Source organism: Streptomyces sp. NPDC036764 (assembly GCF_055609385.1).
Window position 1 is genome coordinate 1918079 of sequence record NZ_JBVJPT010000001.1, and the last position, 56265, is coordinate 1974343.

Genomic DNA, 56265 nt, shown 5'->3' on the forward strand with positions numbered 1-56265 from the left:
GGCCGGCAACTGCTGACCCTGCTTGGCGAGGACCGCGGTGACCTGGCCGGCGACGGGGCTCTGGAGGATGTAGCTGCCCTGGCCGTGCGTGAGGATGGCGGGCGCGCCGACCGTGGAGGCGACCGAGCCGGTCACCGCCCACACGGACGCGGCGGCCATGACGACGACTGTCACGGAGAGGACCAGCCAGCCCTGAGGGCGGGCGAAGCGCACCGGAAGGTCGAGCTCCTCCGGTGACTGGAGCTTGGCGAGGGCCTGTTGGCGGAACTGCACGGAACTTTCCCTCACCTGAGGATGATGGGAGACCGGCGCGCGGGGGCCGGTCGTGTCGCGGAGCGGTGCCTGTCTGTTCTGAGGCACCCGAAGAGCCCCGGAGCCGGGGAAGGCTCCGGGACTCAGCGGTTACAAAAAGGCGCGATCAGAGACCGGCGACCAGGTTCGTGACCGGGGCGGTGTTCAGGCCGGTGACACCCTCCACGGTGCCGACGACCGTGTCGACCAGGCCGGAAACCGGGGCGATGCCGTTGACAGCGTCGAGGGCACCGTTCACGGCGTTGACCTGCAGGCCGCCGGAGACGTTGTCGAGCTCGGCGTCGGAGATCTCGACGGTCGCAACCTGGGGGGTGGAGTTCATGATGGAACTTCCCTTCCTAATGGGTATTTCACAAGGGGGAGCGGCCCCTCTGGGGACAGATGACCGCCGCGACCGCGGGCGTCCGGCGCCCGTTTCCGGGGAACCGTTCGTGGCCCCGCGGTGCGATGGATCAAAGCACGCTGCGGGTGCGGCCTTCCAATCAAACGTAGGCCCCACCAGGGAACTTGAACCCCAGGAGCCTCGATCGGTGCAGACGCGGGCACGTCTTGTCGGCGACTTCTTCACATGCGTCACAGCTTCGGCTCGGACGGGCTGTTGCCTCCGTCAAAGGAGCGTCATGCCGATGCGGTGGCGAATCCGACACTCCCGCCTCAAGGGGGTGACCGCCGGTAGCCCTTGTGTGCAGAACCTCGGCGCCCGGTGACTTGGTTGAGTATTGAATGTGCAGATTCCCTGAAGCCAAGATTCCGCTCGGGATTCTCAACCGACCGTTACTGATCGGTAGCAGATCGTGTCAGCCCAGAAGGGCATACACCGTGCTCGCGCGGGCCGCGATTTCCCCCGAACTCTCGTCCGTCATGGTGATGTCGGCGAACGCCATACGGCGGCCCAGCTTCGTGACGATCGCTTCGATCAGGACATCCGAACCGATCACCGCGCGCTGGAACGACGTCGACTGCTGCACCGTCGTCATCGGCCCGTACGCCCCGCGCGCCGCCGACACGGCGATCACGGTCGCGGTGTCGGCGGCGGCCATCAGTGCCTGCCCGGACAGCGCGCCGCCCTCCCGGGCCAACGCCTCCGACCAGGGCATTCGCAGGATCGCGCGGTTGTCTTCCACCGCCTGGACGGACAGCCCGAGCTGGAGCACCCAGGGGGCGAAGTTGGCGGAGAGGATCTTGTCGGCTTCGGCGCTGGTCATCGTCATATGAGGGATTGTTCCCGGCGCCGCACCCGCGGACGCGGTCCTTGGCCGAATCGGTGTGCCGAGTCGGCTGCGCGTAAACGGAATTGAACGCCCCACTCGGCCCGTGCGTACCAACTGCCAACCAGGCGCCCCGAAGAGCTGCCGCAGCGACGGCGGCACAGACCCCGTCCCCCCAGGAGGTCGAGAAGTTTGAGTCACAAGCGAATCCCGAAGCGCAAGGCCGCGATAGCCGCGGGCAGCGTGGTGGCGCTCGGAGCGGCCGCGATCCTGCTGCCGAACGCCAACGCCTCGCAGGACGGCGCGTCGGACGACGCCGCTCCCAAGACCCTGAAGTCCGCGGACGCCTCGGATCTCGCCTCGCAGCTCGCGGGCCTGCTCGGCGACGCGTTCGCCGGTTCCTACTACGACGCCGAGAGCCAGCAGCTCGTCGTGAACGTCGTACCCGGCGACAACAACAACGTGATCGTCCAGGCGAAGAAGGCCGGCGCGAAGGTCCGCGAGGTCGAGAACAGCCTGTCCGAGCTCGCGTCCGGCGCGCAGACCCTGAAGTCCGAGGCGACCATCCCCGGTACGGCCTGGTCGGTCGACCCCAGAACGAACAAGATTCTCGTCACCGCCGACAGCACGGTCACCGGCGGCAAGTGGGACACGCTGGAGTCGACCGTCAAGAGCCTCGGCTCGGGCATGGCGACCATCAAGAAGTCGGCCGGCACCTTCAAGACGTTCCTCTCCGGCGGCGACGCCATCTTCGCCGGCGGCTCACGCTGCTCGGCGGGCTTCAACGTCACCGCGGGCGACGGCACCCCCGCGTTCCTGACCGCCGGTCACTGCGGAGTCGCGGCCGAGCAGTGGTCGGACGCCGAGGGCGGCCAGCCGATCGCGACCGTCGACCAGGCCACCTTCCCCGGTGACGGCGACTTCGCCCTCGTCAAGTACGACGACCCGGCGACGGAGGCCCCGAGCGAGGTCAACCTCGGCGACCAGACCCTCGCGATCAGCCAGGCCGCGGACGCCGAGGTAGGTCTCCAGGTCTTCCGGATGGGCAGCACCACCGGGCTGAACGACGGTCAGGTCCTCGGACTCGACGCCACCGTGAACTACCCGGAGGGCACGGTCACAGGGCTCATCCAGACCGACGTCTGTGCCGAGCCCGGCGACAGCGGCGGCTCCCTGTTCACCCAGGACGGGCTGGCGATCGGCCTGACCTCCGGCGGCAGCGGTGACTGCACGGTCGGCGGCGAGACCTTCTTCCAGCCGGTGACCACCGCCCTGGAGGCGGTCGGCGCGACCCTCGGCGGCGGCGCCGCGGGCGGCGCGGGCGCCGGTGACGAGGCCGGAGCGGGCGACGAAGCGGGCGCCGGTGCCGGCGAGGAAGCCGGTGCGGGTGAGGAGGCCGGAGCCGGTCAGGAGGCCGGAGCCGGTGAGGAGGCCGGAGCCGGTGAAGAGGTCGGCAACGGCAATGCCGACGGCACGGGCAACGGCCTCGGCGAGATCGTCGGCAACGGCGTCGGGAACAACTGACGCCCTGACACCGGCACACGGATCCAAGTGATCCGGGCACATTCCGAGTGATGCGGACGCACGTGGTCCGGCCCTCCCGCGGGAGGGCCGGACCGCTCCGCTTTTACGGCGGTACCCCTCAGCCCAGTGCGCGCAACAGCAGCAGCGCGACATCGTCGGCCCGCTCCCGCACCGACGTACTGTGCTGCACCAGCAGGTCGGCGAGCTCGTCCAGCGGACGGTCCCCGGCCTGCGCGAGCAGCCGGCCGAGGTCGGCGAGCGCGTCCTCGATGTCGACGCCCGGCGACTCGATCAGCCCGTCCGTGTACAGGACGAGCACGCTCCCCGGTGGGATATCCACCTCCGCCGTGGGATACGTGGGCGAACCGTCGATACCCAGCAGCGGGCCACCGGCGAGGTCGAGCACCCGCACCCGGCCGTCCGGCCGCCTCAGCAGCGGAGGCGGATGCCCGGCACGGGACATCACCGCCCGCCCCCGCTCCGGATCGAGACTCATGTACAGGCAGCTCGCGAACAGATCGGAACCGAGGTCGATCAGCAGCCGGTTGGTGCTGCGCATGACCTCCTCGGGAGGGTGCCCCTCGGTCGTGTACGCCCGTACCGCCGTGCGGATCTGGCCCATCAGCCCGGCCGCGGTGACGTTGTGGCCCTGGACGTCCCCGATCACCGCCGCCGTCAGGCCCGGCGCCATCGGCACCAGGTCGTAGAAGTCGCCGCCGATCTCCATGCCCTGCGTGGCGGGCAGATAGCGCGCGGCCGCCTCGATGCCGGGCAGCGACGGCAGCGAGTGGGGGAGCAGCGCGGCCTGGAGTCCGTGCGCGAGCTGAAGCTTGGCGTCGTAGAGCTGGGCCCGCTCCAGCGCCTGTGCGATGAGCCCGCTCAGACTGGTCAGGACCGCGCGTTCGTCCGCCGGGAAGGGATGCGGCTCCGCGTAGGCGAGCACACAGGTGCCGACCGGCCGCCCGGACGCGATGAGCGGGAGATACGCCCAGGCCGCGAATCCGTCGGGGGCCGCGTACCGCGACGGATACAGCCGCTCGAGCTCCTGCCGGGAGTCGAAGAACGCGGGCACGCCGGTGCTCAGGGCCTGTGCACCCGGGGTCCGCTCGGCCAGCGGCAACCCGTCGAACCGCTCCACCATGTGCGGGTCGGGATAGCCGCGATGGCCGAGGACGTGCAGCCGGCCCGCCCGCGATCCGAGGACGACCAGCCCCTGACTGCCGACGGCGGGGGCGATCTCGTCCGCGACGAGCTGCACCACGTCCTGCACGCTCGCCGCCTCGGTGAGCGCGCCGGCCAGGCTCAGCACCTGGGAGATGGTCACCAGCCGGGACGGCCTGTCGCCGGGCTGCGGCCCACGGCGGGCCATCTCCGCGACCGCCCGCGCTCGGCTGATCCGCACGCTCAGACCGGTCGTGCTCGGATACATACGGAAGGACAGCCAGTCGCCGGGCGGGCGCAGCGCCACGAACGAGGTGGGCTGCTGACTGAACAGCGCGGCCCGGTAGCGGTCCTCGTAGATGGGGTCGTTCAGCCAGGGCACCGCTGCCCAGAGCTGGTTGCCGAGCAGTCTGCTGACGGGAAGGCCGATCAGCTCGGCCGCCGCCGGGTTGGCGAAACCGACCCGCCCGTTCAGATCGAGCGAGCACAGCCCGTACGGCAGCCGCGACACCATCCGCGCCGCCTCCACCGTGCCGAACAGGCCGGACGCGCCGCTGAACGCCGGCCCGGCCAGCAGATCGGGCTCCGGCAGGGGCGGGCGGCTCGCCTCGATGGCGCGCTCCAGCCGCACCGCCAGCCGCCGGCAGGCGGCGGTCAGATGGTCCCGGTCCCGGGCGGAGAGCTGCGGGGGGTGCGAGCCGGGCCAGGTCACGAAGATCGCGCCGTAGGCGGTGGTCTCGGTGGCCACGGGCAGCGCGGCCAGCGCGAACGGATACGGCAGCACGACCGCGATTCGCGGATAGCGGGCCGCCATGTCCTCCTCGCCGCCGATCCAGACGAGCCGCCGCTCGCGCACCGCCTCCGCGACCGGGATCGGCGCGCTCAGCCCGACCCGCTCCCAGGGCGCCGCGAACGCCCTGGGCAGCCCCGCCATCACCGCCATCTCCAGCACGGGCTCGTTGGCCGCGAGCAGATACACGCCACCGGAGTGCGCGTGCACCTCGTCCATCATCGAGGCCAGCGCGAGCGACAGCAGCGGCCGGCCGACCCGCGTCTTCGCGGCCGCCGGCGCCTGGGCGGACGTCTGCCCGTCGGACACCCCGACCACCTCCTCCGCGGAGCCGCGCGACGGGTCCCCAGGGCTCAAATCTGCCTCCAGAAGGCACGCGGCGCACGGCGAGCGGCGCAACGCGGTCCGGTGAGGGCCCGCCACTACCCCATGGCCGTGTGCCCATGCCCCCAGAGTCGATGCGCGAGACAGCGTGCGGGCGCCTCGCGTGCGCCCCCGCGCATCCTGATGGCCGGTTCTTCGCGCCCGCAGGGGGTCGCAAACGCTAACAATGGGGCACGCGCTCTACACCATGAAAGCGACGAAAGCGCCGAACGGCGAGCTGGAGGGGCAGTAGTGATCCGTGTCCTGGTGGTGCACGACGAGTGTCTCGTGCGGTCGGTGTTGGCGGAGTGGTTACGCAGAGACCCTGACCTGGGGGTCTACGACACCTCCTGGCGCGGCGCGGCGGCACGTGTGCGATCGGTGCGCCCGGATGTGTGCGCGGCGGACCTGGAGTACTCGGACGCGGACGGCATCCCGCCGATCGGTGAACTGCGGCTCCGGGAAGCGGGCCGTACGCCGCCGCACCTACTGGTATTGGCCAGTGCGAAGCGGCCGGGGCTGCTTCGGCGGGCCCTTGAGGCGGGAGCGCTCGGTTACGTCGACAAGGAGGGCTCGCCGGACAGTCTGGTGCGCGCGATACGGCACGTGGCCCAGGGGGAACGTTTCGTCGACGACTCCCTGGGCTTCGGCTTCCTCAAGGCCGCGCAGATGCCGCTGACCCGGCGGGAGCTCAGCGTGTTATCCCTCGCGGCGGAAGGCGCGTCCGTCGCGGAGATCGCGGGAAGCCTGCACCTGTCCAACGGGACCGTGCGCAACTACATGGCGGCCATCACCCGCAAGACCGGAGCCCGCAACCGCGTCGACGCCATCCGGATCTCACAGGGCGAGGGGTGGCTCTGAGCGCCCGTGCGGTACGGGGGTCCAGGCGCCGACGAGTTCGCGGTAGCGCGCCGAGCACCGGACGAGCTCGTCGTGCGTTCCGTACACCGTTTCGCGGCCGTCCATCATCAGGACCCGGTCGGCGCGCCGGGCCGAGGTGATGCGGTGGGCGACGACGACCAGGGTGCCGCCGGGGCGGGCTGCGAAGGCACGTTCCGCGCGTTCCTCCGCCCCCGGATCCAGGTGGCAGGTCGCCTCGTCGAGCAGTGCCAGCGGGGCGTGCGACAAGTAGGCCCGGGTCAGTGCTATCAACTGCCGCTCGCCTGCGGACAGCGCCGCCGGATCGACCTGGCCCTTCGGCCCGCCCAGCGCCTCGAGCAGCGGTACGAGTCCGACCGCCTCGGCGGCCGTGAGGATCTCCGCCTCGGGGACGGGGTCCGGCCGCAGATGGGCGAGGTTCTCGGCGAGGGTGCCGGTGAACACGTACGCCTCCTGCGGAATCAGCACCCGGCGCGCGACCGCCTCCGGCCCCGCCACGCCCTCCCCGCCCACCCGCACACTCCCGCCCAGCGGCTCCACCAGCCCCGCCACCAGCGCCGCGAGCGTGGACTTCCCGACCCCACTGGGCCCGACGACGGCCAGGTGGGAACCGGAGGGGAGGGTGAGGTCGAGGTTCTCGACGACGGGGACGGCGGTGGCGCTGTAGGCGAAGGTCACGGAGGCCAGGGCCAGGGCGGGGGCGTGCTGCGTGGCGGGGACGGAGGTCAGGGCGGGGGCGTGCTGCGTGGCCGGCGTGCGGGACTCGGCGGTGATGGTCTCGTGTCCCGGGGCACCCCTCTCACCCTCCGGCGCCAGCCGTCGTAGCACCACCGCCAGGCGGGAGCCGCTCGTGCCGAGGCCGTGGAGGAGGTTGTGCAGGGCGGGCAGGAGGGACTGGGTGACGTACGAGAGGGCGCCGACCAGGGCGCCGGTGGTGACGCCGTGCCGGAGGAGCCAGGGGGCCGTGGCGAGCAGCAGCACGATCGGGAGTTGTCCGCCGACGGCGAGGGCGGCCACGCGTACGACGCCGAAGCGGGCCAGGGAACGGGCGGCCCGCTGCTCGGCGTCCACAAGATGCCCCACATCGGCGGCGGTCCGCTCCTCGGCGCCGGACGCCGTGATGTCCCGCAGCCCCGGGCAGACGGCACCGAGCCGGTCGGCCAGAGCCTCGTCGGCCGCGAGGAACGCCTCCTGCCGGCGGGCCAGCGGCCGCAGCGTCGCCGCGAACAGGCCGACCCCCGCCGCCAGCGGAGGCAGGACGACGAGCAGCAGCAGCGGGGCGAGCGAGAACAGGCCCGCGAACGCGCCGACGGCGGTGAAAACGAACGACCGCGAGACCATCACCAGCCCCGCGAAGGTGTCCCGCGCGATCTCCACCTGCTGGGTGAGCCCGGACAGCGCCCCGCGGTCCGCCTCACGCACCCCGCGTGCCACGACCCGCCGCACGAGCAGGTCCCTGAGCGGTTCGACCAGCGCCGCGACGGCCGCGTACACCCGAGCCGTGCCGAAGGCGCCGACCACGACCCCGAGCCCGGCGACACCGAGCCACGCGAGTCCGGGCCCCGTGCGCCCCGACAGGAACCCGTCGTCCAGCGCGCGTGCCGGGGCGTACCCGATCAGGAAGCTCTGCCCCGTCTCCAGCACCGACCACAGACCGAGCCGTACGACAACTCGCCACCGGTCCCGCAGGAACCGCAGCCCTTGTGAGGGGAGGGGGCCGGTCATGGGTGTGTCTTGGCGGTGGGTGGGGTGGGGTCGGTCGGGGCTCCGGTGAGGGTCTGCCGGTACGCCGGGATGCTCCACAGTTCCTCGTGCCGGCCCACCGCCCGCACCCGACCGTCGTCCAGCCATGCCACCGCGTCGGCCCGGGCCGCCGTGGCCGCCCGGTGGGCGATCAGGAGGCGGGTGGCGGACGAACCGTCGCCGGACAGGGCCTCGGTGATGCGGGCCTCGGTCACCGTGTCCAGGCTCGACAGCGCGTCGTCGAGGATCAGCAGGCGGCCGCCGTGGGCGAACGCCCGGGCGAGACCGAGGCGTTGGGACTCACCGCCCGAGCGGGGGGCGTCGGCCAGGACGGTGGCGTATCCCTGCGGCAGGCGGCCGACGAAGTCGTCGGCGTGGGCGGTGCGGGCGGCCTGCCGGATGCGGTTGGGGGAGGGGGCGGTCAGGGCGAAGCCGATCGTGTCCTCGACGGTGTCGCCCAGCAGGACGGGGCGTTCGAAGGCGTAGGCGACGGCGTGACGCAGATCGTCGTGGGTCAGCTCGCTCAGGGGCACCCCGTCGAGCAGGACCTCGCCGTCGTCCGGGTCGGCGAGCCGTCCGGCGAGGGCGGCGAGCACCGACTTGCCCGTGCCGGAGCGGCCCACCACGGCGAGCGTGGTCCCGCCGGGCACGACGAGGTCGACGCCGTCCAGCACGGTGCGTCCGCCGCGCCGGGCGCTCACTGCGCGCAGTTCCAGTCGGCCTGGGCCGGGAGGCAGCCGGCGCTCGCCATAGGCGGGGGCGGGCTCGGCGAGCACCTCGTCGAGGCGTGCGGCCGCAGCCCGGGCCCGGGCCACGCCCGCGAGCTGCGCGACCAGCATGCCGACGCCCGTCGCCAGGACCGCGTAACGGGAGGCGGCGAGCACCTCGCCGACGGACAGCCGGTGGCGGGCCAGCAGCACACCGGCGACGGCGATCACACCGAGTTGCAGCAGCGGGGCCACGGTGACCGCCTGCGCGGCGGCCCGGCCCTGGACCTGCCACATGCGGTGCCCCGCGCGGGAGAGTTCGGGCAGCGGACCGAGGATGCGTGCCGACTCGCGGTCCGCCGTACCCGCCGCCGCGATGGTGCGGTGACCGTCGACGGCCTCGGCGAGCGCGGCCGCGATCCGGCCCTGTTCCCGCTGGTAGTCCGTCACGCAACGGGAGGTGTCACGGGCGAAGGCACGCAGCAGCAGGGCCAGCACCGGGGCCCCGGCGAGGAACGCGGCGGCGAGCCACAGGTTGATGAGGGCGAGGGCGAGGATGCCCCCGACCGGTGCGGCGAGCGCGGCGAGCAGCACGGCACGCGCGGCCGGCGCGGTGCCCGCCTGCGCGGCGGTGCCGACGAGCCGCGCCACGAGGTCGCCCGCCCCGAAGCGGCTGACAGCCCGCGGGCCGGTGGCCAGAATGTGCCCGGTCAGCCGGCGTCGGAGCCAGGCCGTGGTGCGGGCGTCGACGGTGCCGACGAGAACGCTCTGGACCGCGTCGAACAGGGTTAGGGACAGGACGAGCGCGGTGCAGCACAGCACCCAGCCCGTCGCCGGGGCGCCCGCCAGCAGGAGGTCCAGGGTGCGGCCGAGTGCCGCGGGCAACAGCAGCCCGGCCCCCGTCGCTGCGGTGCTCACCAGGCACAGCGCCACGGTACGGGCCCCGCTGTGCCGGGTGACCGAGCGCGCCGGCGCCCGGAACTGGTCATCGGCAGGGGTCGTCATACGGCTCCGGCCTCGCTCCTCGGTCCGGAAAGGGGCCCCGGGCGGCCCCTCCGCGATGGAGGGGAGACCGCCCGGAGCCGTGGCCGCGCGATGTGTCAGAGACAGAGGGTGATGCTGGCCTGGCTGGCGCACAGCAGAAGGCTGGCCACGCTGCCGCCGCCGGTGTGCTCCTCGGTCTCCATCGTCTGCAGGTCGAGCAGTGCCATTTCGTGTCTCCTTCTCGTGGGGACGGGTTGTGTCACGACTCCGTCAGTTCGCGGAGCCGCGTTCCGGTCGCCGCGGTGGCGGCGGGAGGAAGGGCAGGTGGGCCGGAGCCGCACCCGCCTCGTCGGTGCCGAGGGCCGCACGGAGGGCGAGCAGACAGCCCGCCGTTCCGGTGCCCAGGTCCATGGACAGCCGCATCATCTGGTGCCCGGGAAAGGCCAGTTGGCCCTGGTAGGACATCGCGTACCAGCCGAGCCCGGCGATCTGGGCGGCGAGCCCGTCGGCATCTGTGCCCGGCGTGGTCGTGCGGCTGAGGTGGAGGATCATCCCGGCACGTCCCTGGAACAGGCCGGGCTGTGCGTAGAAGCGGGACGTGGCGGCGGTGAGGATGCCGGCGCGGGCCCGCTCGAACGCGCCGGTGTCGCCGTCGGCGTGGGCGAGGTAGTCGTCGAGGACCATGCCCACGCCCACGCTGCCGTCGCCCAGGTACGGCATGGTCCGCCAGCCCTCGTCGACCTCCAGCGAGCCGCCCTTCTGCTCGACGCAGCACGCCAGGTCCCGGCGCAGTGCCTCGCCGGCCGCGTCCAGCAGTTTGCGGTCACCGGTCCGCTCGTACCGCCGCAGCAGGAACAGCGCGGGTCCGCTCGCTCCCCGCAGCAGTCCGGCGCGGGGCCGTTGCCCGTCCGGGGCCGGTTCGGTCAGGCGCCGTACGAGGATGTCCGCGGCCTCCTCGGCCCGCTTGCGCAGCTCCGGCTCGCCGGTGGCGTCCGCCAGTTCGTCGAGGACCAGGCCCAGCCCGGCCAGCCCGCCGCGCAGGTCGGAGGAGAGCCGCTGCCACCGCTCGCGCAGGACGGTGTCGACCAGGTCCAGGGCCCGCTGCCGGTGGCCGAGCAGGTCGAGGACGTGGGCCACGCCCGCGAGGCCGTCGTACAGGCCCAGCGGAGTGCCGGCCGGGGGCGGGTCCGTGCGGTCCAGCAGCCAGCGCTCGCCCTCGTCGTAGCGCTCGGCGCCGCTCGCGGCCAGGGCGTACAGCACCCCGGCCGCGCCATGGGCCAGGCCCAGTCCGCCGCCGTCGGAGAACTGGCCGATGTCGCCGGGAAAGAGCCGGTCCTCGCGCTCCGGGGTGGCGGAGGCGAGCAGCGCCTTGACCATCGAGTCCCGGCTGTAGGGCCAGTCGCCGGGCTCCACGAACGACGCCGGGACCGAGCGGGAGGAGGACGGTGCGGCCCGTCCTGAGCCGGGCACGTCCCGGGTGATCTCGGCGACCGCCTCGTCCAGGAACTGCCGCGGCACGTCCGGGAACTGGCCCGCGATCACCTCCGCCAGGTGTGCCGCCTTGCCGCGGTCCACGACGAACAGCGTGGTGACGGGCAGGAACATCGCCAGCCGCAGACAGGCCAGCGCATAGCGGTCGACGTCCGCGCCCCTGCGGTCCGGCGGCGCCAGGAAGCCGGGGTGGGCGACGACCTGGCGGCCGTTCTCACCGGCCGGCGCCGCCGCCTCGAAGTCCAGCAGGGACACCGACTCCTCGTCCGGGGCGACCATGATGTTGAAGACGTGCAGGTCGTTGAAGACGATCCCCCGCTCGTGCACCGCCGCCACGGCCCGCTCGACGGCTCCGTGGATCCGCAGCGCCCAGGCCGTGTAGCCGGCCACGGCACGCGGGTCCTGCTCCGGGCCGATCAGCGGGTGGCGTTCGGCGAAGAACGAGTTCAGGGGGCGCCCCGGCACGAAGTCCATGACCAGGAAGCGGTGGTCGCCGAACAGGAACCAGTCCCGCACCTCGGGCACCACCCCGGTGCCCGCCAGTTGCTCCAGCGCGTACTTCTCCCGCTCCAGCCGGGCCACCGCGTCCGCCCCGTCCGCGGCGAGCCCCGCGTGCGGCCGGCCCTCCTTCAGTACGACCTTGCGTCCGTCGCGCGTGTCGGTGCCCGCGTACACCCCGCCGCCGTTGGAGAAGTGCAGCGCCTTCTCGATGCGGTACGGCAGCTCGCCCACCGTCGTGGTGTTGCGGGCCGCCAGATGCGGGGCCAGGAACGGCGGCAGCGTCACCCACTGGGGCACCTGGAAGGACGGCGCCCGCCGGTCCGGCACCAGCAGCCCCTCGCCGTCCCGCACCGCCGGCACCAGCGAACCGCGCTCGTCGACGACGAACAGCCGCGCGAAGGCGCCGTACCGGACGTACAGCGGACCCTCGCCCCAGCGCAGATCGGTCAGGACGTACGGCCCCTCGAAACCCTCCAGCAGCTTGCCCAGCTCGCGCAGCACCGTGTGGAGCTGCTCGTCGTCGGCCGGATAGACGGTGACGAACTTGCCGCTGGAGTCCCGCCCCGCGTACTTGGCGTTGCGCAGGTGCAGCAGGTGCGGGCCCGGCACGAACTTGAAGGCGATGCGCCGCGGCACGCAGTAGTCCCAGACGATCCGTGCGATCCGCTCGGCGTTCGCGAGGGTCGCCGAGACATGGATCTTCCAGCCCTGGGCGCGGTCCGGCAACGGCGTGCCGTCCGGGCCGAGCGGCGCCAGGGTCAGCCAGTCGCCGATCCGCGCGGCCTTCCAGCCCTCGGGCGCCTCGCGCCGCGCCGTCTCGTACAGCGGCGCGGTCCCCCGGCCGTCGGCGGACAGCCGGTCCGGCGTCTCGTAGAAGTGCCTGTCCGCCAGCGCGTACACCTCGTAGCGCTTGTCCATACGCCCCCCTCCGCAGGCCCGGCACCGAGCCTTCCAGCGGGCCGGCGGCCACGGACAGTCACTCCTGTCACGAGATCACCGTGCGGAACGCATGCGTAAAGACATGTTCGGGTCCTTTCGAGCGCCTGCTGCACGGAATGCTCACAGGGGCTGCGCAGGTGGCCCATAAGCGCTGTAATGGCGGACGTGGTCAGTGAGGGCACCGCGGGGCGCAGGACGAGAAGTCTGCGCGCCGAGGGGGCCCTGAAGGCGCTTTCCGTCGATCCGGACTCGCCCGAGCGGCTGCGGCGGGTCCTGGAGCAGGCGCTCGTCTTCGCCGGAGCGACCTTCGCCGCCGTGTACACACCGAGTGAGGACGGCGAGCTCCTCTGCCTCGTCGAGTCCGCCGGCGTGCCCCGCACCCTGTACGGCCTGCGCGACGGCTACACCCCGACCGGGCGCTCCCCGCTCGCGGACGCCCTGCGCACCGGCCACGCCCTGTGGCTCGGCCCGGAGCAGCTCGCCGGCCGCGCGGAATCCCGGCGGACGTCGTCGCAGGACTTCTCCCTGGCCGTCCTGCCCGCCGAAGGCGGCCGCGACGGCTGCCTGCTGGCCGTGAGCGAGCGGCCCGGTGGCTTCGACGCCGAGGACCGCGTGTGCCTGGAGCTGATCGCCGAGGCCGTCGCCTATCCCGCCCCGGCCGCGGCCGCCGAAGGGGGCGAGCTGCCGGTCAACGCGTTCAGCCTCGCCATGGACACCGGCCGCGTCGACGTCGGCGAAGGTCTCCTCGGGCTGTTCGGCATCGGACCGCAGCAGTTCGACGGCAGGGTCGAGACCCTGCTGGGCCTGACCGTCCCCGAGGACCTGCCGTCGCTGATGTCGGTCGTCGAGGCCGACCACATGTCCATCGGCGACCGCGAGCTGGAGTTCCGGGTCCTCCAGCCCGCCGGCCCGCCGAAGTGGCTCAGGCTGCGAGGCCGGCTGCTGCCCGGCGGCGAGGGCCGGCCGGCCCGCCTCGTCGGCACCGTCACCGACACCTCGACCCTGCGCCCCGAGGTCACCGACGTGACCCGCGTCCAGCGCCTCGCCGCCGCCCTCGCCACCGCCGGCACCGTCCGCGACGTCAGCCACGCCGTCGTCACCGCCCTGCGCAAGCCGCTGCACGCCGACCGCATCGCGCTCGCCGAGCTGGAGCACGACCGGCTCGTCGTGACCGTCCTCGACCCGCCCGAACCCGAGTCCTGGCCGGAGTTGTGGCGCCTCGAATGGCGTACCGAATGGCCGGACGCGCCCGTGCGCGCCATGCCCACCCTCGCAGCCGCACTGCGCGAGGGCCGCGCCCGGATCTGGCCGGCCGGCACCCCGCTGGAACCCGCCCTCGCCGACGTCGGCCCCGGCGGGCTGGCCGTCCTGCCGCTGCCCGCCGGGGGCCGGGTGGCCGGCGCCTGCCTCATCGGCTGGGACACCCCGCACGAGTTCGGCCCCGACGAGCGCGCCCTGCTCACCGCCTCCGCGGGCCTCGCCGGGCAGGCCCTGATGCGTGCCCGCGCCTTCGACGCCGAGCACGAGCTCGTCGGCATGCTCCAGCGCCAGCTCCTGCCGCGCCGGCTGCCCCGGCTGCCCGGCGCGGAGGCCGTCGCCCGCTATCTGCCCACCACGGCCGGACTGGAGGTCGGCGGCGACTGGTACGACGTGATCCCGCTGCCCGACAACCACGTCGCCCTCGTCATCGGCGACGTCCAGGGCCACAGCGCGGCCGCCGCCACCCTCATGGGCCAGATGCGCACCGCGCTGCGCGCCTACGCCGCCGAAGGACACCCCCCGGACGTCGTCGTGCACCACGCCAACCGCCTCCTGATGGACATGGAGACCGACCTCTTCGCCACCTGCTGCTACGTCGACGTCGACCTGGAAGAGGGCTCCGGCTGGTGCGTGCGCGCCGGACACCTCCCGCCGGTCCTGCGCCGGCCGGACGGCGCGACCGAGATCGCCGAGGCGGAGGGCGGCCCCCCGCTCGGCGTGCTGCGCCAGGCCGCCTTCCCCATGAGCCCGCTGCGGCTGGCCCCCGGCACCATCGTGGCCCTGACCACCGACGGCCTCGTCGAGTCCGCCGAGGAGGACATCGACACCGGCATGGACCGGCTCGCCCGTGAGCTCGCCCGCTCCGACCCCGCCCACCTCGGCCTCGTCGCCGACGCCCTGCTCGTCGGCGCCCGCCGCAACGACGACATCGCCCTGCTCCTGCTGCGCTACGACGGCATGGCCGTACGGCCCCTGCGCGAGAGCTGGACCGTCTGGCGCGTCCCGGAGGCCGTCGGGCACGCCCGCCGCTTCACCCGTCGCACCCTGCGGGCCTGGGGTGTGCCGCAGCGGGACGCGGACACCGTGCTGCTCGTCGTGTCCGAACTCGTCACCAACGCCCTCGTGCACACGGACGGCCGTGTCCGCCTGGATCTGACGCTCGTGAACCACAGGATGCGCGTCGCGGTCGCCGACGCCTCGGCCCGCAGCCCCGTCAAGCCCACCAGCCTGAGCTGGGAGGCGACCGGCGGGCGTGGAATCCTCCTGGTCGAGGCCATGTCGGCGGCATGGGGAACGGTGCCGGTCAGTGGCGGAAAACAGGTGTGGAGCGAGATCGCGACGAGCGACTGAATCTCGGATTCCGGTGAATACCGGACGACTCCACGGTGACGCACAGGCCAACTGGCACCGTCAAAATGGCCGAATCGCGGCTAAGGTGAACCAGATGAAGGCTCTTGTGCTGTCCGGCGGTGCCGGTACGCGCTTGAGGCCGATCACGCACACTTCGGCCAAACAGCTCGTGCCGGTGGCAAACAAACCCGTGCTCTTCTACGGGCTCGAATCGATCGCAGCGGCCGGGATCACCGACGTCGGTGTGATCGTCGGTGACACCGCCGCGGAGATCCAGGACGCCGTGGGCGACGGATCCAAATTCGGCCTCGAGATCACCTACATCCCCCAGGAACGCCCGCTGGGACTCGCGCACGCCGTGATCATCGCCCGGGACTACCTGGGCGACGACGACTTCGTCATGTACCTCGGCGACAACTTCATCGTCGGTGGCATCGCCGACCTCGTCGAGGAGTTCCGCGGCAACCGCCCCGACGCCCAGATCCTGCTGACCCGGGTGCAGGACCCGCGCTCCTTCGGCGTCGCCGAACTCGACGACGCGGGGCAGGTCGTCGGCCTGGAGGAGAAACCGGAACACCCCAAGAGCGACCTCGCGCTGGTCGGCGTCTATCTGTTCACCCCGGTCATCCACGACGCGGTCCGCTCCATCACCCCGTCCTGGCGCGGCGAACTGGAGATCACCCACGCCATCCAGCACCTGATCGACTCCCGCGCCGACGTGCGCTGCACGGTCATCCAGGGCTACTGGAAGGACACCGGGAACGTCGCCGACATGCTGGAGGTCAACCGGACCGTCCTGGAAAGCCTCAGCCGCCGCATCGACGGCGAGGTCGACGAGGCGTCGGAGGCCGTCGGGCGCGTCGTCGTCGAGGAGGGCGCACGCATCGTCAACTCGCGCATCGTCGGACCCGCCGTCGTCGGCGCCGGCACCGTCGTCGAGAACTCCTACGTCGGCCCCTTCACCTCCGTCGCTGAGAACTGCCGCGTCATCGACAGCGAACTGGAGTTCTCCATCGTGCTGCGCGAGTCCACGATCCACGGAGTGGGCCGGATCGAGTCCTCGCTCATCGGCCGGCACGCCGAGGTCACCCCCGCGCCCAGCGTCCCCAGCGCCCACCACCTCGTCCTCGGCGACCACAGCAAGGTGCAGATCCACACATGAACCTTCTCGTCACCGGCGCCGCCGGCTTCATCGGCTCGACCTACGTCCGCAACCTGCTCGCCCGCGACGCACCGGACGCACCCGACGCGCCACGGATCACCGTGCTGGACAAGCTCACCTACGCCGGCACCCTCGACAACCTCGAACTCGACCACCCCCGACTGGAGTTCGTGCAAGGGGACATCCGGGACGCCGAGCTCGTCGACAAGCTGATGGCCGACGCCGACCACGTGGCGCACTTCGCCGCCGAGTCCCACGTCGACCGTTCGATCGAGGGCGCCGGCGACTTCGTCCTCACCAACGTCGTCGGCACCCAGACCCTGCTGGACGCGGCCCTGCGCTACCGCGTCGAACCCTTCGTGCACGTCTCGACCGACGAGGTCTACGGATCCGTCGAGACCGGCTCGTCCATCGAGGAGGACCTCCTGCGGCCCAGCTCGCCGTACTCCGCCTCCAAGGCCTCCTCCGACCTGCTAGCCCTCGCCTACCACCGCACCCACGGCCTCGACGTGCGCGTCACCCGCTGCTCCAACAACTACGGCCCGCACCAGTTCCCCGAGAAGGTCGTCCCGCTGTTCATCACCAACCTCCTCGACGGCGAGCGGGTCCCCCTGTACGGCGAGGGCCTCAACGTCCGCGACTGGCTGCACGTCGACGACCACTGCCAAGGCGTCGAACTCGTCCGCACCAAGGGCCGCCCCGGCGAGATCTACAACATCGGCGGCGGCACCGAACTGAGCAACAAGGACCTCACTGCCCTGCTCCTGGAAGCCTGCGGCGCGGACTGGGACCAGGTGCGGCACGTCGAGGACCGCAAGGGCCACGACCTGCGCTACTCCGTCGACTGGACCAAGGCCCGCACCGAACTCGGCTACCGGCCCCGCCACGACTTCGCCTCCGGCCTCGCCGCCACCGTCGCCTGGTACCGCGAGCACCGCTCCTGGTGGGAGCCCCTCAAACGGCGCGCAGGTGAGGAGCACGGATGAGGTGGCTGGTCACCGGCGCGCGCGGCATGCTCGGCCACGACCTGGTCGGCGAACTCCGCGCCCGCGGCGAGCAGGTCACCGCCCTCGACCACGCCGCCCTCGACATCACCGCCCCCGAATCCATCGAGCGCGCCTTCACCGCCCACCACCCCGACCTCCTGGTCAACTGCGCCGCCTACACGGCCGTCGACGACGCCGAACAGGACGAGGCAGGCGCCCTGCGCGTCAACGGCGACGGCCCACGCCTCCTCGCCAGGGCCTGCGCCGCCCACGGGGCCCGCCTGATCCACATCTCCACCGACTACGTCTTCGCCGGGGACGCCCGCACCCCCTACCCGGAGCACGAGCCCCCTGCCCCCCGCACCGCCTACGGCCGCACGAAACTGGCCGGTGAGCAGGGCGTGGCCGACGAACTCCCGGACGCGAGCGCGGTGGTGCGAACGGCCTGGCTGTACGGCGTCCACGGCCGCAGCTTCGTCCGCACGATGATCGAGCTGGAAGCCCGCTTGGACACCGTCGACGTCGTCGACGACCAGCGGGGCCAGCCCACTTGGAGCGCCGACGTCGCCGCCTTCCTCGCCGACCTCGGCCCGCGCGTCGGCCCCGACGCCACCGGCGTCCTGCACGCCACCAACTCCGGCGAGGCGACCTGGTACGACCTGGCCCGCGAGGTGTTCCGGCTCCTGGACGCCGACCCCGACCGGGTACGCCCCGTCACCAGCGCGGCCTTTCCCCGGCCCGCGCCCCGCCCCGCGTACAGCGTCCTCGCGCACGGCCGCCGCCGGCGGCTCGGCCTCGCACCGGCGCGCGACTGGCGCACCGCCCTGCACGAAGCACTGCCCCGGATCCGCAAGGAGACCCTTCGTGAAACGCCATGAGTTCCTGAAGGAACTGCACAAGGTCAGCGGCAACCGCAACTACCTGGAGATCGGTGTCAACGACGGCCGCAGTCTCCGGCTCTCTCGCGTCCCCACCATCGCCGTCGACCCCGCCTTCAAGGTCGTCACGGAGATCCGCTGCGACGTCCACCTCGTCAAGGCCACCAGCGACGACTTCTTCGCCCGCGACAAACCGCTCATCCACCTCAAGGGCGGCCGTCATCCGCTGCGGAACCTGCGCCGGGGCCGCGGTCCGTTCGCGTACTGGCGGCGTACCGTCCTCGACCTGTCCTTCATCGACGGGATGCACCTGTTCGAGTACGCGCTGCGGGACTTCATGAACATCGAGCGGCACTCGGACTGGACGAGTGTGATCGTCTTCGACGACATGCTGCCGCGCAACGTCGACGAGGCGGCCCGCGACCGGCACACGGGCGCGTGGACCGGTGATGTGTACAAGCTCGCCGAGATCCTCGGGCGTCATCGACCCGATCTGGTGACGGTGCTCGTCGACACGCAGCCCACCGGTCAGCTCGTCGTGTTCGGGGCCGACCGCCGCAACACGGTGCTGCGCGACCGATACGACGAGATCGTCGCCGAGTACGACGTGCCCGATCCGCAGAAGGTGCCCGAGACGATCCTGGACCGGGGCGGGGCGGTGGCGCCCGAGGCGCTGCTCGGGGCTAGTTTCTGGCGGCCGTTGGCTCGGGCACGCCGGCTGGGTGTGGGGCGGTCGCGGGGGTGGGAGCCGCTGCGTACGGCTGTCGAGCGGGTTGCCTCCGGCGGTTGAACCGGGGGTGCCTGGTGCCGGGTGCTGTCGTGATGTGTCTGCGGGTTCGTCGGGGCTTGTCGCGCAGTTCCCCGCGCCCCTTTGGGGCGTTGCCGGCCTTCGGGGTGAGGCGGGACCGTGCCCTTTCGGGGGAGTTGCCGGCCTTCGGTGTCAGGCCGGGCCGTTTCGTAGTTGTTCGTAGTGGGCCGTGCAGGTTGCGTAGGACGGGAGCAGTCCGCTTTCGCGTGCCTGTGCCAGCGACGGTGCCTGGGCGTCCTTCGGGGACAGGACCGGCGGGATGTGCTCAGGCCAGGCGATGCCCAGCTCGGGGTCGAGCGGGTCCACGCCGTGCTCGCGCTCGGGGGCGTAGCCGGTCGAGCACAGGTAGACCACCGTCGCCTCGTCGGTGAGGGCCGTGAAGGCGTGCCCCAGTCCCTCCGCGAGGAACAGGGCGTGGTGGTTGTCGTCGTCGAGGCGCAGGGCCTCCCAGCGGCCGAAGGTGGGTGAGCCGACGCGGATGTCGACCACCACGTCCAGGACGGCGCCGCGCAGACAGGTCACGTACTTGGCCTGTCCGGGCGGCACGTCGGAGAAGTGCACGCCGCGCAGGACGCCCCAGCGGGAGACCGAGCAGTTGGCCTGGGCCAGCGAGAGGTCGTAGCCGGTGGCCTCGCGGAACTCCGCGCCCCGGTACCACTCGTGGAAGCTGCCCCGGTCGTCCGGGAAGACCTTGGGCTCCAGCGCCCACGCACCTTCGATGCCGAGCGAGCGCATGTCGTCACCTCTTCCCGGCCCGGGCCCGCAGCCGGGTCACCGTGCGGCCCAGTGCCGTACCGAGCCTGCGTCGGGCCCTGCGGACGAGTCGTCGTAGCGCGCTGGGTCCGGGAATGCGCACGACGTGCACCCCACCGACGCCGGCGCGCAGGGCGAACGGCAGGGCGAGGAAGCGCGGTCCCGGCAGGCCCAGTGCCACCCGCCAGGTCGCCCCTCGCAGGTCGCCGAGGGGCAGCTCGGCCTCCAGCAGCGCGCCGGGGACCCGGGGGGAGAGCGTGGCGGGCACGTCGTAGGTGGCGAGGGAGGAGGTGAGGCGGAGGGAGGCGACGGCGCCGTCGCCGGGGACGTGGAAGGGGAGCGGCACCCGCAGCCGGTCGCCCGAGGCCGTGACCTCGTCCGGGGAGAGCATGCCCAGGCCCAGACGGCCGGTCGCCCGGTCGACGTCCAGGGCGAGATGCGCGTGCGGCGAGGTCCAGTACGGCAGGACCAGGTGACCGCGGCCCAGGGCGGCGGGCGGCGTGGGGCGGGCTCCCCGCGGCGCCGGGCCGAGCCGGCACTCCTTGGTCCAGCCGCCCAGCCGGGCGCGGACGAGGGCGTCCCACACACCGGCGCGGGTGAGGGCGGCGGGATCGACGGTGGCGGTCGCGCGCAGCACCAGGCGGACCCGGCCGTCGTCCCCGGCCGGCACCTCCTCCCGGGTGAACTCCACCGGCTGGAAGTACTGGGCGGCACTGGCCCGCTCGCGCACCAGCAGATCCGCGCTCGCCCGGTCGAAGCGTGCGGCGGTGTCGGCGCTCACCCAGGCGACCGCGGCGGCCAGGTCCTCGGGCGTGCCGTCCAGCGGTTCGGGAGCCGTACCGGCGGCGAAGGTCATCGGCTCGGCGCCTGACGTGTACTCGGCGCTGAATCCGACCCGCAGCGTGCCGTCCTCCCAGGCCACGCGCTCGGGGACGGCCGTGAGGGCGATGCCGGCCTCCCACTCGGCGAACGCCTCTACGACGTCGTACCGGTCCGCGGCGATCAGCGCGGCGACGACCTGTTGCGTCGGCTGCAGCCCGGCCGCCACACCGGGCCCGAAGCGCTCCACGACGACCTGGTGCATCTCCTCGAACAGCTCCCGGCGATAGTCCGCCGGCAGGGCGAGCAGGCGCCGCGCGCGCATCCGCTCGACCATCTCCACCCGCAGCCAGCGCCGGAAGAGCCGGTCCCGCAGCGGCCCCGGCTCGGTGTACTGCTCGACGACGTCGAGGGCCTCCCGGAGGTTCTTGAAGTAGCCGCCCGGGTCGAAGCGCTGGAACCCGGCGTTCGAGGCGTCGTCGCGCCGGACGTGGTAGTAGCAGACGTAGTCGCCGAGCACCGAGACGTTGGCCGCGCGCAGATACGCCTCGGTGACGAAGACGTGGTCCTCCAGGCGCCGCGGGCCCTCGGGGAAGCGCAGCCCGATGTCGTCGAGGAAGGCGCGGCGGAACATCTTGTGCGGGGTGAGGCTGTCGATCAGCGGCGCGTTCTCGACGGTGGCCCTGGGGTGGTTGCGGCGGAACAGCTCGACCGGAACCCCGCGGCCCTTGCCGGCCATCTTGCCGACCACGACATCGGCGCCGTTGGCCACGCCGTAGTCGTACATCCGCTCCAGGGCCTCGTCGCCGAGGTAGTCGTCGTTGTCGACGAACATCACGTACTCGCCTTGGGCGGCGCCGATGCCGACATTGCGGGGCTTGCCCGACCAGCCGGAGTTCTCCTGGTGAACGACGGTGACCCGGGGCTCCGCGGCGGCCAGCGCGTCGAGCCGGGCGGGCGTGTCGTCGGTGGAGCCGTCGTCGACGAAGATCACTTCGTACTCGTCGGCGGGCAGCGACTGGCGGAGCAGGGAGTCGATGCAGTCCTCGACATAGACCCCGGGGTTGTACACGGGTACGACCACGCTGACCTTGATCGGCATCGGTCTCCGAGCCCCCTAGGGGTCACTGGGCGTTTGCGTCGAATTTCGGCGCTCGTGGCCAAATGCTAACCCCGTTACGGCTTTTGTCCACCGCTCAACGGCACGGCGCGGCATGGCGAACCGGCGGCCCGGAGATCACCTCCGCCGGTAGCCTGGCGCCGTGCGTCTGCTCCTGATGTCCGACACCCATCTGCCCAAGCGCGCCAAGGCACTGCCCGAGCGGCTGCTCGCCGAACTGCCGGGTGCCGACGTCGTGTTCCATGCCGGGGACTGGGTCGACGCGGCCACGCTGGACCTGCTGGAGAGCCGCAGCGCCCGGCTCGTCGGGGTCTACGGCAACAATGACGGGCCGGACCTGCGAGCGCGGCTCCCCGAGGTGGCGTACGTCGAGCTGGGCGGGCTGCGGTTCGGTGTCGTCCACGAGACCGGCCCCGCCCAGGGCCGTGAGGCGCGCTGCGCGGCCAGGTTCCCGGACCTCGACGTCCTGGTCTTCGGCCACAGCCACATCCCCTGGGACACCACCGCCGCCACGGGCCTGCGCCTGCTGAATCCCGGTTCCCCCACGGACCGGCGGCGACAGCCCCACTGCACCTACCTGACCGCGACCGTGTCCGAGAGCGGCCTCACGGATGTGGAGCTGCACCGGTTGCCGCCGCGCTGAGGGGCGGCGTCAACGGGGGATGCGCCCGCACAAGATCCGGGCCGCCCCGTGTGCAGGGAAGCGGCCCGGGCGCTGCAAGTGCGCTGTCATGGACCTCCTTCCCGCTCAGAGGCTGTGTTCCGGGGGCACGAGATGCCTCCGTTGTGCCGCGCGTACCCCTGCGCGCCCGCCTTACACCTCCCGATTCGGGCCCTTCGCGGGCCGGTCGTCGCCGGGGTCTGGTCCGCCGGGTCCGCCGGGTGCGCCACCCCGCGTTCCCCGCGGGTGGATGGCCCCGGCGGTAGCCGTCAGCGGGGTACCGCTGCCGCCCCAGCGCAGTGCGACGATCTCGGCGGCGACGGACACGGCGACCTCCTCGGGCGTACGGGCCCCGAGGTCGAGGCCGACCGGTGAGCGCAGCCGCGCCAACTCCCGCTCACCGAGGCCGGCTTCGAGGAGCCGCTTCATGCGGTCGTCGTGGGTGCGGCGGCTGCCCATCGCCCCGATGTACGCCGCCGGGCGGCGCAGTGCCTCCTGGAGCAGGGGCACGTCGAACTTGGGGTCGTGGGTGAGTACGCAGATCACCGTGCGGTCGTCGGTGTCGGTGCCGTTCAGGTAGCGGTGCGGCCAGTCCACGACCACCTCCACGCCCTGCGGGAAGCGCTGTGGTGTGGCGAAGACGGCGCGCGCGTCGCACACCGTGACCCGGTAGCCGAGGAAGTCGCCGATGCGGGCGACGGCGGCCGCGTAGTCGATCGCGCCGAAGACCAGCATGCGGGGCGGCGGCGCGAACGAGTGCAGGAAGACGGTGACCGCGTCCTCACGCCGCTCGCCGTGCGGGCCGTAGTGCCGCAGGCCCGTGGCGCCGAGGGCGAGCTCGCCGCGCGCGTCGGCGCTCACCGCCGCGTCCAGGCCGGGCGCGCCCAGCGTGCCCGCCACCCGGTCGGGCCACACGGCGAGCGTCGCACCGCGCGGCGCCGGCCCGGCCGTCACCGTCGCCACGGTCACCGGACGGCCGGCCGCGACCGATGCCGCGACCTCGCCGAACGACGGGTCGCTCCGCGGTGTCACGGGGCGCACCAGCAGGGTGATCTCGCCGCCGCAGGTGAGCCCGACGGCGAACGCGTCCTCGTCGCTGTACCCGAAGGTCTCCAGCCGCGCCTCGCCGCTCGCCACCACCTCGCGCGCGAGCTCGAACACGGCGCCCTCCACGCATCCGCCCGACACACTGCCCACGACCTCGTCACCCGGACCCACCGCCATCGCGGCGCCCGGGTCGCGAGGCGCGCTACGGCTCGTGGCGACCACGGTGGCGAGCCCGAACGGCACCCGGGCCGCGTACCAGCCACCGATCACCGGGAGAATCTCACGCATGTTCGCGGGTGCTCCTCGTGGACTCGACGGACGTCCTCTGAGTCAGTGGCCCTTGTGACGGCTGATCAGGTCTCTGTGGCGCCACACATGGGCGATCGGCGCGCGGGCATCCGGGCGGAGCGCGCTGCTCCCAGCAGTATCGACCTTGCGGCGGCGAAGTTCATGCGCGCCGGGCTGCGCTGACCCCAGGGCCGGTCGTTCCACCGGCCCGGCACGGCCGGGCGGTCTCGCTGACCCCGGCCGGCGGCAGGGAAGCCGGTTCACGTGAGGTGCCGTGGGTACTCGCGCGCCCATGGACATCGCATGGACGGACATCGCCGCGGAAGGCGCGCTGGGCATGGGCCTGGTCGTCGCCGGTCTGGTCGTCGTGGGTCTGCTGATCGGCGCCTTCGTGCTGGGCGCCCGCGTCAGGCGCCGGGAATCCCCTCCGCCGCGCCCCGAAGAGCAGCCCCGGCTGCCCGAGGAGGGACCGGTTCGGGAGGTCCGGGAACGCCGGGAGCCCGACGTGGTGCCGAGGAGTGACAACCGGCTGACCCCGCACGAAATGCCCGGCCACGGCAACATGCCCTCACGGCGCAGTTCGTCGCAGCGCGGGACTCTGCCGGACGAGTGAACGCCGGTCAGGCCGTCCGGAGCGCCGGCCCGATCTGCCGGCGGCGCAGCTCCTCCAGCGTGCCCTGCTGGCGCCGGGCCCGTTCGAGGAGGCCGTCGAGGAGGTCCGGGTCGAGGCGCTCCTCGCCGTCGGCGAGGTCACGCAGTGTCTGCCAGACGGCCGCCTTGCCCTCCACGCCCACCCGCAGGGCCTCCAGCTCCACCAGCGGGCTCAACGGGGAATGCCGTACGAGCCGGCCGTTGCTCTTGAGCCGCCCCGCCCGCTCGGCCACGCGTCCCGCGTAGATCTTGTAGTGCCGCACCGGGACGTCGAGCCGTTCCATGATGTCGATCAGGGTGGCCCGGTCCTCGGTGATCTCGGAGGAGATCGGCTCCATCGCCGAAGCGAGGTCCGTTCCCCGGTACGACCGTGTCATGTGCCGTGCCCGCTCGGCACCGCCGGTGGCGCCCGCCAGATGGTCGTTGAGGTAGACGCCCAGCAGGGCCGCACCGGAATGGGGTGCGTCGGATCGCGTTCGGTGGTTCATGGCGTGTCCCTTTCGCCGCGTAGCCGGTGAGGTGTCCGCTCCCTTTCGCCGCGAGGCCGGTGAGGTGTCCGCTCCCTTTCGCCGCGAGGCCGGTGAGGTGTCCGCTCCCTTTCGCCGCGAGGCCGGTGAGGTGCCCGCGATTGGGCCGCGATCGGCATGTATGCGCGCCGAGTGCCCGTCGACCCTCGCCAGGAAACGCAGGCCACGGCGGAGATGCGTGCCCGGTGCGGTGCCGCCGGCCGGCGTTTAATCCGTTGCCGCCGCGCCGCCGCTTCTGCTGCACTGCACGGACCCGTCGTCGGAAGACCAGGAGCAAAGATGCGCACTGCGTTCATGTCCCCCCAGGAAGGAATCACCCCCTCGTCAAAGGACATGACGCTTCGTGCACATGCTCAACCTCGGAATCCTCGCCCATGTCGACGCAGGTAAGACCAGCCTGACCGAGCGCCTGCTGCACTCGGCCGGCGTGATCGACGAGATCGGCAGCGTCGACGCCGGGAGCACACAGACCGACTCCCTCGCCCTGGAGCGGCAGCGCGGCATCACCATCAAGTCCGCGGTCGTGTCGTTCGCGCTGGACGACGTGACCGTCAACCTCATCGACACCCCCGGCCACCCGGACTTCATCGCCGAGGTGGAGCGGGTGCTCGGGGTCCTCGACGGTGCCGTGCTGGTCGTCTCCGCCGTCGAAGGCGTCCAGCCGCAGACCCGGGTCCTGATGCGCACGCTGCAACGACTGCGCATCCCCACGCTCGTGTTCGTCAACAAGATCGACCGACGCGGCGCCCGGTACGACGCCGTCCTGCGGGCCGTCTCCGAACGGCTCACCTCGGCCGTCGTCCCGATGGGCACGGCCACCGCACTCGGCACGCCCGACGCGCGCTTCCTGCCCGGCCTCGGCACGGCCGCGCTCGACGTGCTCGCCGATCTCGACGACGACCTGCTGACCGCGTACGTCGAGGGCGAGGTCACCGACGGCCTTCTGCGCACCGCCCTGGCTGCCCGGACCCGTCAGGCGCTCGTCCACCCGGTGTACTTCGGCTCCGCCATCACGGGCGCGGGCGTGGACGCGCTGACCGAGGGCATCAGAGAACTGCTGCCCGCGGCGGGCGGCGACCCCGACGGCGCGGTCTGCGGCACCGTCTTCAAGGTGGAGCGTGGCCCGGCGGGGGAGAAGGTCGCGTACGCGCGGTTGTTCTCGGGGACGCTGCGCACCCGGGACCGGATCCGCTTCGGCGACTCCAACGGGTCCGGAGAGGCCGCCGCGTCGAGCGACTGCGGCGACCTCGCGGACAGCCATGCCACCGCTGCCCTCGGCGACACCCGCGCCGAGGGTCGCATCACCGCCATCAGCGTCTTCGACCGGGGCAGGGACGTCAGGGGCGACCTGGTCCCGGCAGGCCGGATCGCCAAGCTGTGGGGCCTGGCCGACATCAGGATCGGCGACACGATCGGCGAACCTCGCAAGGCCTACGGGCACTTCTTCGCCCCGCCCACCCTGGAGACGATCGTCGCGCCGGCCGACGGCGTGGACCGGCGGTCCCTGCACCGCGCCCTCACCCGCCTGGCCGAACAGGACCCGCTGATCGACCTGCGCCACGACGAGGTGCGCCAGGAGACCTTCGTGTCCCTCTACGGCGAGGTGCAGAAGGAGGTCATCCAGGCCACGCTCGCCGATGACTTCGGCCTCGACGTCACCTTCCGCGAGACGACACCGCTGTGCATCGAGCGGCCCGTCGGCTCGGGCGCGGCGGTGGAGTTCAACAAGAAGGACGCCAACCCCTTCCTCGCGACGGTCGGCCTGCGCGTCGATCCGGCGCCGGTCGGATCCGGCGTGGAGTTCCGGCTGGAGGTGGAGCTGGGCTCCATGCCGTACGCCTTCTTCAAGGCCGTCGAGGACACCGTCCGCGAGACCCTCGGCCAGGGTCTGCACGGCTGGCAGATCCCCGACTGCAAGGTCACCATGACCCACTCCGGCTACTCGCCCCGGCAGAGCCACGCCCACCAGGGTTTCGACAAGAGCATGTCCAGCACCGGCTACGACTTCCGGGGCGTGACCCCGCTGGTCCTGATCGAGGCGCTGCGCCGGGCGGGCACGCAGGTGCACGAGCCCCTGCACCGGTTCCGCCTGGAGGCGCCGAGTGACACCCTGGCCGCTCTGCTGCCGGTGCTGGCCAGGCTGCGCGCCACGCCGCAGACGACGGAGACCCGCGGCGCCTCCTGCCGACTGGAGGGCTCGGTGCCCGCGGCCCATGTGCACGAACTGGAACAGCAGTTGCCGGGGCTGACACGCGGCGAGGGGGAGCTGGAGAGCGCCTTCGACCACTACGCACCCGCCCCGCGCGGCACGCTCCCAGAACGCCGCCGCACCGACCTGAACCCGCTGAACCGGAAGGAGTACCTGCTGAACCTGACCCGCAGGGTCGGCGGCTGAAAGTCGTTGGAGATCGCGGGGCGGCCTTCATACCATCGCCGCATGACTGCGGACCCTCGGATCGAACAGGCCCAACTCCTCTACGAGCGCGCGGTGTTCGGCGGTGACGGCGACGCACTGTCCCCGGCCGACCGAGAGCTCGACGCGGTGGAGGCGGATCTCGCGCTGGTCCGCGGCAGGGTCGTGCACGCCCGGTTCCTTCAGGAGCGGGTCGAGGACGTGCGGGAGCTGGAGCTCTTCGAGCGCGCGGCACGGCTGTACGGGGAACTCGGGGACGGACGTGGCGAGGGCGAGGCGCTGTTCTGGGTCGGGGCCTTCCACCAGGTGGTCCGCGACGACACCGAGACCGCGCTGCCCGCCTTCGCCCGCGCCCTCGACCTCGCCACGCGGGCCGGTGACCGGCTGACGATGTCCTACGCCCTGCGGCACCTCGGCTTCGCGGACCACATGGCCGGACGCCTCGACGCGGCCCGCGAGCGCTTCGAGGAGTCCATCCGGCTGCGCCGCGAAGTCGGCTTCCTCGCGGGCGTGGCCGCCAATCTCATCGGGCTCGCCCATGTCGCGGCCGAGCAGGATCGCAGGGACGAGGCGGCGCAACTGCTCAGGGAGGCGGCGGACTCGGCCGGGAAGGCCGGTGCGGAAGGCGTCCTGCGGTGGGTGGCCGGGGCGCGTGAGGAGCTGGGGCTGTCCGGCGGCGAATGAGACCGAAGTGCGGGGCAGAGCCTCAACTTACTCCAGGGTCAGAAGTATTGACGGTGTCCTGATATCACCGGACTGTAGTGGACATGCCGAACATGCGAGCGCGTCTGCTGGTTGTTCTGGTCGTCCTCTTCGGATCCCTCACGGTGGCGGGCCCCTCACCCGCCACCGCCGCCTCCCTTCCCGACTCCCTCTGGTTCGACGAAACGCCGCTGACCGTGCAGAACGGCCGCTTCGTCGACGCCCACGGCCGCGAGGTCGTCCTGCGCGGCTACAACGTCTCCGGCGAGACCAAGCTGGCGGAGAACGCCGGCCTGCCCTTCGCCTCGGTCGCCGACGCGAAGAAGTCCGCGACCGCGCTGCGCGCCCTCGGCGGCGCCAACTCGATCCGCTTCCTTCTCTCCTGGGCCCACGCCGAACCCGTGCGTGGCCAGGTGGACACCACGTATCTGGCCGCCGCCACCGCCCAGATGCGCGCCTTCCTCGACGCGGGCATCCGCGTCTACCCCGACTTCCATCAGGACCTCTACTCCCGGCACCTGTTCGACCCCGATAGCTGGTACACGGGCGACGGCGCCCCCAAGTGGGCCGTGGACGCCGGGAACTACCCGGACGAGTCCTGCGGGATCTGCTTGTTCTGGGGCCAGAACATCACCCAGAACGAGGCCGTGAAGCAGGCGTCGTACGACTTCTGGCACAACGAGTACGGCCTCCAGGACGCCTTCCTCGCCACCGCGCAGAAGACGATGACGTACGTCAGGCAGAACGTCTCCGCCGCACAGTTCGCGGGCGTCGTCGGCTTCGACCCGTACAACGAACCGCACGCCGGCAGCTACGACTCCGGGCAGACCAGCCGCACCTGGGAACGGGACGTGCTCTGGCCGTTCTACGAGAAGTTCCGTGCTCGCATGGACACGGCCGGCTGGCAGGACAAGCCGCTCTTCGCCGAGCCCAACCTCTTCTGGAACGCCAACCTCGACTTCCAGAAGCAGGAGGGCGGACTGCTCGACGCGGGCACGCTCGGCCCGCGCTACGTCTTCAACACCCACTTCTACGACCAGAAGGCCATCTCCGGCATCTTCATGTGGGGCAAGGCGGCCGACGGCCAGTACGCCGGCGACTTCGGCCTCGTCCGTGACCGTGCCTCGGCCACCGGCTCGACCGCGATCGTCAGCGAGTTCGGCCACCCGCTGTCCGGCTCGGTCTCCGACAAGGCGCCGACCGTCCTGAAGGCGATGTACCAGGCCCTCGACTCCCGCGTAAGGGGCGCGAGTTGGTGGTCCGACCCGAAAGGCTCCGGCCCGGTCCTCTCCGGCACGCAGTGGCAGTGGGACATCTACAACGGACGCCACCACGAGCTGATGAACGGCAACCCCGACAAGGTCCTCACCGCCGGTGACGCCTGGAACGACGAGGACCTGTCCGCCGTACGCCTCGACGACTCGGGCAAGGCGGTGCTGCGCCAGGACGCACGGCTGCTCGACCGGATCTACCCGAGCGCCACCTCCGGAACGACGGTCGCCTTCACCTACGAGGACCGCTCCCGGGACGGCGACACCACCCTGACCTGGAACCCTGTGCCGAGCTCACTGCCGAACGTGGCGCGGCTCGTGGGATCGGGACAGTACGGGCTGCTGCTCTGGCGCTCGAACAGCGGCACGGCCCCGACCGAACTGCATCTGCCGGCGTCCTTCCCGACCGGATCCACCACCGTGGTCTCCGACCTGGGCACCGCGTACGCGCCCCCGCCGTACACCTCGGCCACCGCTGTCGGCGTGGCCGCGGAACCGGGCGGCACGGGCAGCCGCCGTCTGCTGCTCACCGACACCGACTCCGGGGTCCCGCACTACGCGCTGGTGACGAACGGGGCGAGCGCCCCCTCGGCCACGCTGCTCAACGCCGCACGGTCCGAACTCTCCGCCTGGGCGCCCCAGAACGCAGGATGAGGACCTCCGTTTGACCCTCCCCTTACGTCAGGCTGCACGCTGTACCTCGACGAAAGGGCAGGTGAATGAGCTACTCCGTGGGGCAGGTCTCGGCCTTCGCCGGGTGACCGTGCGCACGCTGCACCACTACGACCGGGCGGGACTGCTCTCGCCCGGTGGCCGCAGCGGCGCCGGTTACCGGCAGTTCGACGACGCCGACCTGGCCCGGCTCCAGCAGATCCTCTTCTACCGCGAACTCGGCTTCTCCCTCGACGAGATCGCCGGGATCCCGAAGGACCCGCAGGCGAACGCCCTGGAGTATCTCCGGTCCCGGGTGCGGCAGTTGAGCGAGGAGATCGGCCGGCTCCGGAAGCTGGCGGAGGTCGAGCAGGCGATCGAGGTCCAGCAGACGGCGTGGCCCTGACCCCGGAGGAACGCTTCGACGTCTTCGGCGAGATCTCCTTCGACCTCAGCTATGCCACCGAGGCCCAGCTCAAGTGGCAGGACTCGGCGGGGCAGAAGGAGTCCATGTCCCGCGCCGCCGCCCACACCAAGGAGGACTGGCGCCGGCTCATGGGGGAGGCCACCGCCTGGCGCGCGGAACTGCGGCAGCAGGCGTACGCCCGTGCCGCCTCGGTCGCCGCGCGGCACATGGCGACCGAGGACGGGGTGGGCGCGGTGCTGAAGGCCCTGGGCTGATCAGCTCGTCGAAGGACTCGTCCAGCCGCCCTGCACATGCCCCAGCCGGACCCGCTGCGGGTGGTCGCCGACCGGGACCGACACCTGCTTCTGCCCGGTGGCGAAGTCGATGGCCGTGACCTGGTCGGTGCCGCTCTCGGAGACCACACAGGACTTGCCGTCACCGCTGACCGTGGCCCAGTAGGGCTTGGAGGCGGTGACGAGCGGGCCCTCCTGAAGCGTGGTGCGGTTGACGACGGTGGCGTAGTCGTCCATCGTCCCCGCGACACACAGCTTGCTGCCGTCGGGGCTCATCGAGATGCCGTGATGGCGTGAGTCGTTGACGAACGTGGTGCGGTCGTCGCTGGTCGCCGGGTTCTTCGGCAGGGTCTTGGTGCGGGTGATCCGGTCGGTGGCCAGGTCGTACTCGAAGAAGCCGTTGAAGAACGACACCTGGAAGTACAGCTTCGACTCGTCCGGCGAGAACACCGCGGGCCGCACCGCGTCGGAGTAGTCCGTCAGGCCGATCGCGTCCAGCTTCGGACGCATGTCGATGACCTTGACCTGCCGGTACGTGTTCGCGTCCACGACCGTGATGCGCCGGTCGCCCTTCGTCCAGTCCAGCCAGGGGGCGTCGGTCTGCGTGTTCACGTCGCCGATCGCCATGTTGTAGATGTACTTGCCGTCCTGGGTGAAGATGTTCTCGTGCGGCTTGTCGCCGGTGGCGAACTTGCCCAGCTCCTTGCCGCTCTCGATGTCCAGGACGTGCACGGTGTTGGAGGTCGAGGCCGACACGGCCACCCGCTTGCCGTCGGGGGAGACCGCCATGTGGTCGGCGCGGTAACCGGACACGGGGAAGCGCCAGTTGACCTCGCCCGTGGCCAGGTCGAGGGAGACCACGTCGGCGAAGCTGGGACGCGAGACGACGACGGACTGCCCGTCCGGGGTGGAGTACATGTCGTCGACGAACTGGTCGTGGCCCTCGCCGACGCTGTTGCGGATCGCCATGAAGTAGATCCACTTGATCGGGTTGGCGTTGATCTCCGCCATCCGCTCGTCCTTGTCGGGGACGACGTTGATACGGCCGATCTTCGCGAAGTCGCCGGACGACTTGATGACGTCGGCGGTGCCGTCCCAGTTGTTGCCGACGAACAACACCTCGCGCAGGGCGGCGGAGGAGTCGGCGGCGCCGGCGGCGGTCGCGGAGGCGGAGACGGTCAGGGCGAGGGCGGCGGCTACGGAGCACAGGTGCCTGGTTCTGATGGCAGGCATGACTGCTCTCTCTTCCTCTGAAGGGGGTGGGCGTCATGAGTGGGGCATGCCAAGACGGAGCGTCGAATCTGAACACAGGTGCTTTCAGAGTCAACTTACTGAAAAGTAAGGAGGGGGCACCCTTCTCCACAAGACTGCGTACACGACAAAATTGATCGTCGGGACGGCGAGGCGGCGGGAGGACAGCGTGGCGGGCAGGATCAAGGCGCCCACCGGCCGCTACGGCGGCAAGTCGGCGGAGGAGCGCCAGGCCGAGCGGCGGCGGCGCTTCCTCGACGCGGCGCTGCAACTGTTCGGCGACGGCCCCGGATTCCGGGGGACGACCGTCGCGGCGCTCAGCGAGGCCGCCGGACTGTCGACGCGTCAGTTCTACGAGGAGTTCCGCACCCTGGAGGACGTGCTGGCCGCACTCCATCTCCAGGTCAACGGGTGGGCGGAGGAGGCCGTCCTGGCCGCGGTGGCCGAGGCGGAGAACCTGCCGCTCGCCGAACGTGCCACCGTGATCTTCCGTGCGTACGCCGCGAACGTCACCTCGGACCGGCGCCGCATCCGCATCACCTTCGTCGAGATCATCGGCGTCAGCCCCCGCCTGGAGGAACAGCGCCTCGCCCGCCGCGCCCGCTGGATCGACCTCGTGTGCGCCGAGGCGGCGGGCGCCGTCGCCCGCGGGGAGGCGGCGCCACGCGACTACCGGCTGGCCGTGACGGCGTTCATCGGCAGCGTCAACGGGCTGCTCCACGACTGGACCGCGGGGTGGGTGGACGCAACGCTCGACGAGGTCGTCGACGAACTCGTCCGCATCCTGCTCGGCATCCTCCAGCCGGTGGGACCGCCACCGACCGGGCCCTGACGCACGTGCCGTGACGTCACCGCAGGTGCGCCAAGGTCAGTCCTTGTCGTTCTGTTCGTCCCCGCTGTCCGCCATCGCGCCGATGACCTTGAAGTCCTTGTCGAGGTGGACGTCGGTCCGCTTGCCGTCGGGCAGGGTGACCTCGACCTCGTAGTACCCGTCCTCGTCGCCGACCTCGGTGTCCGTGACCTTGCCGCCACCGGTGTGTTCCAGCGCGGCGGCGCTCGCACTGTCGAGCGCGCTTCCCGTGATGGGCTTCTCGGAGTCATCGCCGCCGGCGGTGGCCACGGCGAGTCCGGTGCCGCCGCCGATGAGTGCGGCCGAGACCAGGCCCGCGACGATCCACTTGTCCTTGCGTTTCATGTCCACTCCCTGTGCCGCACTCGCCCTCGTCCCATCCGGCCTGCGGTTCAAGGATGCGATGCCGTCGCTGAACGCATGCTGAACGAAGCTGAACGGCGATTCAGCCGGAGAGCCGGTCCACCGCGTCCAGCACGGGAGCCGTGCCGTCCTCGGCGCGCAGCCCGTCGGCCAGGGCGCGGGCGCGGTGGCCGTAGGACGGGTCGCCGGTCGCCTGCCGCAGGGCCGCCGCCAGCGCGCCGGCCGTGCACCTCCGCAACGGCAGGGCTCGCGGCGCGACGCCGAGGGCGACCAGGCGGGCGGCCCAGAAGCCCTCGTCGAACTGGACCGGCACCGGCACCGCGGGCACCCCGGCGCGCAGTCCGGCGGCGGTCGTGCCCGCGCCGCCGTGGTGGACCACGGCGGCCATGCGCGGGAACAGCGCGGAGTGCGGCACCTCGTCGATGGTCAGTACGTCGTCCCCGGCGGCGGCGAGGCCACCCCAGCCCCGCTGGATCACCGCCCGCAGCCCCGCCGCACGCACGGCACGCGCGACCTCGGCGCTCAGCCCCGCCGGATCGGGGACGGTCGCGCTGCCCAGGCCCACGAAGACCGGCGGCGGGCCCGAGTCGATGAAGTCCCGCAGCTCTGGCGGGAGTTGAGCCGCACCGTCGTACGGCCACCAGTACCCCGTCACGCGCAGGTGTGGGCCCCAGTCGTGCGGCCGGGGCACCACCAAGGGGCTGAAGCCGTGGAGCACGGTGCCGGCAGGCCGTCGCCGTCGCTCACCGCGGGCCCTGTCGCGGGGCAGGCCCAGTCGTGCGCGTGCGTCGGGAACGGCCGCGGCGAAGACCCGCTCGATGGCCAGGTTCACGGCATGTCCGCCGAGCCGGTTCGGCAGGCTCCCCCAGGAGCCGCCACCGAGCATCGCCGGGGCGAACTCCCGCGTGGGTGCGAGGGGTTGGAGCGGCAGGTCGATGCTGGGCAGGGACAGGCCCTCGGCGATGACGTGCCCCAGCGGTGCGGTGGACGGGGCCAGGAGCAGCGCGTCGCTCGACCGTGCCGCGGCCAGCATGTCGTCCGTCAGCGACCCGGCCAGGCTCCGCGCCAGCCCCACCACGCGCACGAGCTTGCCCAGGCCGGTGCCGCTGCGGTGCAGGCTCCGCCCGCGTTCGGACTCGAGCTCCGCACGTGGATCCAACGGCAGTGGATGGAACCGTACGCCCGGGTCCGCGACCAGTCGCTCGAAGCAGCCGTGCGTCACCAGGGTCACCTCGTGCCCGGCGCGGGAAAGGGCGTGCCCGAGTCCGGTGTAGGGAGCCACATCGCCCCGGGAGCCCGCCGTCATGATCGCGACCCTCACCTCGCCAGTATGGCTCCGCCGGCCTCCGCGAGCGCCAACTGGGCGCGCGAAACGAGCGACTTCAGGTCCGTCCCATCCGTTGACTTCCACCTCTCACGGCTCTACTTTCAGCGCCAGCGTTCGAATAGTCGAATTATGTTCGAGATCTCGAACCATCGCCTTCCCCCGCTTCTCGCGTGAAGGAGCCGCATGTACCCCCCGCCCCGCACGGACCTCGTCCGCCGCTTCAGATCCGCCGTCACACACGCCCTGGCCCTCGCGCTCGCCGCGACGGCCGCCCTGCTCTTCGCGGCACCCGCCCCGGCCCTGGCGGCGACGACGGCCCGGCAGATCCCGGTGCCCGCCGCCCCGATGGGCTGGGCCTCCTGGAACGCGTTCGCCGCGAAGGTCGACCACAACGTGATCAAGCGGCAGGTCGACGCGTTCGTGGCGGCGGGGCTGCCCGAGGCGGGCTACGAGTACATCAACATCGACGAGGGCTGGTGGCAGGGCACCCGTGACGGCGCCGGCAACATCACCGTCGACGAGACGGAGTGGCCGGGCGGCATGAAGGCCATCGCCGACTACATCCACAGCAAGGGACTCAAGGCCGGCATCTACACCGACGCCGGCAAGGACGGCTGCGGCTACTACTTCCCGACCGGCCGCCCGGCCGCGCCCGGCTCGGGCAGCGAGGGCCACTACGAGCAGGACATGCTCCAGTTCTCACGCTGGGGCTTCGACTTCGTGAAGGTCGACTGGTGCGGCGGTGACGCCGAGGGCCTCGACCCGAAGACGACCTACCAGGCGATCAGCGACGCCGTGGCGTCCGCGACCGCCACCACCGGCCGCCCGCTCGCCCTCTCCCTGTGCAACTGGGGCTACGACAACCCCTGGAACTGGGCCCCGGGCATGGGCCCGATGTGGCGGACGAACACGGACATCTTCTTCCACGGCGGCACACCGTCGTACAGCAACGTCCTGACCGCCTTCGACCGCAACATCCACCCCACGGCCCAGCACACCGGCTACTACAACGACCCCGACATGATGGTCGCCGGCATGACGGGCCTGACCGCCGCCCAGAACCGAAGCCACATGAACCTGTGGGCGATCTCCGGCGCCCCGCTGCTCACCGGACTCGACCTCACCACCCTCACCGCCGAGACGACGAGCATCCTCACCAACCCCGAGGTCATCGCCGTCGACCAGGACCCGCGCGGCCTCCAGGGCGTCGAGGTCGCCGAGGACACCACCGGACTGCAGGTGTACGGCAAGGTCCTCGCCGGCAACGGCAACCGTGCCGTCGTCCTGCTCAACCGCACCCCGGCCACGCAGAACATGACCGTCCGCTGGTCCGACCTCGGCCTGACCAGCGCCTCCGCGACCGTCCGTGACCTGTGGGCCCGGCAGAACGTCGCCACCACCGGCACGGGCTACACGACGAGCGTGCCCGCGGGCGGTTCCGTGCTGCTCACCGTCACCGGCGGCACCGAGCAGTCCGCGAACTCCTACAGCGGCACGTCGAGCTTCTCCGGCGTGGTCGCGGGCAACGCCGGCCTCAAGACGGTCGAGGTCTCCTACACCAACAACACCTCCACGGCCCGCACGGCCACGCTCACCGTCAACGGCCAGACCCCGACCAAGGTCTCCTTCCCGCCGACCGGGGCCGCCGCGGGCAACATCTCCGTCAACGTCTCCCTCGCCAAGGGCAACGCCAACACGATCGCCTTCGCCGGCGCCCCGGCCCTCGAAGGCATCGTCGTCCGGCCGCTGCCCGGCAGGAACGGCACCCTGATCACGGGCACCGGGTCCGGCCGCTGCGTCGACATCGACGACAGCACCATCGCCAACGGCACCGACGCCCAGCTTTGGGGCTGCACCGCCGGCCAGAACCAGGTGTGGCAGTACCACAGCACCCGCAAGGAACTCGTGGTCTACGGCAACAAGTGCCTCGACGCCTACAACCGCGGCACCACCAACGGCACCCGTGTCGTCATCTGGGACTGCAACGGCCAGAACAACCAGAAGTGGAACCTGAACGGCGACGGCACCCTCACCAACGTCAACGCCGGGCTCTGCCTGGACGCGTACGGCGCGGCCACGGTCAACGGCACCAAGCTGGTGCTGTGGTCCTGCAACGGCCAGGACAACCAGAAGTGGACGGTGAGCTAGCGCCGGCCTAGGCGAGGCACACGACCAGGACGCCGAGGGCCACGGCGCACGTCAGCAGCCAGCCGGCCAGCAGACGGCGCCGCAGGCCCCGGTACCTCGCCTCGTACTCGTCCCGCAGACTCCCGGCACGCTCCGCGGTGCGCTGCCAGGAGGCGCGGGCGAGAGCGAGGTACTCCGCCTCGAACCGCCGCTCCACCTCGCCCCGTTGCGCATCCGTCAGCCAGTGCAGCGGGGCGCCGAAACGCGCGGCGGCCGTACGGCCCTCCTCCCGGGTCGCGGCGAGCAGCAGATGCCCCTCGACGTCGTTGAGGAACTTGTCGGTGAGGCTCACAGAGTGGTCAGCTCCTTCTGCCGCTCCGGGGCGTGGTGCAGATCGAACGCCGGGGATTCGGACCGGATCCGCGGCAGCGTGCGGAAGTTGTGTCGCGGCGGCGGGCAGGACGTGGCCCACTCCAGCGAGCGGCCGTAGCCCCAGGGGTCGTCGGCCTCGACCTTTATGCCGTACTTGGCGGTCTTCCAGATGTTGTAGAAGAACGGCAGCAGCGACGCGCCGAGCACGAACGAGAACACGGAGGACAGCGAGTTGAGCGTCGTCAGGCCCTCCACCGCCAGATAGTCCGGAATCCTGCGCTGCATTCCGTTCACACCCAGCCAGTGCTGGACCAGGAAGGTGCCGTGGAAGCCGACGAACAGCGTCCAGAAGGTCATCTTGCCGAGCCGCTCGTCGAGCATCTTGCCCGTGAACTTGGGCCACCAGAAATGGAATCCGGCGAACATCGCGAACACCACCGTGCCGAAGATGACGTAGTGGAAGTGCGCCACGACGAAATAGGTGTCGGAGGTCGGGAAGTCCAGCGGCGGCGAGGCGAGCATGACGCCGGTCAGGCCGCCGAACACGAACGTGACCAGGAATCCGAAGGCCCACAGCATCGGTGTCTCGAAACTCAGTGAGCCGTTCCACATGGTGCCGATCCAGTTGAAGAACTTCACGCCCGTCGGTACGGCGATGAGGAACGTCATGAAGGAGAAGAACGGCAGGAGTACGCCGCCGGTGACGTACATGTGGTGGGCCCACACCGTCACGGACAGGCCCGCGATGGCGATGGTCGCCGCGATCAGACCCATGTAGCCGAACATCGGCTTGCGGGAGAAGACCGGGATGACCTCACTGATGATGCCGAAGAACGGCAACGCGATGATGTACACCTCCGGATGGCCGAAGAACCAGAACAGGTGTTGCCATAGCAACGCTCCGCCGTTCGCGGCATCGAAGACTTGGGCGCCGAACTTGCGGTCCGCCTCCAGCGCGAAGAGCGCCGCCGCGAGGACGGGGAAGGCGAGCAGGACCAGCACCGCGGTCAGCAGCACGTTCCACACGAAGATCGGCATGCGGAACATGGTCATGCCCGGCGCACGCATGCAGATGATGGTGGTGATGAAGTTGACCGAGCCGAGGATGGTGCCGAAGCCGGAGAAGGCAAGGCCCATGATCCACATGTCGGCCCCGACACCCGGGCTGCGCACCGCGTCCGACAGCGGGGAGTAGGCGAACCAGCCGAAGTCGGCCGCACCCTCGGGGGTGAGGAAGCCGCCCACCGCGATCAGCGAGCCGAACAGGTACAGCCAGTAGGCGAACATGTTCAGCCGGGGGAAGGCCACGTCCGGCGCGCCGATCTGCAGCGGCATGATCCAGTTGGCGAAGCCGGCGAACAGCGGCGTCGCGAACATCAGCAGCATGATCGTGCCGTGCATCGTGAACGCCTGGTTGAACTGCTCGTTCGACATGATCTGAAGACCGGGCCGGGCGAGCTCGGCGCGCATGAACAGCGCCATCACGCCACCGAGGCAGAAAAAGGCGAACGACGTGACCAGGTAGAGCGTGCCGATGGTCTTGTGATCCGTGGTGGTCAGCCACTGGACGGCCTTGAAGTCTTTGATCCTCTTCACGCCCCGCCTGTGTCCGCACCCCACCCGCACGTCACACTCGACCGACGCGACAAGAATCACGAAAGAGGGTGTGACGATCCGGCGGGTGCCGGACACGAACGGAACATGAGCAACGACGAGATCTTCGCCGCTGCCTATCGCGAGCACTACTGGGCGGTCAGCCGCTATGTCGCGCGGCGACTGGACGGGCGCATGAGTGAGGTCGAGGAAGTGGTGGCGGAGGTGTTCACCGTGGCGTGGCGCCGCCGGGCCGACCTCCCGGCCGCCCCGCTGCCCTGGCTGTACGGCGTGGCACGCAACTGCCTGGCGAACGCGGTACGCGGCTACGGGCGCCGACGGCGGCTGGTCGACCGGATGGGCAACGACGACGCCGCGCACGGCCGGCACATCGTGGACAGCCCCGACACCGAGGCACCCGGCGCCTGGGTGCACGAGGCGCTGGCCAAGCTGTCCGAGGCCGACCAGGAAGTGCTGCGGCTGACGGCGTGGGAGGAACTCGGCGTCGACGAACTCGCCGTCGCCCTCGGCTGCGGAAGCCGGGCCGCCTCCATGCGGCTGCACCGCGCCCGCCGCCGGCTGAGAGCCGAGATCGACCGTGTGAGCCCGACGACCGTGTCCAAGGAACGAAGCCATGGCTGACGAACTCGAACTGTTGCGCCGAGCCAACCCGGTACCGGTCGACGGCCCGCACTACGGCGACGGCCCGCTGCCCCACACCGCCGAACGGCATCTCGACCGGCTGCTCCACGAGCGCCCGGCAGCTCCCCGCCGCCGCACCCGGCTGGCCTTTGGCCTCGCGGCCTCGGCCGTGGTCGCCGCGCTGGTGTCGGCGCTGCTGTTCACCGGCCAGACCACCGCCCCGGCGGTCGCCGCGCCGCGCCCACTGGTCGTGCAGGCCGAGTCCGCGCCCGTCTCCATGACGCGGCTGGCCGAGCGTGCCGAGCAGGCGGCGTCGGCGGACTCGTCCGGGCTGCGCAAGGGCACGCACGTGCAGTCATGGAGCCTGGCCATGAGCGACCAGGACCCGCCGATCACCCTCCCGCAGGAGACGATCGTGCGCTGGAACGCCGACGACACCCACACGGAGCTCGTCGTGGCGACCGACCCGCGCCACCCCGGCCGGCCGGTCCTCACCGACGAGGACGGCGAACCCCGCCTCGTCGACGACGGCCACGTCCTCAGCAGGCAGACCTACCCGCCGAGTTGGAGCGATGCCCCGCCCCAGTCCCCGCCGCCGCACGACGCCGCAGCCCTGCACGACTATCTGGAGGAAGCGGAGCGCGCCTTCCTGGCGGACCACTCGCATCCGCTGTCCACCGCCGAACTCCTCGACGCCACCAGGACCCTGCTCGGCCACTGGACCCTCGGCACCCGCGAGTCGGCCGCACTGGCCCGCCTGCTGGCCGGCGCCGAAGGACTGCGACCCGCCGGTCAGGTCACGGACCGGCTGGGCCGGCGCGGTCAGGCGTACGTGTACGACGGTCGGGACAGCCGTCGCATGCTGATCATGGACCCCGCCGACGGCACCGTCCTCGGACTGGAGCAGACCTTCACCAGGGACGACGCCCGGTACGGCGTGAAGGCCGGAGACGTGATGACCTACAGCGCCTGGATGCGCTGATGGGGACCGGCCGCCGTGGCCGGGCCGATCGCAGCGCCCTGCGCGACAGGGCGCCGGACACCAGCCGGCCCGCCACGGCGATCGGCCAGGCCCGCCGAGGCCGGACCGGAACGGTCCGGCCCGCCGCCGCTCGTGCCCTGAAGGTCCAGGACAACCGGGCCGAGACCTGGACCTTAGGCCACGTCCTCCCTACTCGTCCCATGCCTCGATGATGATCTGCTGGGAGATCTTCCCGTCGCGCAGCGTGATCATCGACTCGGACATCACACGCACGCCGTCCGCGTACTCACAGGACTCGCTGTAGGCCGCGCGGTCACCCTGGACCACGCACCCCTCCAGCTTGTGCGTCATGTCGCGGCTGTAGACGTCGGTGAGCATCTCGCCGATCTGGTTCCGCCCGCTGACCACCTTCGGATGGCTCGGCTGCGCGTTGCGGTTCACGACACGGATCTCCGCGTCGTCCGTGTAGAGGGCGAGAAGCGTGTCCGGGCTTTGTCCCTCGACGGCCCGGCGCAATGTGTCGGTATCGAATGACGGGGTTGCGGTGGTGCCCATGGTGACCTCCTCCGAGGCCCGCGGCAGGACGGGGGGCGGCCGCGAGGGCCTCACCTTTGAGAGTCCTCCGCACCGGGGGGCTCGGCAAGCGCTGCCGGCGCGCTGGGCCTGACGGGTGAGGGGCGCCGGGCGGCCGTGTCCGGCGGCGGGCCGACGGCGTTGCGATAGGCATGATCTCAACACGACGTATCGCCACCGCCGTTGGTCTGGCGGCCGGCCTCACCGGCCTCGCCGCTCCGCTGGCGAACGCGGCCCCGGTGGACCCTCCGAGCGCCGGCATGCTCAACCCCGTGACCACCCTCGACTCCCTCGCGGCCACCGGTGTGCCCGCGGACCGCAGGGCCAAGATGCCCCGGCCCTCCGAGCAGCTCGCCCGCCTCGACCAGCTCAAGGAGCTGAACCGGGCGCAGCGGCCGCAGCAGTTCAGGCCGGTCGACACCCCGGTCACCAGGATGCTGCCCGCCGTCGACGTCTGAGGCGCCGCACACCCGCACCGTCCAGGGCCGCCCGTCGACCGGGCGGCCCTTCGCGTGTGCCGGGAGTGACGGGCCTTCTACGCTGTGGCGTCGATGAAGTGGAAGCCGGGCCTCGGGTGCATCAGGAAGTCGTGGTGCGAGATGTTCCACGCATACGCCCCCGCCAGCGCGAACGCCACCCGGTCCCCGGCCCGCAGCCCGGCAGCCGGCACCCCGCGGGAGAGCACATCCTTCGGGGTGCACAGTTGCCCGGCCAGGGTGATCCGCTCGTCCACGGCGACCGGCCGCGGCCAGGGGTGCGGCCAGGCGTCGACCGGCAGCACGGAACAGGGCTGGTCGTGCCCCTTGGTCGCGGGCGTCCGCAGATGGTGGGTGCCGCCCCGGACCACGGCGAATTCCTCGCCGTGGCTGTGCTTCACGTCCAGCACCTCGGTGGCGTACCAGCCGCAGTACGCCGTGAGTGCCCGGCCCGGCTCGATGCGCAGGGTCAGCCGCGGATGCCGCTCGGTCAGCCGGGCGAGCCCGGTGCCGTAGGCGGCCCAGTCGAAGCGGCGCCCGGGATCGCCGTAGTCGACGTGCATGCCGCCGCCGACGTTCACCTCCCCGAGCCGGACCCCGAGGCCCGTCGCCCAGGAGACGACCGACTCGGCCACCGCCACCTGTTCCGCGGCCTCCAGCCCGCTCGCCAGGTGGGCGTGGACGCCCCGCAGTTCGAGTTGCGGGAACGCGCCGTCGGACAGTTGCCGGATCACCGGCTCGGCCCGCGCCGGGTCCATGCCGAACGGGGTCGGCCGGCCGCCCATCGCGAGCGAGCTGCCCGCCAGCGAGCCGTCGGCCACCGGCAGATTGACGCGCGGCAGGACCGCCACCCGCCGCCTGGGCGCCATCCGGCGGGCCAGCTCGGCCAGCATGCGCAGCTCGTGTTCGCTCTCCACGTGGAAGCGCTCGACGTCCTGCTCCAGCGCGGCGGTGATCTCGTCCGGTGTCTTGCCCGGACCGCCGAAGGCGAGCGGACGTCCCGGTACGGCCTTGGCGACATGGGCGAGTTCGCCGCCCGAGGACACCTCGAAGCCGTCAACGTACGGGCCGAGCGCGGTGAGGATCTCCGGCTCCGGGTTGGCCTTGGCGGCGTAGTACAGCTCGACCCGCTCGGGCAGGGCGTCCCGCACGGTGGCCGCGTGGGCGCGCAGGGCTGCCAAGTCGTAGACGTAGGCCGGGAGTTCGGTAGAAGGCAGGGACAGAACGCGGTCGCGTACCGGGGGCGTGGGCTGTGTCATCGGGTGGCACTTCCGGTCGAGTCGCGCAGGATGTCCTCGGCCAGTGGGGACGGCAGCCGGACATAGCCGGCCTCCCGGTCGGCCTTGCGCTCCCAGCGGGTGAGGAGATTGGCCTTGGCGGGCAGCGGCACCCCGGCGAGGAGGGCGGCCATCCGGGGCGGGCAGCCGTGGTCCCCGGCATACGCCCTGAGCGTGTCGCGCACCCGGGCCCACAGTGCGGCCTCCGCCCGCGGGTGCAGGTCGGCGAGGGCGGCGAGCAGCTCGGCGACATGGTTGACCAGCAGGCAGTAGACGACGCGGTCCCAGCCGCGCTGTGCGTCGTACGTCATCGGTCCCGCGACCTCGGGCGGCAGTGCGCCGAGGGTGTCCTCGTGGTGGTCGGGGACCAGCTTGGTGCCCTCCAGGTCGCGGAAGAGCACCTGGACGGGCAGGCCGTCGCCGTCGACGCAGATCAGCACGTTCTGCAGGTGCGGTTCCAGGACCAGGCCGTGGTCGAAGTAGGCCGACAGGACCGGCGGGACGAGGAGGTCGAGATAGGCCGACCACCAGTCGAGGGCCGCGCGCGCGTCGGCGCCGGCGAGGAGACGGGAGATGTGCGCGCCGCCGGTCGGGTACTCGTCGGCGACGGCCGCCGCGAGCAGGGGAGTGGTGCCCGGGGCGAGCCGGTCCGGCAGGCCCTCGCGGACGATCACCCCGAAGCCCTCCAGCAGCGCACGGTCCGGTGTGCCGTCGGGGCCGGGCAGGGCGAGCGTGCGGTACGCGGGCTCGCGGAGCATGTCGCTGCCCGGGAAACGCTCGGCGAGATCGGCGAACGCCGGGGCCAGGGCGCGGGTGAGGGCGACGGCGCCGGACAGCTCGTAACTGCTGTTCTTGCGCAGGCAGTTGGTGATCCGCACATTCAGGCTGAACTTCAGGAACGTGTTGCCGTCGTACAGCGTGCGCACCGACGCGGTGGCGGCGAACGGCGCACCGCCGGGGCCCAGGTCGAGAACGTCGCCGCGCTCCAGAGCGGCACGCAGCAGCGGGTGTTCGCGCAGGGTCTCGAACTGCCAGGGGTGGGCGGGCAGCAGCCGGTAGCCGTCGGGGACGTCCGGGCGCTGTGCGTCCAGCGGGGCGACGGACGCGGGGTCGGTGTACTCCTCGGCGATCAGATGTCCGCGCACGGCCAGATGACGCAGCGGGAAGGACGCGCCGACCTCGGGGGCGTAGGCGGACCAGGCGCGCGGATCGCCGGTGCGGGCCTTCGGGGTGGGATGGAAACGATGGCCGAAGACCAGGGACTGCTCGGAGGCGACGTAGGCGGAGAGCCGGTCCTGCGCGGCGTGGGCCGGGCGGGTGGCGGCGAGTGCCGTCGCGACGGCGTCGTGGCTGGAGGCGATCTGCTCCAGGAACTCCTCGTTGCGCACCCCGGTGCGCAGCCACAGCTCGTCGTGGGCGTACTCGGCCAGCCGTCGCCAGTCCACCACCGTCCATTCGCCGCTCCGTTGCTCGCTCACCGGCCCGGTGAACCGGTGCGCGCCCAGCAGCGACGTACGGCGCAGGGCGACGCGCAGCAGGACGCCGCGGCGCGGCAGGCGGAGCAGCAGCCGGCCGTCGGTGACGACGCTCTGGTGCTCGGGCCCGGAGACTTCACGCAGCAGGCAGTTGAGAAGGGTGTGGGCCACGACCTCGTCGGCGGCGGGCAGTTCGACGGCGGGCGGTCCGGCCGAGGCGACGGGGGCAGCGCCCTGCTCGGGGAGCGATTCGGTCAGGGAGGGCATCAGCGGCTCCAGCGGGTGCGCAGGTGCAGGGTGGGCAGGAGAGCGGCCGTGACGGAGGCGGCGGCAGCGCCGATCAGCACGGGTGCGGCCGGTCCGAAGCGGGCACTGCCCGCCGCCGCGGCCACGCCGGCGGCGACCGCGCCGGCCTTGGAGAAGAACTCGATCGAACCGAACAGCCCGCCGGGCGCCCGGCCCTTGGCGCAGTCGGCGGCCAGCACCGACAGAGACACGAGCCCGAGCGTGAGTCCCGCGCCCAGCAGCAGCCGTACGGCGATCAGGGCGGCCGGGGATCCGGCCGGCCCGTGCCCGGCGAGCCCGAGCGCGACGCAGCCGAACCCGAGCGTGAGCCCACTCCTCGGCCGGTGCCGGAAGACGCGGTGCACGGGCAGCGCCGCGACCAGGTAGCACAGGTGCGGCAGGGCGAACAGGACGCCGGACAGTGCCGGGGCGGTGCCCGGAAGACGGTCGTCCACGAGGGCGATCAGATAGGGGAAGGAGATGACGGTGGAGAACACGAAGGCGAACTCCAGGACGTAGAGGGTCCTCAGCGAGACGATCGGGGGCGCAGTGTCCACCGCCTCGGGTATTCGCTCCCGCGCAGCCACCCGCTCGGGTTCGGGCAGCGCCGCCAGCAACAGCGCCGCCGCCAGCGGCAGTACGGCGAGCAGGGCGTACTGCCGGTGCGGCGACAGCCAGCCCGAGAGCGCGCCGACCGCGATCGGCGCGGCGACCAGCGCCGCCCGCGCGCTGCCCTGCATCAGCGTGAGCGCTCTCGACAGGGCCGGACCCTCCAGGGCCGCGCCGAGATAGCCGTTGGACGCGGCGAACGTGCCGCCGAGGATGCCCTGGAGGACCAGGGCCAGCGTGAAGGTCGCCAGCGAGTCCGCCCAGCCCGCCAGCAGGAAGGACAACGCGAGCCCCAACTGGGCGCGCAGCAGCAGCCGTTTACGGCCGAAGCGGTCGGCGAGCCGGCCCCACAGCGGGGCGCCGAGCGCGCCGAACACCGTCGGCACGACATAGAGCACCCCGGCCCAGCGGGCGCCGCGGTCGCCCAGCTCCGGCAGGATCGCGGTGAGATACGGCGGCAGCCCCAGCGCGGCGAACGACGCCACGAAATAGCAGCCCGCCACCGCGGGCAGCGGCCCCCGCCCGACGGCCGGGCGCGGCAGCCGCAGGGCACCGGCGCTCATGCCGAACCTCCCGGCCGCAGCAGGTAGTTGGGCCCGGTGGTGTAGTGCTTGTTGATGTCGGCCGCGCCCGACCGCTCCTTCGACAGCAGGGTCCCGGCCGTCACCATCGCCTTCACCGGCAGCTCCCGCGCGTGCAGGACACGCGCACGCAGGACGTCCGCCGCGTCGCCGCCGAGCCGGTCGACGGACTCCGTCAGCCGGTCCCGTACGAGATCCAGCAGCGCGCGCCGGTGACCCGGGAGCCCGAAGGCGTACGCGCCCGCGCACAGGTGCACGGTGATCGTGGTGAACAGGTCGGCGACCGGCCCGTCGTCGGTGCCGAGGATCCGGGTGTCGTCGAAGGGCCACGGGCCCGGGAGCGCGGCGTGCAGCCGCTCGGTGTTGACGCGTGGCCCGTCGTTGTCCTTGAACAGCAGACGAGGACCGTCCGGCCGGAGTACCAGCGAGATGTTCTGCTGGTGCGACTCCAGGGCGATGCCGTGGCCGAACAGCGTGGTCTGCCAGTCGAACAGCAGCGTGAGAACCGAATCCAGCAGGGCGAGCGGGTCACCGCCGTGGAAGCGGTCGGCGAGATGATCCAGCACCGGCCGACCGTCGGGAGCCGCGGCGAGAAGCGCCGCCATCGGCACCACCACGGCGTCGTCGAGACCGGCCGGACAGCGGCGGCACAGCACCGCCAGCAACTCGTGCCCGGCGTGCGCGTACGTCGTCTCGTCGGCGTGCAGGATCACGTCCCGGAACCGTGGCTCGCGGTCGATCACCGCTTCCACCAGCCGCTGCCCGAGCGCACCGTCGACGAGCGTGCCCGGTTTGACCGTCCGCTTGTTGCGCAGGCCCAACGTGGCGGTGGCGAGGGGAAGTTTGAGATGCACCGACGGATCGGCGACCGTCGCCACCGTCCGCATGGACAGCGTCGGCACGACGTCCAGGTGGGCGCGCTCGGCGAGCACCGCGCCGTCCGGGAGGCCGGCCGCGCTCAGGGCGTCGACGGTCAGCGGATGCACCGGCAGCACCACATGGGTGCCGCCCAGGTCCCTCAGCCCGAGGCCGGCCGGCGTGGGCCAGAAATCCGGCAGGGTGCCCGCGAGGGAGACGGCGTCCCGGGGCACGGCGATCCAACGGAGCGCGAAACGAGGCTGGAACTCCGGTGCGTAGGCGCGCAGTTCCTCCTCGCCCAGCCCCGAGCGACCGCGCGCCGTCGGATAGACGGGATGGTCGAGCCGGGCCGCGAGCGTGTCGTACGCCAGGCTGCCGCCGAGGCCCGTCCCGAAGCTCAGCCGCCGCACGACCTCGTCCCGCGTCCCCGCGTGCAGCCGCATCGTCGCCAGCGTCTGCCGGCACTCCTCGGCGAAGGAGTCGAAGCCGCCCCGGTCCTCGGGCTCGGCGAGCGCGCGCAGAGCTGAGAGCACGCTGTCGCACGACGACAGTTCGGCACCGTCCGACTCGCGCACCAGGAGCGGAAGCCGGGCGGCGTGCACGCCCTGGTAGCCGTCCTCGGTGACGGGCAGCAGCAGTGCGTCGCCGGGCACCGGCAGGCGCACCCAGTCCCCGTCCGGCCGTCGAACCGGTGTGCCACGGCTGCGCAGTCCGACCACGTCCTCGCGCAGGAGGGCACCGAGGACCCGGACGAGCAGCTCCGCCTCGCTCGTGTCCGTGGTGGTGGTCGGGGCGGTCACGGCTGGATCTCCCAGCGCCGCCCGGCCAGGAAGTCCGCCACCGCCCGGTCCACCGTCGCCTGGTCGGTGCCGGTGGCGCGCAGGACGCCGAGGTAGTCGCGGTTGGTGCGGTACAGCTCGTGCCGCTCGCCGACCGCGCGCAGCGGACGGTACGTCAGATGCGCGCTGTCCAAGTCCAGTTCGGTGGCGGCGGGCGCGTCGACGAGTGTTCCGGCGCGGTCGGCGCACGGGTACTCCAGGCGGGCGGCGGCGTCCCGGCGGGCGCCGAGGCCGGCCGGCAGGGGCGCGCCGAGGTGGGTGCGCAGGATGTGCTCGAAGAGGGGGATCCGCAGCAGGCGGGCCAGCAGCAGGTCGCACTGGTCGCCGATGGCACGGTAGTTGACCTCGATGATCCGCGCCCGCCCCGCGTGCACCACGAACTCGGTGTGGCAGGCCCCGAACCCGACGCCCAGCGCGTCCAGTTGCTCCAGGACCTGCGCGACGACCGGCTCGGGATGGGCGGGGACGAAGGTGAGGCGTTCCTCGATGAAGTACGGCGGCGGGGAGAGCTCGGTGCGGAAGCCGCCCAGGACATGGCGGACGCGCCCGTCGCCGAGGGTCTCCAGGGTGAACAGGTCGCCGGGAAGGTACTCCTCGACGACCAGGACGGCACCCGGACGGCGTTCCAGGATCTCCTTCGCGTGCGCCACGAGCTCCTCCGGGCCGTCGACGAGGACGACGTCCTCGCTGGCCACGCCCTCGCGCGGTTTGAGCACACACGGGTACGGCGCGTCGCCGGGGGCGACCGGTTCGGTCAGCTCGGTCGACCACACGCTGTCCACGCCGGCCGCGGCGAGCCGCCTGCGCATCTCGGCCTTGTCCTTGCAGCGCAGGGCGGCCCGCCAGTCCTTGCCGGGCAGGCCGAAGTAGTCGGCGGCCAGGGCGGCCTGGGTCTGGAGATGGTCGCTGTTGGTGAAGACGGCGTCGGGCCGGTGATGGGTCGAGATCCGGGTGATCACGGCCCGGAAGTCACGCACGTCGCACTCCAGGACCTCGATGTCCGGGTGTGCGCGGCGGTGGGCGGCGGGCTGGTCGGTGAGGACGGTGACGTCCAGGCCGAGCCGGGCCGCGGCGGGCAGGAAGCCCTCGGACACGGCGTCGGTCGGGTTGAGGGCGAGCAGGTACAGGCGCATGGCGATGAACGACTTCCGCTAGCGGGTGGGGGGTTGGGGCGGGCCGGCAGCCGGTCAGCGGCGGCCCGCCCCGATGGAGCAGCGGCGGCTACTTCGCCGGCAGCGCCACGCCGGTGGCCTTCGCGACGTCCTTGAGCATCTCCTCGGCGGCCTGTACGCCGATGCCCGACATCCACGTCTCGTCCGGGACCTCGAAGACCTTGCCGCCGCGCACGGCCGGGAGGTCCTTCCAGACGGGGTTGGAGACGACCTGCTGCTTCTGGGTCTTGTCCTCGGCGTCGGCCGCGGTGACGAAGATCAGGTCGGCGTCCGCCTGGTCGATCTGCTCCGGGCTGACGTCCTTCATCGTGACCTCGGGGTCGTTCGAGATCTGCGACTTCGGGCGCTGGAAGCCGATGTCGCCGAGGACGACGCCGCTGTAGGAGTTGGTCTGGTAAAGGCGGGTCGGGCCGGCGATGAAGCGGACCACGGACACGGTCGGCATAGTGCCGCCGTCCTTCTTCTTCACGGCCGCGCCGAGCGCCTCGGCCTGCGTCTCGTACTCCTTGAGCTTGGCCGCGGCCTCCTTCTCCAGGCCCAGCGCCTCGGCGTGGACCTTGAGGTTCTCCTTCCAGACACCGCCGGTGGTCTCGGTGAACACGGTCGGCGCGATCGCGCTGAGCTTGTCGTAGACCTTCTCGTGGCGGACCTTGGAGGACAGGATCAGATCCGGCTCCAGGGACGCGATCTTCTCCAGGTTCGGCTCCAGGAGCGGGCCGACGTCGACGGTGTCCTTCAACTCGGCGTCCAGATACGTCGGGAAGCCGCCCGAGGTCTTGAAGTGCGGGGCGACCGCGCCGACCGGGTCGATGCCGAGCAGGGTGACGTCGTCCAGTTCACCGGTGTCGAGCACGACGACCCGCTTCGGCGGGGAGGGGATCTTCACGTCGCCCATCACGGTCTTGAGGGTGCGCGGGAAGGCGGAGCCGCCATCGGCCGCCTTCGCCGTGTCGCTCTCCTTGGCGGAGTCCTCGCTGCCGCAGGCGGCCAGCACGGCCGTACCGAGCACGACGGCGAGCAGCACGGCGATCAGCCGGCCGATTCCGCGCAGGGGGGATCGCTTGAACATCGGGGTGGGTCTTTCTATGAGTGGGGAGTGCTCACGCGGTCGCGGCCGGATGGCGCGCCGCGCTGCCTTTGGGGACGACCAGCGGGGTGCCGGTCTCCGGGTCGGGGATCACCCGGCAGTCCACGTCGAACACGGATTTCACGAGCTCCGCGTCGAGTACGTCGGCCGGGGCGCCGGCCGCGGCGAGGCGGCCCTCCTTGAGGACCACCATGTGGTCCGCGTAGCGGGCGGCCTGTCCGAGGTCGTGCAGCACCATCACCACGGTGCGGCCCGCCTCGGCGTGCAGGGCGGCGACCAGGTCGAGGACGTCGAGCTGGTGCCGCAGATCGAGGAAGGTGGTGGGCTCGTCGAGCAGGAGCAGCTCGGTGTCCTGCGCCAACGCCAGCGCGATCCAGGCGCGTTGCCGCTGGCCGCCGGAGAGCCGGTCCACGGGCCGGTCGCGGAGCGCGGCGGTGCCGGTGCGTTCCAGGGCCTCGTCCACCGTCTTCTGGTCGGCGGCCGACCAGGGGCTCAGCAGCCGTTGGTGCGGATACCGGCCGAGCCGCACCAGCGCCTCGACGGTGATCGCCTCCGGTGTGACCGGCTGCTGCGGCAGCAGGCCCATGCGCAGGGCCAGCGCCCGCGCGGACATGCGGTGGATGTCGGCGCCGTCGAGCGTGACCGTCCCGGCGGCCGGCGCGAGCAACCGGCTCAGGCCCCTCAACAGGGTCGACTTGCCGCACGCGTTGGGGCCGACGATGGCGGTGACGGCCCCGCCGGGCAGGGTCAGGTCGAGGCCGCCGACCACGACGCGGTCGCCGTAGCGCAGATCGAGGCCCCGGGTGGCGAGCTGGTTGGCGGTGGTCATGTGCGGCTCCTGGGGGCCGGTGGGGGGTTCGCGGCGTACGCCGGTCATCGGTCGCTCTCGTCCGGCTGAGCCGGTGGGCCGTCGTTGCGTGCCCGGGCCCGTCATCCGCGGCTCCTTGGGACGGGCGAGCTCTGACGCAGCATCAGTGCCAGCAGCCAGGGCGCCCCGAGCGTGGCGGTGACCGCGCCGACCGGCAGGCCCTCGATCGGCACCAGGTGCTGCACCACCAGGTCGGACGCGAGCAGCAGCACCGCTCCGGTGAGCCCGGCGAGTGCGAGGGACGCGGCGGTCGGCGGCCCGGTGGCGAACCGGACGATGTGCGGCACGGCGAGCGCCACGAATGTCACGGGACCGGCGAGCGCGGCCGCCAGTGACGCCAACGCGACGGCGATCACGAGCAGTTGAAGGCGTGCGGAGGACGTGCGCAGGCCGAGCGCGCCCGCCGAGTCGTCCCCGAGGTCGAGCACGGCGAGGCGTCGGTGCAGGACCAGTGCGGCGGCGAGTGTGAGCACCATGGCGCCGCCCGCTCCCCACACCTCGGTCCACGTCCGCCCGTAGACCGACCCGGTGGTCCACTGGAGCGCCGACCCGGCGAGCTCGGCCGGGAAGCGCACGATCATCAGGTTCACGGCGGCGGCGAGGCCCGCCTGAACGGCGAGGCCGGTGAGCACGAGCCGGGTGACCGCGAGTCCGGAGCCCCAGGCGAACACGCCCAGCAGCAGGGCCGCGAGAAGCCCGCCGCCCAGTGCCCCGAGGGGGATCAGCGACTGCGAGGCCCCGGCCGCGATCAGCGCGACCGCGCCCAGCGAAGCTCCGCCGGTCACCCCCATGACATCGGGGGAGGCGAGCGGATTGCGGAACAGCCGTTGCAGTACACATCCGGCAGCCCCGAGCCCGGCGCCTGCGACGATCGCGGCGACCGATCTGGGAGCCCGGAACTGCTGCACGACCAGCACGTCCCCCGGATCCCCGAGCCCGGCCAGCGCGCGCAGCGCCGCGCCGACGGGCATCGGCATCTCGCCGGTCGACAGGGACACCGTGAGCAGCACGAACAGCAGGGCCGTACCGGCCGCGGCGAACAGCAGGACACGGCGCCGGACCCGGGCACGGGAGGAGGACCCCGTCGGTGCGGAGACGACGGCGGCGCTCATCGGGCCACCCTGCGCGCCAGCAACGCCAGCAGGGGCGCGCCCAGGAAGGCGGTCACGATCCCGACCTCCAGTTCCGAGGGACGGATCACCAACCGGCCCAGCACATCGGCCGCGAGCAGCAGCACCGGCCCGGCGATCAGGCAGCCGGGGACCAGCAGCCGGTGGTCGCCGCCCAGCAGCGGCCGTACGAGGTGAGGGGCGGCGAGCCCGATGAACGCGATGGGACCGGCGACCGCGACCGCCGACCCGGCGAGCAGGACGACCGCAATGCCGCCCGCGAGCCGGATCCGGGCCACCGGAACGCCGAGTGCCTGGGCCGAATCGTCGCCCAGGGCAAGGGCGTTGAGAGCGGGAGCGACGGCCAGCGCGACGACCAGGCCGAGCAGCAGGGTCGGCAGGACCGGCCACAGGACGTCCAGTCCGCGCCCGGAGAGGGATCCGGCGAGCCAGAACCGGGCCTCGTCCAGGGTGCGCTGGTTCATCAGCATCACCGCAGACGTCCAGGACAGCAGCACGAGTTGGAGCACGGTGCCGCCGAGCGCCAGTCGTACGGCGTCGATGTCCCCGGCCCGGCGGGCCAGCGCCTGGGCGAACAGGGCGGCTCCGGCGGCCCCCGCGAAGGCGAACCACACGTACTGGGCCGGGCTGTTGAGCCCGAGCGAGAAGATGGCGACGACGACGGCGAAACCCGCGCCCGCGTTGATGCCGAGCGTCGTCGGCGAGGCGAGCGGGTTGCGGGTGATCGCCTGGGCTACGGCCCCGGCGACCCCGAGTGCGGCACCGACCGCGAGCCCGATGACGGTTCTCGGCAGGCGCAGCCCGGTCACCACGAGGGCTTCGCGTCCGTGAGCATCGCCGAACAGCGCGTCGGCAACCGTGCCGAGCGGCACGGAACGGGCTCCGAGAGCGAGGCTCAGCGCTGCGCACAGAACGAGCGCGGCGAATCCGGTGAGGAAGAGCGGAACGTGCCTGAGGGCAGGGGCGGGCACACCGATCGGTGCGCCCCGTCGGGTCGCGGTCACAAGGGGTGAGCTTAGGTTAGGCTTGCTTTATCTTTCAACTGCCGCGTGATTGTCGTGGCGTTCGCGATGGATGATCACCCGCAGGTGGCCCACCTGGCATTCTCTGCTTGATCACGAGTGTAAGGTAAGCCTTACCTGTCCGGCTCCGACTTGAAACCTCGCAGGGGAGCGACGATGTCCCTGGCCCCCACGGCCCCCACGTCCGGCTCCGTCGCGCATACGCTCGGTGACGTGTACGCACGGCTCACCGGCCTCTGCGAGGTGCTGTCGGTGCGGGTCGCCGAACCCGGTGCGGTGCATGCCCGAGCGGGCGTGTCGGCGGCCGAACTGGTGAAGGACGGGGCCGTCCTCGACGCGTTCGTGGCCGCCGAGGAGGCCCGAATTCACGATCGCTACGGGGTCGTTCCGCGTCGCCACGTCGCCGCCTCACGCGCCCTGCACGACTACGCCTGGTCGGTCTCGCTCCTGATGAGCGGAGCCTGGTACCTCGAACGCCGCGTGCCGCGGATCCGGGCCGAGGACCTGCGACTGGACCTCGCCACGGCCGAGTTCACCGTGACACCAGGAAGCGACCTCGCCTGCCTGGCCGACGATCCGGCCGCGGCCCTGCCCGGCGTGCTGACGGTCCCTCATGAGGAGGCCCTGCGCGCGGAGTTGCGTGCCGCGGTCGCCGATCACATGGCGCCGCTCCTGGACGCGATCGGCCCCCTCGCGCGACGCGGCTCCCGCGCGCTGTGGGGGATGGTCTGCGACGACCTGGTCTCCGGCATCTGGTACCTCGGCCGTGTGCTGGACCGCGAGGACGAGGCCGTACGGGCGGCCACCCGGCTGCTGCCGTCACCGGTGGCCCCGTACCCGAGCGGCGCCGACTTCCGGCACCTGACGACCGACGACGGGCGCCGGCACCCGACACGCACCCGCACCGGCTGCTGCATGTATTACACGATCCGCCCGGCCGAGGCATGCGCCACCTGTCCCCGCACCTGCGACGCGGAACGACTGCGCCGCCTCCAGAGCTGAGGCCGGCCCATCGGCAGCGCCCCAGTAGGGGCGCGGGGAACTGCGCGACAAGCCACAACCGACCCGCGGATGACCCACGACCGCCTGCCATTCCGCGGCACTTCCACGGTTGCGGCACAACCAGCGGAGCGCTATTCGGTCGTCGCCAGGAACTGCGTCGCCGCCAGCTCCGCGTAGAGCGGGTCGGCGGCCACGAGTTCACGGTGCGTGCCCACGGCCCGCACCCGCCCCGCGTCCATCACGACGATCCGGTCGGCCATCGTCACCGTCGACAGCCGGTGCGCGACGACGAGAACGGTGGTCGTACGGGCGACGTCGGCGACGGTGTCACGCAGCGCCGCCTCGTTCACCGCGTCGAGCTGCGAGGTGGCCTCGTCGAGGAGCAGCAGCCGCGGCCGGCGCAGCAGGGCGCGGGCGATGGCCACGCGCTGACGCTCGCCGCCGGACAGCTTGGTGCCTCGGTGCCCGACGAGCGTCTCCAGACCGTCGGGCAGCTTCGCGACCAGGCCGTCCAGACGGGTCGTCTTCAGCACGCGCGTCAGGGCGTCCTCATCGGCGTCCGGATTGCCGAGCAGCAGGTTGGTGCGCAGTGAGCCCGACAGCACCGGGGCGTCCTGCTCCACGTACCCGATCGCCGACCGCAGGTGCACCAACTCCCAGTCCGTCAGGTCCCGCCCGTCGAGCGTGATGGTCCCGGACTCGGGGTCGTAGAACCGCTCGATGAGCGAGAACACCGTCGTCTTGCCCGCGCCCGAGGGGCCGACGAAGGCCGTCATGCCCTGCGCGGGCACGGCGAACGTCACCCCGTGATGGACGTACGGCAGATCCTCGGCGTACCGGAAGCGCACGTCCTCGAAGGCGAGGGTGGCGGGCTCGGCCCCGGCGGTCGGCAACGGCGCGGGCAGGGCGGCCGGTTCGGCCGGCAGCCGCAGCGCCTCCTGGATCCTGGCGAGCGCCGCCGAGCCCGTCTGGTACTGGGTGACCGCGCCGACGACCTCCTGGATCGGCGACATCAGATAGAAGACGTACAGTAGGAACGCGACCAGCGTGCCGATGTCGATGGCGCCGGTCGCCACCCGTGCCCCGCCGACCGCGAGCACCGTGATGAAGGCGATCTGCATGGCGAGCCCGGCCGTGTTGCCCGCCGCGGCCGCCCACTTGGCGGCCCGCACGCTCTGCCGCCAGGACTCCTCGGCGGCCTCGTGCAGCGTCCGCTCCTCCCGGTGCTCGGCGCCGGACGCCTTCACCGTGCGCAGCGCGCCGAGGATCCGCTCCAGCGAGGCGCCCATCACCCCGACCGCGTCCTGCGCCTGCCGGCTGGCCTTGTTGATGCGCGGCACGATCACCCCGAGGACCGTCCCGGCGCACAGGATCACGCCGAGCGTGACCGCGAGCAGCACCGGATCCACCAGGCCCATCATCACGACCGTCGCCACCAGCGTGAGCCCGCCCGTGCCGAGGCCCACCAGCGAGTCGGTCGTGACCTCGCGCAGCAGGGTGGTGTCCGACGTGACGCGAGCCATCAGATCGCCCGGCTCGCTGCGGTCCACCGCGGTGATGCGCAGCCGCAGCAGATACGACGACAGGGCGCGCCGCGCGCCGAGCACCACCGACTCCGCGGTGCGCCGCAGCACGTACGAACCCAGCGCGCCCAGCGCCGCGTTGGCCACCACCAGCGCCGACATGATCAGCAGCGCCCCGGTTATGGCCCGGTCGTGCGACAGGTCGTCGATCAGCTCCCGCGCGACGAGCGGCAGGAGCAGTCCGGTCGCGCCCGTGACCAGCGAGAGCACGGCGCCCGCCAGCAGGGCCCACCGGTGCGGGCGCACATAGCCCAGGAGCAGCCGCCAGGTGGGCGGGGTGGCTGGGGTGTCGGCGATGCTCACGGGGCTCCTCCGGAGTCGTACGGAGCATTCAGGCTACGTCGGCCCCACCCCTCGGGGCCTGCCGGTTTCCCGCTACGGCGTAGGTGTGTCTCCCCGCCGGGGCCGACGCCGAACGGCGCGGCCTGGCGGAGGTCTTGGAGCTCGACCCGGTAGGACGCGAAACGCCCTCGTCCTCGCGGTCGCTGCCACCTCGCCCCGGTCCTGCGTGCCGCCTCGCTCCGGTCTTGCGCCCCACTTCGCCCCGGTCCTGCGCGCCACCGCCGGCCTCGCCCTGGCCGTGTTCCAGGCGGCCGTCGTCCGGCCCCGCCGGGTGACGGGACTTGTCGTGGTGTGCGCCTACGCGCGCTGACCCAGAGCCGCCAGGGTCGCGTCGAACTCGGCGGGGCGCGGGCGGTTGTGGGGCAGCTTCGAGAGCATCGCGGCCATCCCGCAGGTGTCGGTGAGCGCCGAGAAGACCAGTCCGCCCGCGATGCCGGCGGACAGCAACTGCCAGGCCGGATGCAGCAGTCCGAGTCCCAGGCCGACCAGGACGATCGAGCCCGCGGCGAACCGCACCTGTCGCTCCATGGACCATGTGCGGCGCGCACCCGGTGCCGGGCGGCTCAGTTCGTGCCCGCGCTCCGCCCAGCCCTGGGTGCCGCCCGTCAGGGTCATGGCCGGTATGCCGTGCTCGGCGAGGAGCCGGCAGGCGCTGACGGAGCGGGCTCCGGAGGCGCAGACGACCAGCAGCTCGCCGTAGTGGCGGCGCAGCGCGGGCAGGGCGCGGTCGAGCTGGTCCACGGGGACGTTCAGGGCGCCGGGCAGATGTCCGGCCGCGTACTCGCCGGGCGTGCGGACGTCGATGACGGTCAGACCGGGCAGCCGGGTGCGGGCCGTGTCGACGTCGAGGGTGCGCGGGCCGAGGGGAGAGGTCATGCGGAGTGAGATCCTTTCAGGGGAGGGGTAAAATACCCCCAAGGGTATGTAGAGG

General features: G+C 72.0%; 48 protein-coding genes and 1 pseudogene (1 of these 49 running past the window's edge). 20 read left to right on the forward strand and 29 right to left on the reverse strand.

Annotation, left to right across the window (positions count from 1 at the left end; translation table 11 throughout):
* The 3 genes from ACZ69Q_RS07635 to ACZ69Q_RS07645 all read right to left on the reverse strand — a co-directional run.
* A protein-coding gene (locus ACZ69Q_RS07635; protein WP_471040131.1) for a hypothetical protein crosses the window boundary here: on the reverse strand, positions 1-273 show its beginning. It extends 534 nt beyond the left edge of the window; only the first 273 of its 807 coding nucleotides appear in the window; the start codon lies at positions 271-273; its stop codon lies off the left edge, out of view.
* Between the two features lie 145 nt (positions 274-418).
* Entirely contained in the window at positions 419-634 is a 216-nt protein-coding gene (locus ACZ69Q_RS07640) for a type A2 lantipeptide (protein ID WP_404094746.1), read from the reverse strand.
* 475 nt (positions 635-1109) lie between these two features.
* Complete coding sequence (locus tag ACZ69Q_RS07645) at positions 1110-1523, reverse strand: PaaI family thioesterase (protein WP_471037980.1); 414 nt, start codon at positions 1521-1523, stop codon at positions 1110-1112.
* Positions 1524-1712: 189 nt separating this feature from the next.
* Between ACZ69Q_RS07645 and ACZ69Q_RS07650 the strand changes: the two genes are divergently transcribed.
* Positions 1713-3044: a S1 family peptidase gene (locus ACZ69Q_RS07650; RefSeq protein WP_471037983.1), complete on the forward strand. Its 1332-nt coding sequence runs from the start codon at positions 1713-1715 to the stop codon at positions 3042-3044.
* A 118-nt stretch (positions 3045-3162) separates the two neighbouring features.
* On the opposite strand, the gene ACZ69Q_RS07655 is transcribed toward ACZ69Q_RS07650, so the two are convergent.
* On the reverse strand, positions 3163-5313 hold the full coding sequence (locus tag ACZ69Q_RS07655) for a SpoIIE family protein phosphatase (RefSeq protein ID WP_471040134.1): 2151 nt from the start codon (positions 5311-5313) through the stop codon (positions 3163-3165).
* A gap of 297 nt (positions 5314-5610) precedes the next feature.
* Here ACZ69Q_RS07655 and ACZ69Q_RS07660 point away from each other — a divergent pair, with 297 nt between their 5' ends.
* On the forward strand, positions 5611-6219 hold the full coding sequence (locus ACZ69Q_RS07660) for a LuxR C-terminal-related transcriptional regulator (RefSeq protein WP_471037987.1): 609 nt from the start codon (positions 5611-5613) through the stop codon (positions 6217-6219).
* Here the strand turns inward: ACZ69Q_RS07660 and ACZ69Q_RS07665 are convergent.
* The 4 genes from ACZ69Q_RS07665 to lanKC form a co-directional block, all read right to left on the reverse strand.
* Complete coding sequence (locus tag ACZ69Q_RS07665) at positions 6196-7962, reverse strand: ATP-binding cassette domain-containing protein (protein ID WP_471037990.1); 1767 nt, start codon at positions 7960-7962, stop codon at positions 6196-6198. The two genes, ACZ69Q_RS07660 and ACZ69Q_RS07665, sit on opposite strands and share 24 nt — an antisense overlap.
* A complete protein-coding gene (locus ACZ69Q_RS07670; protein WP_471037995.1) occupies positions 7959-9692 on the reverse strand; it encodes an ABC transporter ATP-binding protein in 1734 nt (577 codons plus the stop codon). The genes ACZ69Q_RS07665 and ACZ69Q_RS07670 overlap by 4 nt, the downstream gene beginning before the upstream one ends.
* Positions 9693-9787: 95 nt before the next feature.
* On the reverse strand, positions 9788-9898 hold the full coding sequence (locus ACZ69Q_RS07675) for a SapB/AmfS family lanthipeptide (RefSeq protein WP_062720510.1): 111 nt from the start codon (positions 9896-9898) through the stop codon (positions 9788-9790).
* Between the two features lie 43 nt (positions 9899-9941).
* Complete coding sequence (gene lanKC, locus ACZ69Q_RS07680) at positions 9942-12581, reverse strand: class III lanthionine synthetase LanKC (protein ID WP_471038003.1); 2640 nt, start codon at positions 12579-12581, stop codon at positions 9942-9944.
* A 177-nt stretch (positions 12582-12758) separates the two neighbouring features.
* Here lanKC and ACZ69Q_RS07685 point away from each other — a divergent pair, with 177 nt between their 5' ends.
* The 5 genes from ACZ69Q_RS07685 (at position 12759) to ACZ69Q_RS07705 (ending at position 19028) form a co-directional block, all read left to right on the forward strand.
* Positions 12759-15212, forward strand: a complete 2454-nt coding sequence (locus ACZ69Q_RS07685) for a SpoIIE family protein phosphatase (RefSeq protein ID WP_471038009.1) — start codon at positions 12759-12761, stop codon at positions 15210-15212.
* Between the two features lie 94 nt (positions 15213-15306).
* On the forward strand, positions 15307-16374 hold the full coding sequence (locus ACZ69Q_RS07690; protein WP_471038014.1) for a glucose-1-phosphate thymidylyltransferase: 1068 nt from the start codon (positions 15307-15309) through the stop codon (positions 16372-16374).
* Positions 16371-17360 (forward strand): dTDP-glucose 4,6-dehydratase, encoded by a 990-nt coding sequence (gene rfbB, locus ACZ69Q_RS07695; protein ID WP_471038017.1) that lies wholly within the window; start codon positions 16371-16373, stop codon positions 17358-17360. The genes ACZ69Q_RS07690 and rfbB overlap by 4 nt, the downstream gene beginning before the upstream one ends.
* Positions 17357-18238, forward strand: a complete 882-nt coding sequence (rfbD, locus tag ACZ69Q_RS07700) for a dTDP-4-dehydrorhamnose reductase (protein WP_471038021.1) — start codon at positions 17357-17359, stop codon at positions 18236-18238. The genes rfbB and rfbD overlap by 4 nt, the downstream gene beginning before the upstream one ends.
* The gene (locus ACZ69Q_RS07705; protein ID WP_471038026.1) at positions 18225-19028 is read left to right on the forward strand and encodes a class I SAM-dependent methyltransferase; all 804 of its coding nucleotides are present in this window, start codon (positions 18225-18227) and stop codon (positions 19026-19028) included. The genes rfbD and ACZ69Q_RS07705 overlap by 14 nt, the downstream gene beginning before the upstream one ends.
* Before the next feature lie 150 nt (positions 19029-19178).
* On the opposite strand, the gene rfbC is transcribed toward ACZ69Q_RS07705, so the two are convergent.
* Positions 19179-19781 carry a dTDP-4-dehydrorhamnose 3,5-epimerase gene (gene rfbC, locus ACZ69Q_RS07710; RefSeq protein ID WP_471038031.1) on the reverse strand — a complete coding sequence of 201 codons (603 nt, stop codon included), beginning with the start codon at positions 19779-19781 and terminating at the stop codon, positions 19179-19181.
* 4 nt (positions 19782-19785) lie between these two features.
* The gene (locus ACZ69Q_RS07715; RefSeq protein WP_471038035.1) at positions 19786-21720 is read right to left on the reverse strand and encodes a glycosyltransferase family 2 protein; all 1935 of its coding nucleotides are present in this window, start codon (positions 21718-21720) and stop codon (positions 19786-19788) included.
* Positions 21721-21880: 160 nt separating this feature from the next.
* Here ACZ69Q_RS07715 and ACZ69Q_RS07720 point away from each other — a divergent pair, with 160 nt between their 5' ends.
* A complete protein-coding gene (locus ACZ69Q_RS07720; protein WP_471038040.1) occupies positions 21881-22381 on the forward strand; it encodes a metallophosphoesterase family protein in 501 nt (166 codons plus the stop codon).
* Between the two features lie 171 nt (positions 22382-22552).
* Here ACZ69Q_RS07720 and ACZ69Q_RS07725 read toward each other — a convergent pair whose 3' ends face one another.
* Complete coding sequence (locus tag ACZ69Q_RS07725; RefSeq protein ID WP_471038045.1) at positions 22553-23734, reverse strand: XdhC family protein; 1182 nt, start codon at positions 23732-23734, stop codon at positions 22553-22555.
* Positions 23735-24026: 292 nt separating this feature from the next.
* Between ACZ69Q_RS07725 and ACZ69Q_RS07730 the strand changes: the two genes are divergently transcribed.
* Positions 24027-24347 (forward strand): DUF6479 family protein, encoded by a 321-nt coding sequence (locus ACZ69Q_RS07730; RefSeq protein ID WP_471038050.1) that lies wholly within the window; start codon positions 24027-24029, stop codon positions 24345-24347.
* A gap of 7 nt (positions 24348-24354) precedes the next feature.
* Here the strand turns inward: ACZ69Q_RS07730 and ACZ69Q_RS07735 are convergent, their stop codons facing one another.
* On the reverse strand, positions 24355-24873 hold the full coding sequence (locus ACZ69Q_RS07735) for a hypothetical protein (protein ID WP_471038055.1): 519 nt from the start codon (positions 24871-24873) through the stop codon (positions 24355-24357).
* A gap of 382 nt (positions 24874-25255) precedes the next feature.
* On the opposite strand from ACZ69Q_RS07735, the gene ACZ69Q_RS07740 reads away from it, so the two are divergent.
* The 4 genes and pseudogenes from ACZ69Q_RS07740 to ACZ69Q_RS07755 all read left to right on the forward strand — a co-directional run.
* Positions 25256-27307: a GTP-binding protein gene (locus ACZ69Q_RS07740; RefSeq protein ID WP_471038058.1), complete on the forward strand. Its 2052-nt coding sequence runs from the start codon at positions 25256-25258 to the stop codon at positions 27305-27307.
* Between the two features lie 42 nt (positions 27308-27349).
* Complete coding sequence (locus tag ACZ69Q_RS07745; protein WP_471038061.1) at positions 27350-28009, forward strand: tetratricopeptide repeat protein; 660 nt, start codon at positions 27350-27352, stop codon at positions 28007-28009.
* Positions 28010-28092: 83 nt separating this feature from the next.
* On the forward strand, positions 28093-29952 hold the full coding sequence (locus tag ACZ69Q_RS07750; protein WP_471038065.1) for a cellulase family glycosylhydrolase: 1860 nt from the start codon (positions 28093-28095) through the stop codon (positions 29950-29952).
* Between the two features lie 65 nt (positions 29953-30017).
* Positions 30018-30537, forward strand: a pseudogene (locus ACZ69Q_RS07755) (MerR family transcriptional regulator); the annotation flags it as partial.
* 93 nt (positions 30538-30630) lie between these two features.
* On the opposite strand, the gene ACZ69Q_RS07760 reads toward ACZ69Q_RS07755, so the two are convergent.
* Positions 30631-31881 (reverse strand): YncE family protein, encoded by a 1251-nt coding sequence (locus ACZ69Q_RS07760; RefSeq protein WP_471038067.1) that lies wholly within the window; start codon positions 31879-31881, stop codon positions 30631-30633.
* 187 nt (positions 31882-32068) lie between these two features.
* On the opposite strand from ACZ69Q_RS07760, the gene ACZ69Q_RS07765 reads away from it, so the two are divergent.
* The gene (locus tag ACZ69Q_RS07765; protein ID WP_471038073.1) at positions 32069-32731 is read left to right on the forward strand and encodes a TetR/AcrR family transcriptional regulator; all 663 of its coding nucleotides are present in this window, start codon (positions 32069-32071) and stop codon (positions 32729-32731) included.
* Between the two features lie 36 nt (positions 32732-32767).
* Here ACZ69Q_RS07765 and ACZ69Q_RS07770 read toward each other — a convergent pair whose 3' ends face one another.
* Together ACZ69Q_RS07770 and ACZ69Q_RS07775 are read right to left on the reverse strand one after the other, a co-directional pair.
* A complete protein-coding gene (locus ACZ69Q_RS07770; RefSeq protein WP_471038079.1) occupies positions 32768-33094 on the reverse strand; it encodes a PepSY domain-containing protein in 327 nt (108 codons plus the stop codon).
* 100 nt (positions 33095-33194) lie between these two features.
* The gene (locus tag ACZ69Q_RS07775) at positions 33195-34418 is read right to left on the reverse strand and encodes a glycosyltransferase (RefSeq protein ID WP_471040136.1); all 1224 of its coding nucleotides are present in this window, start codon (positions 34416-34418) and stop codon (positions 33195-33197) included.
* A 204-nt stretch (positions 34419-34622) separates the two neighbouring features.
* Here ACZ69Q_RS07775 and ACZ69Q_RS07780 point away from each other — a divergent pair, with 204 nt between their 5' ends.
* Positions 34623-36587: a ricin-type beta-trefoil lectin domain protein gene (locus ACZ69Q_RS07780; protein WP_471038084.1), complete on the forward strand. Its 1965-nt coding sequence runs from the start codon at positions 34623-34625 to the stop codon at positions 36585-36587.
* A 7-nt stretch (positions 36588-36594) separates the two neighbouring features.
* On the opposite strand, the gene ACZ69Q_RS07785 is transcribed toward ACZ69Q_RS07780, so the two are convergent.
* Entirely contained in the window at positions 36595-36918 is a 324-nt protein-coding gene (locus ACZ69Q_RS07785; RefSeq protein ID WP_471038088.1) for a hypothetical protein, read from the reverse strand.
* Positions 36915-38534 (reverse strand): aa3-type cytochrome oxidase subunit I, encoded by a 1620-nt coding sequence (gene ctaD, locus ACZ69Q_RS07790; protein ID WP_471038094.1) that lies wholly within the window; start codon positions 38532-38534, stop codon positions 36915-36917. The genes ACZ69Q_RS07785 and ctaD overlap by 4 nt, the downstream gene beginning before the upstream one ends.
* Positions 38535-38639: 105 nt before the next feature.
* On the opposite strand from ctaD, the gene ACZ69Q_RS07795 reads away from it, so the two are divergent.
* Positions 38640-39173, forward strand: coding sequence for an RNA polymerase sigma factor (locus ACZ69Q_RS07795; RefSeq protein ID WP_471038099.1), 534 nt, complete (start codon positions 38640-38642; stop codon positions 39171-39173).
* Positions 39166-40155, forward strand: coding sequence for a CU044_5270 family protein (locus ACZ69Q_RS07800; RefSeq protein ID WP_471038104.1), 990 nt, complete (start codon positions 39166-39168; stop codon positions 40153-40155). Before ACZ69Q_RS07795 ends, ACZ69Q_RS07800 begins: the two co-directional genes overlap by 8 nt.
* 189 nt (positions 40156-40344) lie before the next feature.
* Here ACZ69Q_RS07800 and ACZ69Q_RS07805 read toward each other — a convergent pair whose 3' ends face one another.
* On the reverse strand, positions 40345-40710 hold the full coding sequence (locus ACZ69Q_RS07805) for a nuclear transport factor 2 family protein (RefSeq protein WP_471038106.1): 366 nt from the start codon (positions 40708-40710) through the stop codon (positions 40345-40347).
* Positions 40711-40880: 170 nt separating this feature from the next.
* Between ACZ69Q_RS07805 and ACZ69Q_RS07810 the strand changes: the two genes are divergently transcribed.
* The gene (locus ACZ69Q_RS07810) at positions 40881-41186 is read left to right on the forward strand and encodes a hypothetical protein (RefSeq protein ID WP_471038107.1); all 306 of its coding nucleotides are present in this window, start codon (positions 40881-40883) and stop codon (positions 41184-41186) included.
* A 77-nt stretch (positions 41187-41263) separates the two neighbouring features.
* Here the strand turns inward: ACZ69Q_RS07810 and ACZ69Q_RS07815 are convergent, their stop codons facing one another.
* The 9 genes from ACZ69Q_RS07815 to ACZ69Q_RS07855 form a co-directional block, all read right to left on the reverse strand.
* Positions 41264-42463: a type III PLP-dependent enzyme gene (locus ACZ69Q_RS07815; RefSeq protein WP_471038109.1), complete on the reverse strand. Its 1200-nt coding sequence runs from the start codon at positions 42461-42463 to the stop codon at positions 41264-41266.
* Positions 42460-44223 (reverse strand): IucA/IucC family protein, encoded by a 1764-nt coding sequence (locus tag ACZ69Q_RS07820; protein WP_471038115.1) that lies wholly within the window; start codon positions 44221-44223, stop codon positions 42460-42462. Before ACZ69Q_RS07820 ends, ACZ69Q_RS07815 begins: the two co-directional genes overlap by 4 nt.
* Complete coding sequence (locus tag ACZ69Q_RS07825) at positions 44223-45413, reverse strand: MFS transporter (RefSeq protein WP_471038118.1); 1191 nt, start codon at positions 45411-45413, stop codon at positions 44223-44225. Before ACZ69Q_RS07825 ends, ACZ69Q_RS07820 begins: the two co-directional genes overlap by 1 nt.
* Positions 45410-47089 carry an IucA/IucC family protein gene (locus ACZ69Q_RS07830; RefSeq protein WP_471038122.1) on the reverse strand — a complete coding sequence of 560 codons (1680 nt, stop codon included), beginning with the start codon at positions 47087-47089 and terminating at the stop codon, positions 45410-45412. Before ACZ69Q_RS07830 ends, ACZ69Q_RS07825 begins: the two co-directional genes overlap by 4 nt.
* A complete protein-coding gene (locus ACZ69Q_RS07835; protein WP_471038125.1) occupies positions 47086-48261 on the reverse strand; it encodes an ATP-grasp domain-containing protein in 1176 nt (391 codons plus the stop codon). Before ACZ69Q_RS07835 ends, ACZ69Q_RS07830 begins: the two co-directional genes overlap by 4 nt.
* 88 nt (positions 48262-48349) lie before the next feature.
* Positions 48350-49369, reverse strand: coding sequence for an ABC transporter substrate-binding protein (locus ACZ69Q_RS07840; protein ID WP_471038129.1), 1020 nt, complete (start codon positions 49367-49369; stop codon positions 48350-48352).
* Positions 49370-49400: 31 nt separating this feature from the next.
* Positions 49401-50216, reverse strand: coding sequence for an ABC transporter ATP-binding protein (locus ACZ69Q_RS07845; RefSeq protein WP_471038132.1), 816 nt, complete (start codon positions 50214-50216; stop codon positions 49401-49403).
* 101 nt (positions 50217-50317) lie between these two features.
* Positions 50318-51367 carry a FecCD family ABC transporter permease gene (locus tag ACZ69Q_RS07850; protein WP_471038135.1) on the reverse strand — a complete coding sequence of 350 codons (1050 nt, stop codon included), beginning with the start codon at positions 51365-51367 and terminating at the stop codon, positions 50318-50320.
* Complete coding sequence (locus tag ACZ69Q_RS07855) at positions 51364-52356, reverse strand: FecCD family ABC transporter permease (RefSeq protein ID WP_471040139.1); 993 nt, start codon at positions 52354-52356, stop codon at positions 51364-51366. Before ACZ69Q_RS07855 ends, ACZ69Q_RS07850 begins: the two co-directional genes overlap by 4 nt.
* A gap of 207 nt (positions 52357-52563) precedes the next feature.
* Here ACZ69Q_RS07855 and ACZ69Q_RS07860 point away from each other — a divergent pair, with 207 nt between their 5' ends.
* On the forward strand, positions 52564-53409 hold the full coding sequence (locus ACZ69Q_RS07860; RefSeq protein ID WP_471038139.1) for a (2Fe-2S)-binding protein: 846 nt from the start codon (positions 52564-52566) through the stop codon (positions 53407-53409).
* Positions 53410-53540: 131 nt separating this feature from the next.
* Here the strand turns inward: ACZ69Q_RS07860 and ACZ69Q_RS07865 are convergent, their stop codons facing one another.
* Positions 53541-55295, reverse strand: coding sequence for an ABC transporter ATP-binding protein (locus tag ACZ69Q_RS07865; RefSeq protein ID WP_471038141.1), 1755 nt, complete (start codon positions 55293-55295; stop codon positions 53541-53543).
* A gap of 205 nt (positions 55296-55500) precedes the next feature.
* Here ACZ69Q_RS07865 and ACZ69Q_RS07870 point away from each other — a divergent pair, with 205 nt between their 5' ends.
* Complete coding sequence (locus ACZ69Q_RS07870) at positions 55501-55644, forward strand: hypothetical protein (protein ID WP_471038143.1); 144 nt, start codon at positions 55501-55503, stop codon at positions 55642-55644.
* On the opposite strand, the gene ACZ69Q_RS07875 is transcribed toward ACZ69Q_RS07870, so the two are convergent.
* Complete coding sequence (locus tag ACZ69Q_RS07875) at positions 55632-56210, reverse strand: rhodanese-like domain-containing protein (protein WP_471038145.1); 579 nt, start codon at positions 56208-56210, stop codon at positions 55632-55634. The genes ACZ69Q_RS07870 and ACZ69Q_RS07875 overlap by 13 nt on opposite strands.
* Between the last annotated feature and the right edge of the window lie 55 nt (positions 56211-56265).

Excerpts from the sequence above, each read along its gene's own strand:
- ACZ69Q_RS07640 (WP_404094746.1), bottom strand. The coding sequence starts at position 634 with ATGAACTCCACCCCCCAGGTTGCGACCGTCGAGATCTCCGACGCCGAG.
- ACZ69Q_RS07645 (WP_471037980.1), bottom strand. The coding sequence starts at position 1,523 with ATGACGATGACCAGCGCCGAAGCCGACAAGATCCTCTCCGCCAACTTC.
- ACZ69Q_RS07665 (WP_471037990.1), bottom strand. The coding sequence starts at position 7,962 with ATGACCGGCCCCCTCCCCTCACAAGGGCTGCGGTTCCTGCGGGACCGG.
- ACZ69Q_RS07670 (WP_471037995.1), bottom strand. The coding sequence starts at position 9,692 with ATGACGACCCCTGCCGATGACCAGTTCCGGGCGCCGGCGCGCTCGGTC.
- ACZ69Q_RS07675 (WP_062720510.1), bottom strand. The coding sequence starts at position 9,898 with ATGGCACTGCTCGACCTGCAGACGATGGAGACCGAGGAGCACACCGGC.
- lanKC (WP_471038003.1), bottom strand. The coding sequence starts at position 12,581 with ATGGACAAGCGCTACGAGGTGTACGCGCTGGCGGACAGGCACTTCTAC.
- ACZ69Q_RS07685 (WP_471038009.1), top strand. The coding sequence starts at position 12,759 with ATGGCGGACGTGGTCAGTGAGGGCACCGCGGGGCGCAGGACGAGAAGT.
- ACZ69Q_RS07690 (WP_471038014.1), top strand. The coding sequence starts at position 15,307 with ATGAAGGCTCTTGTGCTGTCCGGCGGTGCCGGTACGCGCTTGAGGCCG.
- rfbB (WP_471038017.1), top strand. The coding sequence starts at position 16,371 with ATGAACCTTCTCGTCACCGGCGCCGCCGGCTTCATCGGCTCGACCTAC.
- rfbD (WP_471038021.1), top strand. The coding sequence starts at position 17,357 with ATGAGGTGGCTGGTCACCGGCGCGCGCGGCATGCTCGGCCACGACCTG.
- rfbC (WP_471038031.1), bottom strand. The coding sequence starts at position 19,781 with ATGCGCTCGCTCGGCATCGAAGGTGCGTGGGCGCTGGAGCCCAAGGTC.
- ACZ69Q_RS07715 (WP_471038035.1), bottom strand. The coding sequence starts at position 21,720 with ATGCCGATCAAGGTCAGCGTGGTCGTACCCGTGTACAACCCCGGGGTC.
- ACZ69Q_RS07725 (WP_471038045.1), bottom strand. The coding sequence starts at position 23,734 with ATGCGTGAGATTCTCCCGGTGATCGGTGGCTGGTACGCGGCCCGGGTG.
- ACZ69Q_RS07730 (WP_471038050.1), top strand. The coding sequence starts at position 24,027 with ATGGACATCGCATGGACGGACATCGCCGCGGAAGGCGCGCTGGGCATG.
- ACZ69Q_RS07735 (WP_471038055.1), bottom strand. The coding sequence starts at position 24,873 with ATGAACCACCGAACGCGATCCGACGCACCCCATTCCGGTGCGGCCCTG.
- ACZ69Q_RS07745 (WP_471038061.1), top strand. The coding sequence starts at position 27,350 with ATGACTGCGGACCCTCGGATCGAACAGGCCCAACTCCTCTACGAGCGC.
- ACZ69Q_RS07750 (WP_471038065.1), top strand. The coding sequence starts at position 28,093 with ATGCCGAACATGCGAGCGCGTCTGCTGGTTGTTCTGGTCGTCCTCTTC.
- ACZ69Q_RS07760 (WP_471038067.1), bottom strand. The coding sequence starts at position 31,881 with ATGCCTGCCATCAGAACCAGGCACCTGTGCTCCGTAGCCGCCGCCCTC.
- ACZ69Q_RS07770 (WP_471038079.1), bottom strand. The coding sequence starts at position 33,094 with ATGAAACGCAAGGACAAGTGGATCGTCGCGGGCCTGGTCTCGGCCGCA.
- ACZ69Q_RS07775 (WP_471040136.1), bottom strand. The coding sequence starts at position 34,418 with ATGACGGCGGGCTCCCGGGGCGATGTGGCTCCCTACACCGGACTCGGG.
- ACZ69Q_RS07780 (WP_471038084.1), top strand. The coding sequence starts at position 34,623 with ATGTACCCCCCGCCCCGCACGGACCTCGTCCGCCGCTTCAGATCCGCC.
- ACZ69Q_RS07795 (WP_471038099.1), top strand. The coding sequence starts at position 38,640 with ATGAGCAACGACGAGATCTTCGCCGCTGCCTATCGCGAGCACTACTGG.
- ACZ69Q_RS07800 (WP_471038104.1), top strand. The coding sequence starts at position 39,166 with ATGGCTGACGAACTCGAACTGTTGCGCCGAGCCAACCCGGTACCGGTC.
- ACZ69Q_RS07805 (WP_471038106.1), bottom strand. The coding sequence starts at position 40,710 with ATGGGCACCACCGCAACCCCGTCATTCGATACCGACACATTGCGCCGG.
- ACZ69Q_RS07810 (WP_471038107.1), top strand. The coding sequence starts at position 40,881 with ATGATCTCAACACGACGTATCGCCACCGCCGTTGGTCTGGCGGCCGGC.
- ACZ69Q_RS07815 (WP_471038109.1), bottom strand. The coding sequence starts at position 42,463 with ATGACACAGCCCACGCCCCCGGTACGCGACCGCGTTCTGTCCCTGCCT.
- ACZ69Q_RS07820 (WP_471038115.1), bottom strand. The coding sequence starts at position 44,223 with ATGCCCTCCCTGACCGAATCGCTCCCCGAGCAGGGCGCTGCCCCCGTC.
- ACZ69Q_RS07825 (WP_471038118.1), bottom strand. The coding sequence starts at position 45,413 with ATGAGCGCCGGTGCCCTGCGGCTGCCGCGCCCGGCCGTCGGGCGGGGG.
- ACZ69Q_RS07835 (WP_471038125.1), bottom strand. The coding sequence starts at position 48,261 with ATGCGCCTGTACCTGCTCGCCCTCAACCCGACCGACGCCGTGTCCGAG.
- ACZ69Q_RS07840 (WP_471038129.1), bottom strand. The coding sequence starts at position 49,369 with ATGTTCAAGCGATCCCCCCTGCGCGGAATCGGCCGGCTGATCGCCGTG.
- ACZ69Q_RS07845 (WP_471038132.1), bottom strand. The coding sequence starts at position 50,216 with ATGACCACCGCCAACCAGCTCGCCACCCGGGGCCTCGATCTGCGCTAC.
- ACZ69Q_RS07850 (WP_471038135.1), bottom strand. The coding sequence starts at position 51,367 with ATGAGCGCCGCCGTCGTCTCCGCACCGACGGGGTCCTCCTCCCGTGCC.
- ACZ69Q_RS07860 (WP_471038139.1), top strand. The coding sequence starts at position 52,564 with ATGTCCCTGGCCCCCACGGCCCCCACGTCCGGCTCCGTCGCGCATACG.
- ACZ69Q_RS07875 (WP_471038145.1), bottom strand. The coding sequence starts at position 56,210 with ATGACCTCTCCCCTCGGCCCGCGCACCCTCGACGTCGACACGGCCCGC.